The organism is Terracoccus sp. 273MFTsu3.1, from assembly GCF_000383675.1.
GTDB lineage: Bacteria > Actinomycetota > Actinomycetes > Actinomycetales > Dermatophilaceae > Terrabacter.
In genome coordinates this window covers 115,954-173,088 of the sequence record NZ_KB911823.1, presented here as the reverse complement: position 1 = coordinate 173,088, position 57,135 = coordinate 115,954, and the positions used below count along the sequence as shown (strand labels likewise).

Below are 57,135 nucleotides of genomic sequence, written 5' to 3'. Positions count from 1 at the left end.
GCCAAGCAGAACGACGGCACCCAGGTGGACGTCGACGAGGTGCGCTTCGTGGACTACAGCCACCCGAAGCTCGCGCTCCAGCTCCTCCGTGAGGGGCGCGAGGTGGCGATGCTCGAGCTGCACACGTGGGAGGTCGTCCCTCCGGCGAGCAAGCGCGAGCGGGGCGCACCCCCGTCCGACTTCGAGCGCTGGTCCTTCCTCGGCAGCCTCACCGCGAAGGCCCGCGAGTCCCGGGCCGCGCGCTACGACACCGCGGTCGGCGAGCTGTCGCGGCTCGTCGAGCGCCTCGACCGGGACCGCTTCACCGTCTCCGTCGTCGACACCGTCGACATCCTGCTGCGCACGCGCCGTCGGGACCTGCACTACAGCACGCGCAACAGCGACCACCAGGTCTGCTACGAGCTGCGGGGCCAGCAGACCAACGTGTGGTGCGTCGCCGCAAGCGTGCAGATGGTGCTCGACTTCTACCGCTACGAGTACGACCAGGTGAGGGTCGCCGCCGAGCTCGGCCTCGGCACGCCGTCGAGCCCGACGGGACTGCCCTACGCGAACGACGCGCTCGTCGTCACCGTCCTCGAGCGGCTCAGCAGCAACGCCCTCGACGCGACGATGTACACGACGAACCCGTTCTCGCGGTTCGTCAGCGAGATCAACGCCAACCGCCCGCTCGTCAGCTTCGTGCCGGGCCACTCGCGCACCGTCGTCGGCTACTCCGAGACGGAGTGGCTCCTGCTGACCGCCACGGACCGTGGGCTCACCGTCTTCGACCCGTGGCCGCCGAGCACCGGCGTCGTCACGCGGTGGGAGAACTTCGACGTGACGACGTACCGTCGCACCTTCACCGCGCAGGTCACACTGGCCTGATGGAGCGCGACGCCGACCGCCCGGGAGGGGCACCCGACGCCGGGGCGAGCCTCGCCGCGGGCGCCCGGGCGGCGACGCTGCAGCTCGTCGCGGACGCGACCAGGGTCGGTCCCCTCGTGCACGGCCGGGGCGTCGTCGGCCGCCCGGTGCCGGTCCGGGCACCGGAGCCCGTCCTGGCACCGGGGCCGGTCAGCGCGCGGGACCGGGCGGCCGAGGTCGCGCCGTGGTTCGTGCCCGTCACCACCGGCGAGCGCCTCGTCGGTTTCGCCCTCGTCGACGTCGCGACGACTCCGGCAGGCACGGACGGCACCGACGCGCGCGAGCCCGCTGCACGCATACGCCGGTGGTCGACGTTCCAGCGTCACGAGGGCGACCTCGCGTCGTGCCCGCCGGCACTCCTCTGGACCGACCCGCAGACGATCACGGCCACGGCGACGGCCGCCGTGGGCGCCGACTCGGACGCCCACACGGGCGAGCCGGTCCTCACGTGGGAGCGGACTCCGGAGCACCTCGTGTGGGAGGTGTCCGTCGACGGTCGGACCGTGCACGTCGCGGGGTCCACCGCCTGGCCGGCCTGAGCGAGCCCCGGAGCCGGGTGCGAGGATGACGGGCGTGAGCTCGCCCGTCGCCGTCAACGCCGTCACCGCCACCCACCTCGTCCGCGTCCCCGTGACGACGGTCTGGTCCAGCCCGGGGAGTCCTCGGCCCGTCGACGCGCCCGTCGTCGCCGACGAGCCCGATGCCGCGGCGTGGCTCGCCGCGCTCGACGAACGCAGCGCCGACGACGAGTCCGGCGACGGAAGGCTCGGCCTGCACGGCCGGGTCGAGTCGCAGCTGCTGGCCGGGGAGCCCGTCGTCGTGACCGACACCTCGGAGTCCGGCACGTGGTCCCACGTCGTGGCACCGTGGCAGCTCTCCCCCAAGGACGACCGCGGCTACCCGGGGTGGGTGCCCACGGCCCACCTGGTGCCCGCGGCCGAGACCCGCGTCACGGGGCCGGCGCCGGTCATCGACACGTCCGCCGCGTCCGACCGCGCCGACACGCACCCGGCCGTCGCCGAGGCCCGCCGCCACCTCGGCCTGCCCTACCTGTGGTCCGGCGTGTCCCCCCTCGGCTTCGACTGCTCGGGACTCGTGCTGCACACCTGGCGCCTCCTCGGCGTCGTCGTGGCCCGCGACGCGTACGCCCAGGCGGAGCTCGCGACGGCGGTCGAGCTCGATGCCGTCCGCTCGGGCGACCTCTACTTCTTCGCCCGGCCGGGTCAGCGGATCCACCACGTGGGCATCGTCGTGCGCCCCGGACGGATGGTCCACGCCTCGGAGACCGGAGGCGTGCTCGTCGAGGAGGACCTGCCCGCCGACCGCCTCGCCACCCTCGTCGCCGCCGGGCGCCTGCCGATGCCGTGAGCGTCGACCGCCGCAGCGCTCCCCTGCTCGTCCTCGGCGGTGTCGTCTCCGTCCAGTTCGGTGGCGCCTTCGCCGCCACGCTCGTCCCCCGCATCGGGGCGCCCGGGTCGGTGCTGCTGCGCCTCTTCTTCGCGATGGTCATCCTGTATGCCGTCGCGCGCCCCTCGTGGCGCGGTCGCAGCCGGTCCGACTGGGGCACCGTCGTGCTCTTCGGGCTCGCGCTCGCGGCGATGAACACCTCGTTCTACGCGTCCCTGGCCCACCTGCCCATCGGCGTGGCCGTGACGATCGAGTTCCTCGGCCCTCTGGGCCTCGCCGCAGCACTGAGCCGTCGGCCGCGGGACGTGCTGGCGGTCGCCGCGGCGGCCCTCGGGGTCGTCCTCGTCTCGGGGGTGCTGCACACGTCGTGGGACCGGCTCGACCTCGTGGGGGTCGGATTCGCGGCGCTCGCGGGCGTCATGTGGGCGGCCTACATCGTCCTGAGCCAGCGCACCGGGAAGGCGTTCGGGGGCCTCGACGGGCTCGCCCTCGCCCTCATCGTGTCGACGGTCGCGGTCGCGCCGCTCGGCCTGACGTCGGTCGACCGCTGGACGCCGCGGGACGTCGCGCTCGGTCTCGGCATCGCCGTCCTGTCCTCCGTGCTGCCCTACTCGCTCGAGCTCGTCGCCCTGCGCCACCTCGCGCAACGCGTGTTCGGCATCCTGCTCAGCCTCGAGCCGGTCGTCGCGGCCCTCGCGGGGTTCGTCGTCCTCGACCAGGTGCTCGACCGAGGGCAGGTGGCCGGTATGGCACTCGTCGTCCTCGCCAGCGTCATCGTCCTCGGCGCCCAGTCGCGTCCCGAGTCAACGGACGCCGCGCTGGGACCGGGCTGATGGGCCTCGCTGCCGACCGCTTGACCTCAAGTCCGCCTGAGGTCCTATCGTCGCCGGATGACCTCGAGCACGATGCGCCCTGACACCGACGCGGCCGTCCCCGACGCAGGCGGGGGCATCCTGGCCCCCGCGCTGCGGGCCACGACGATCGGCGTCATCGCCCTCGTGTCCCTGCACGCCTTCGAGGCGCTCGCACTGACGACCGTCATGCCGACGATCGCCCGGGAGCTCGACGGCGCGTCCCTCTACGCCATGGCCTTCACGGCCACGCTCGCGTCGGGGATCGTCAGCATCGTGTGGTCCGGCAACCTCGCCGACCGTCGCGGGCCCCGGCCGCCCCTGCTCATCGGCCTGGTGCTCTTCGCCACCGGTCTCGTCGTCGCCGGGCTCGCGCCGACGATGGGGGTCCTCGTCGCAGCGCGGGTCGTGCAGGGCCTGGGCGCGGGCATGACGAGCACGGCGCTCTACGTCCTCGTGACCCGCGTCTACCCCCAGAGGCTGCACACGGCGATCCTCGCCGGCTTCTCGGCCGCATGGGTCGTGCCGTCGATCGCGGGACCCTTCGTCGCCGGCCTCATCACCCAGACGATCGGCTGGCGCTGGGTCTTCGGGCTGGCACTCGTCGTCCTCGTCGTGGCGGCCCTGCTGCTCGGCCGCATCGTCACCGGGCTTCGGCAGGACGTCGTGGACGTCCCCTGGCGGTGGCGGTCGATCGCCGCGTCCGTCGTGCTCGCCCTCGCCGTGCTCGGTCTCAACGCGGTCGCCGACCGGCTCGACCCGTGGGGCGTCACCCTCGCGGTGCTCGCCCTCGTCGTCGTGGGTCTCACCCTGCTGCCGCTCACACCGCGCGGGACGTTGCGGGCCGCGCGCGGGCTGCCGACCGACGTCGCGCTGCGGGCCCTCGCCTTCGCGGCGTTCAGTGGCGCCGAGGTCTACCTGCCCCGCCTGCTGACCGAGCGCGACGGCCTCAGCCCCAGCCTCGCCGGCGTCGCGCTCACCGTCACGGGTGTCACCTGGTTCGCCGGATCGTGGGTCCAGGGCCGCTGGGACCGCCGATTCGAGATCGGACGCACGGCGGCCGTCTCCCTCGCGGCGATCGCCCTCGCCCTGCTCGCCCTCGCCGGTGTCGTGGCGCTCGATGCTCCGACGTGGGTCGTCATCGCGCTCTTCCCCGTCGTCGGCCTCGGGATCGGGACGCTCTATCCGCGCGTGACGGCCCAGGCCCTCTCGCGCGCCGGGTCCACCGAGCAGGGCTTCGTCAGCTCGGCCCTGCAGATCGGCGACTCGTCGGGCGCTGCGACGGCGATCGCCCTCTCGGCCATCGTCTTCGCCGGGGCCGGCTCGGCCGTCCCCGGGGCGTATGCCGCCGTCTTCGTCGCCATGGCCGTCCCCGCCCTGCTCGGCTGGGTCGTCGCGCACCGCGTCCGCTGACGACACCAGGCTGCCGGACGGCGACGTCCTGCACCCGTGACCGACCCCGGACCCGGAGGTCCCCCCGTCACACCGTGCAGGCGGTGACAGGGGGACGACGCGCCGCGGGTCAGAGGATGTAGCTGCTCGAGGCGCTCCAGATGGCGTGGGTGCGGCAGTTGGAGTCGGCGTACTCCTTGGACGTCGACTCGAACACGGAGTAGAGACGGTTGACCGTCGAGCCCGCGGACTGCGGTGCCCAGACGATCCCCTCCATCATCGGCAGGGTGTTGTGGCTCGTGCGCGCACCCGAGGACCGGACCTGCGTCGTCACCTTGCTCAGGTTGTCCCGGCCCCACGAGCGGCTGAAGACGAAGCGGCTGCTCGTGACCTGCACGCCCTGGACGATGGTCGGTGTCGAGTAGGAGGCGTTGGGGGTCAGCGTCACGGTGCCCGCGGCGGACGTCGGGTAGCGGCGCATGACGTTGTTGTAGAAGTCGCCGACGAAGAGGGAGCCACCGTCGTAGTCGACGTAGGACGCCCGCGACAGGCTGTTCACGGTGTAGCGCGCGGCGTAGGCGACGGCCTTTCGAGCGCCGGCCGGCACGGCACGGATGCGGTCGAGCGGGATGCGGTAGATCCGCGCACCACCGACGCTGTCGGCGACGTAGAGGTTGCCGCGCCCGATCGTGAGACCGCCCGCATGACCCGTCTTGGGGACGCCGCTCAGCTCGATCGTCTTGACCCACGCGGAGGTCGACCGCTTGTAGACGACGACGCGCGGCACCTCGGTGGCGTCGCGGTGGTACATCGAGACGTAGAGGTAGTCGCCCGCGGAGTCGTACGTCATGCCCTGCGGCACCCAGTTGGTGTCCTTGTAGGCCCCGAGCGTGTGGCCCGACCAGTTGTCGAAGGCGTTGAGCTGCGGGTCGGCGCAGCTGCTGACCTTGGCGAAGCCGACCGGGTCGGCGGCCGTGGCCGGCGATGCGGCGACGACGCCGAGCGTCGATGCGAGCGTCAGTGCGAGCCCAGCGGCCGCAGTGCGCAGTCGTGTCCTCATGAGGTTCCCCTGTCGTCGTCGGAGGACCTCTTCCCCCGATGCTCGGACCCTACCGGCGGCGAACGCCCACGGGCGGGAACGGACGCCTCGATCTCGGCATCGCGGGCTCGTCGCGACGACCAGGTCAGCCCGCTTCGGTAGCGTGCGGAGCATGCCCATCAAGCTCGAGAACGTCGGCATCGCCGTGGACGACCTGGAGGCGACGATCGCCTTCTTCACCGACCTCGGACTGACCGTGCTCGGTCGGGACACGGTCAGCGGCGAGTGGACCGACACCGCCGTGGGCCTCGACGGCAACCACGCCAGGATCGCCATGCTCCAGACGCCGGACGGGCACGGCCGCCTCGAGCTCTTCGAGTACATCCACCCGAGCGCCATCGAGACGACGCCCACCCTGCCCAACGAGATCGGCATGCACCGGGTCGCCTTCTCGGTCGACGACATCGACGAGGCCCTGGCGATCGCGGCGAGGCACGGGTGCCATCCACTGCGCGGCGTGGCGACCTACGAAGACGTCTACAGGCTGACCTACCTCCGCGGACCCAGCGGCATCATCGTCATGCTGGCCCAGGAGCTCACCGGCAGGTGATGCCGGCCTGCTTCCGGCGACGAGCGGCGGCTGCCGCTGCACGACGGGAAGAGGCGTCGGGCGCCGCCGACGCGTCGGGCGCCGCCGACGCGTCCGCCGACCGCGAACCGCGCGGTCGGCGGACGCGTCGTGACGGCATACGTCAGCGTTGGTCGTGCGTGGCGCGAGGAGTCGTCACGTCTTCCTCGGCCGGCAGCCCGGCGGCAGCGTCCCGGGGCGCGTCCGGAGCCTCGGTGTCGCCGTCGCGGACGCCGTCCACGGCGGCGGAGCCGTTCGCGGCCGCAGACCCGCTCGCGGTCTCGAGCTTCGCGTCACGGCTGGACTTCCAGAGGCTCGCGACGGTGGTCACGCCGAGGATGAGGACGATGGCACCGAGCGAGACGAGGATCGGGATGTCGGGGACGCCCTCGATCGGCTGGCCGCCGTTGATGAACGGCAGGTTGTTCTCGTGCATCGCGTGCATGACGAGCTTGACGCCGATGAAGGCGAGGAGGACCGCGAGGCCGATGCTGAGGTAGACGAGCTTCTTGAGCAGGCCGCCGATGAGGAAGTAGAGCTGGCGCAGGCCCATGAGGGCGAAGATGTTGGCCGTCAGGACGAGGTACGGCTCGTTGGTCAGGCCGTAGATCGCCGGGATCGAGTCGAGCGCGAAGAGCAGGTCGGTCGTGCCGAGGGCCAGGATGACGATGAGCATCGGCGTGATGAGGCGCTTGCCGTTCTCGATCACCGTCAGGCTCGTGCCGTGCCACTCCTTGGTCGCCGGGAAGCGCTTCTCGACCCAGAGCAGGAAGCGGTTCTCGTGGTACTCGTCGTCGTCGCTCTCGCCACCGGTCGCGAGCTTGATCGCCGTGTAGACGAGGAAGGCGCCGAAGATGTAGAAGACCCACGCGTACGCGTTGATGACGACCGCGCCGAGCCCGATGAAGATGCCGCGCAGGATGATCGCGATGACGATGCCGACCATGAGCGCCGACTGCTGGAGCTTCTTCGGCACCTTGAAGCTGCCCATGATGAGCAGGAAGACGAAGAGGTTGTCGACGGACAAGGAGTACTCGGTGAGCCAACCCGCGTAGAACTCCCCGGCGTACTGCCCGCCCCACTCGAACCAGATGAAGAGTCCGAAGAGCACGGCCAGACCGACGAAGAAGGCCAGATGCCTCCCGGCCTCGGCCATCGAGGGGACGTGGGGTCGCCGCGCGATGACGAAGACGTCGACGGCGAGGAAGACGGTCATCAGACCGATGGTGAGGAACCAACCCCACACGGGAACGTTCATGGGCACAACCTTCCGGTCACCAGAGCAGTAACCGGAGGTCTCTCCCGCCCGGCGTGGTGCCGGACCGACGGGACCGGGAGCGGCGGTGAGACCCACTCCGTGATGACGAGCCCGTCGTGTCGGGGATACTCCCCTCCGTGAACGCCTGAGTCTTTCACTCCGGGCCGCCTGCCTCAAATCGGTCCGACCCGTGAGCACGACGGGTGGCGCCGCGCACGCCGCTCAGCCGACCGTCCCGGGTCGCTTGCTGCGCGGCAGACCCGAGACGACGATCTCGTAGGAGGTCTCGATCGCCTCGAGGAGCTCGTCCGGTGCGATCGCCCCCGTGGTGCGCAGGGTGTTCCACCCGTGCCGGCCGATGTAGGCCATGACCGAGGCGTCGTCGGGGTAGCGGTGCAGCCACTCGTCGGCCTCGGTGCGGCTGCGGGCGCTCTTGACGCCGATCGACTCATCACCGAGGAAGACGAAGATCTTGTCGCCGACCTTGGCGACGGTGTCACCCTCCCACGGCGAGTCCTCCCACGCCCCGGGCAGCGCGAGGGCGGCGGCGCGGAGCCGTGCCGCCACTCCCCTCCCGGAGCTCTGGGTCATCACCGGGTCACCACCGTGCCAGCACCGGGCCCATCACCGGGTTGCGGCACTCATCTGCCGCAGCTCCTTCTTGAGGTCGCCGATCTCGTCGCGGAGGCGCGCTGCGAGCTCGAAGTGCAGCTCGGCCGCCGCCTGGTGCATCTGGGTCGTGAGCTCCTGGATGAGCCCGGCGAGGTCGGCGGCCGCCATGTCGGCCGGTCGGTTGGTCGTGCCGCCCGCGGACACCCCGACGTCGGCGGCCATGGCGCCGCGCCCGGCGCCGCTCTTGCCGCGGGACTGCATGCGCCCGGAGCCGAGCAGCTCCTGGGTGTCGGCGTCCTCGCGCTCGAGCAGGTCGGTGATGTCGGCGATCTTCTTGCGCAGCGGCGTCGGGTCGATGCCGTGCTCGGTGTTGTAGGCGATCTGCTTCTCGCGACGCCGGTTGGTCTCGTCGAGGGCCTGCTCCATCGACGGCGTGATCTTGTCGGCGTACATGTGCACCTGGCCGGACACGTTGCGAGCCGCGCGACCGATCGTCTGGATGAGCGACCGCGCCGACCGGAGGAAGCCTTCCTTGTCGGCGTCGAGGATCGACACGAGCGAGACCTCGGGCAGGTCGAGGCCCTCGCGGAGCAGGTTGATGCCGACGAGGACGTCGAAGACACCCGTGCGCAGCTCGCGGAGCAGCTCGACGCGGCGCAACGTGTCGATGTCGCTGTGGAGGTAGCGGACCCGGATGCCCTTGTCGAGGAGGTAGTCGGTGAGGTCCTCGGCCATCTTCTTCGTCAGGGTCGTGACGAGGACGCGCTCGTTGCGCTTCGTGCGCTCCTGGATCTCGTGCATGAGGTCGTCGATCTGGCCCTTGGTCGGCTTGAGCACGACCTCGGGGTCGATGAGACCGGTGGGGCGGATGATCTGCTCGACCGGCGGGCCGGACTTGGCCAGCTCGTACTCCCCCGGGGTCGCCGAGAGATAGACCGTCTGCCCGATGCGCTCGAGGAACTCCTCCCACTTCAGGGGCCGGTTGTCCATGGCGCTCGGGAGACGGAAGCCGTGCTCGACGAGCATCCGCTTGCGCGACATGTCGCCTTCGTACATCGCGCCGATCTGCGGCACCGTCTGGTGGGACTCGTCGAGGACGAGGAGGAAGTCCTCGGGGAAGTAGTCGATGAGGCAGTTCGGGGCCGAGCCGGACGTGCGGCCGTCGATGTGGCGGCTGTAGTTCTCGATGCCGTTGCAGAAGCCGACCTGCCGCATCATCTCGAGGTCGTACGTCGTGCGCATGCGCAGGCGCTGGGCCTCGAGGAGCTTGCCCTGCTTCTCGAAGAGCGCCAGCTGGTCCTCGAGCTCGAGCTCGATGCCCCGGATCGCCCGCTCCATCCGCTCGGGCCCGGCGACGTAGTGGGACGCCGGGAAGACGTACATCTCCTGCTCCTCGTTGACGACCTCGCCGGTCACGGGGTGCAGGGTGTAGATGCGCTCGATCTCGTCGCCGAAGAACTCGATGCGGATCGCGAGCTCCTCGTAGACGGGGATGATCTCGACGGTGTCGCCCCGGACGCGGAAGGTGCCACGGGTGAAGGCGAGGTCGTTGCGGGTGTACTGCATCTCGACGAAGCGGCGCAGCAGGTCGTCGCGCACGACCTCCTGGCCGACCTTGAGCCGGGCCATCCGGTCGACGTACTCCTGCGGCGTGCCGAGACCGTAGATGCACGACACCGAGGCGACGACGATGACGTCACGTCGGGTCAGCAGCGAGTTGGTCGCCGAGTGCCGCAGGCGCTCGACCTCGTCGTTGACCGAGCTGTCCTTCTCGATGTAGGTGTCCGTCTGCGGGATGTACGCCTCGGGCTGGTAGTAGTCGTAGTAGCTGACGAAGTACTCGACGGCGTTGTTGGGCAGCAGCTCGCGGAACTCGTTGGCCAGCTGCGCGGCGAGCGTCTTGTTGGGCGCCATGACGAGGGTCGGCCGCTGGACCTGCTCGATGAGCCAGGCCGTCGTCGCCGACTTGCCGGTGCCGGTGGCACCGAGCAGCACGGTGTCGGTGTCTCCCGCCCGGACGCGCTTCGCGAGCTCGGCGATGGCCGTGGGCTGGTCTCCGCTCGGGGTGTACTCGGAGATCACCTCGAAGGGTGCCACCGTGCGCTGGAGGTCGGTCGTGGGACGCATGGCTCAACCGTACGTCGCACGACCGACAGCGCCCATTCGGCTAGTCCTCCCAGACGTGGGCAGGCCGCAGCTCGATGGTGTCGCCGGGCCCCGCGAAGTTCACGGCGAGCTCCTCGGCACGCTCCCGGGAATCCACGTCGAGCAGGAAGAAGCCGGCGAGGTGCTCCTTGCTCTCGGCGTACGGACCGTCCGTCGCGACCGTGCCGCTCTCGGCCCACCGGAAGAGCCGGGCCGACGCCGGGTCGCCGAGCGCCTCACCACCTTTGAGCTCACCGCTCTTCGACAGCTCCTCGAGCATCGCGTCGAAGGCCGCGCCTCCGGCGTCGCGCTCCTCCTGCGGCCGGGCCAGCGCCTCGGCGACGAAGTCACCGGTCGGGTGGCCCCACGGCTGCGGGTTCGAGTGGATGAGGATGACGTACTTCATGGGATGTCCCTTCGGTTCGCGGGCGGCCAGTCTGCCGCCTCGGGAGGGACGTCGGAGCGGACACGCCGGTCTCGACATCACGGGACGCGGTGGGTCCACCCCGGGGTCGCGAACTTCTCGTCGACGAGACGCTGGGCCTCGGCGAGCTCGGCCTCGGTGTAGTCGGAGACCGTCGTCCGGTAGCGCCGGGCGAACGACGTCGCGAACGACCCGAGGATCGCGTCCCGCGTCATCCCGGTCTGGGAGCGCATCGGGTCGACGCGCTTGTTGGCCGACGTCGTGCCCTTGTCGCTCATCTTCTCGCGGCCGATCCGCAGCACCTCGAGCATCTTGTCCGCGTCGATGTCGTAGGCCATCGTCACGTGGTGCAGGACCGCGCCCGACACGAAGCGCTTCTGCGCGGCGCCGCCGATCTTGCCGCGGTCGCTCGCGATGTCGTTGAGCGGCACGAAGTGAGCGGTCACTCCGACGTCGGCGAGCGCCTCGATGACCCACTCGTCGAGGAAGGAGTAGGACCGCTCGAAGCTCAGTCCCTCGACGAGGGAGGTCGGCACGACGAGCGAGTACGTGATGGTGTTGCCGGGCTCCATGAACATGGCGCCACCACCGGAGATGCGCCGCACCACGTCGATGCCGTGGCGTTCGGCCCCGTCGGGGTCGACCTCGTTGCGGACCGACTGGAACGAGCCGATGACGACGAGGGGGCTGTCCCAGTCCCAGAAGCGCAGCGTCGGCGGCCTCTCCCCCGCGGCGACCTCGCGGGCGATGACCTCGTCGAGGGCGACGTGCAGGGCGGGGTCGAGCACGCGGGCCGGGATGACGTCGAACGTGTGGTCGCCCCACCCGGTCGCCTTGCCGAGGGCCCGACGGATCGCGATGCCGATCGACTCGGCCGTGAAGCCGATGAGCGACACGTCGTCGGCGAGGGCGCCCGTGACGGCGGCGGCCAGCTGCTCGACCCCGGCGTCGACGGGCATGCCCGTCAGGGCAGCGTTGATGTCGCCGAGCGCCTCGTCGGGCTCGAGGAAGAAGTCGCCCGACACGCTCACCCGGGCGAGCCTGCCGTCCACCTCCTCGAGGTCGACCGCCACGAGCTTGCCACCGGGGACCTTGTACTCACCACGCATGTCACGCTCAACACCACGCACCCCCTGCGTATGCCGGGTGCTCCCTACCGCGGCTGCCTCCCGGTGTGCTCGGCCCAGTACGTTGCCCGCTGCCACGCGCCCTCGAACCACGCCTCCTTGGCGACGACGTAGTCCGAGGTGGCCTCGTGCAGCCCGAGCAGCCGGTGCTTCTCGGCGGCGTACGCGTCCCGCTCGGCGGGCTCGAGGCGCAGCCAGTCGCGGAAGAGCAGCGCGAAGCGCCAGCCTGCGGAGCCGTGCTCACGGACGTGGACGTGGACGTGGCTGTCCGGGTCGCAGCCGCCGAGGAAGCGCTTGGTCCAGTCGGCAGGGTCGGACCCGACCGGGTGGGGCGTGTCGCTGTGGATGCCGTGCGCGAACACGTAGCCGGCGTCCCGGAACGCCCGCTGCACGTCGTCCCGGTCGGCGTCGGCGAGGTGGCGGACCCCGACCTGGACGTCGATGACGTCCTTGGCGAGGAGTCCCGGCACGGACGTGGAGCCGATGTGCGACACCTCGGTGGCGATGCCCGCCGGCGCGAGCGCCGCAGCGAGACGGGCGACGACGCGCTCGGCGCGTGGCTCCCAGTCCGCCCGTGGCTCGACGACGCACTCTCGGGCGAGGTCGGGCCGGCGTGACCGGGTGCCGGTCACGAGGTTGCTCGCGTAGGGCACGAGCCGCTCGTGCCAGAGGGCGTCGACGGCGCGGGCGAGGTCGTCGGGCGTGCCGGAGTTGTCGAGCACGACGTCGGCGACCGCACGGCGCTGGTCGTCGGTCGCCTGGGCGGCGATCCGGTGCCGGGCGTCCTTCTCGTCGAGGTCTCGCTGTCCGACGAGCCGGCGCACCCGCGTCTCGACGTCGGTCTCGACGACGACGGTCAGGTGCTCGTGCACCCACAGCCCGCGCTCGACGAGGAGGGGCATGTCGTAGACGGAGACCGCGTCGTCAGGAGTGGCGGCCCGACGCTCGGCGACACGGGCCGCGATGGCGGGCCCGGTGATGGCGTCGAGCGCATCGAGAGCGTCGCGGTCCGGGAAGACGATCGCGGCCAGGGCCGCCCGGTCGAGGCCGCCGTCGTCACGGACGACCGCGTCACCGAAGCGTGCCCGGATCCGTTGCAGGGTGGGCTCGCCCGGCTCGACGACCTCGCGGGCGACGGCGTCCGCGTCGATGACGTGCGCGCCCAGCTCGGCGAGCCGCCGCGACACCGTGGACTTGCCCGACCCGATCCCTCCGGTGACTCCGACGCGCAGCACGGGCGACCTCAGGCGAGGCGGGCCGGGAAGCCGCCCCTGGCGACCGGACCCCATCGGGTCGGCGTGACACGAAGCAGGGACTTGCCCTGGTCACGCATCGCCTGGCGGTACTCGTCCCAGTCGGGGTGCTCGCCGGAGATGGCGCGGAAGTAGTCGACGAGCGGCTCGACGGAGTCCGGCAGGTCGATGACCTCGCAGTCGCCGTCGACCTGCACCCACTCCCCGCCGAAGTCGTCGGACAGGACGAGGACGCTGACCTGCGGTCGGCGCCGGGCGTTCGTCGTCTTGGCGCGCTCGGGGTAGGTCGAGATGACGATGCGTCCCTGCTCGTCGACGCCGCCCGTGACCGGCGAGGCCTGCGGGCGCCCGTCGGCGCGCTGCGTCATGAGCACCATCGAGTGGCGCGGACGGACGAAGTCGAGCATCGCGTCGCGGTCGACCTCGGTGTTGGTCGCGATCTGGCGGGGCATGGTCAGTCCTCCTGCTCGGCGCTGCTGGCGCGGTCGAAGATCGCGACGACCGCCTCGGCCAGCCAGGCGGCATACATCGCGTGGGTCCAGCCGCAGCGTCGCACGAAACGGTCGTAGATCTCGGGCGCGGTCACGGTCCAGACGATGTCGATGAACCGCTCGCGGTCGAGCTGTGGCGGCAGCCCGTGAGCGGCCTCGAGGGCGTTGAGGGCGTTCGTGTTGCCGACCCGACGTTCGCGGTCGATCGTCGCGACGAACTCCTGCAGGCCCGTGTCGCCGCCGGCGCCCTGCGCGAGGAGCACGCCGAGAAGGGGTCCGACGCGCTCGTAGATCGTCGCGCACAACGCGGCGTACGCGCGGACGAAGCCCTCACGGTCGGGGGCCGTCGACATGGCTCGGAACTCCGGCCGGTCCTGCATCGCGACGGGCGCGTCGTCACCGACGAGGAGCACGTCGTAGACCGCCTTGACGACGGCCGCCTTCCCGCCGACGGCGTTGTAGACGGTCTGCGCGCTGACGCCGGCGTTCGCGGCGAGCGCGCTGACGGACATGGCGTGGTAGCCGTCGCGCAGGAGCATCTCGCCCGCAGCCTCGATGATCCGGCGCCGGGTGGCCAGGGCTGCTTCCGCCCGCGAGCTGTTGTCGTACGCCCGGTCTGTTGACATCGGAGCCCTTCGAACGCATCATGAGTTCGCTGGAACGGCGTTCTAGCGAATGGGTGGGGTCCAGGGGTCCCCACCCAGCTGCTGCACCGGGACGGTGACAGCGTCGACATCGGCGCCTGTCGACCGCACGAGTGTGCCACGGGCGCCGCGGCTCCCGCCCCGGAGGGGCACCGGAGGGGGAGCGAGGGGCCGGACCACCAGGTCCGGCCCCTCGCTACGGCACGAGGACCCCTCGCACCGGCCCAGCGCTTCAGGCCGGCGTCGGCGCCAGCACGGAGACGGCGCGGTCGGGGTAGTCCGACACGAAGCCGTCGACTCCCGCCTCGACGAGCTCGACCATCCGCGCCGGCTCGTTGACCGTCCACGGCAGCACCGCGAGTCCGGCGGCGTGCGCACGCTGGACGAAGTCCGGATCGACGAGCACGTGCTCGGGTGAGATGACGCCCGCGCCGACGGCGGCCGCCCCGGCACACACGTCGTCGTGCGACTCCCCCACCCTGACGCTGCCCGTCCACGGGCTGCCCGGGACCCACGTCACCGCGGCCTCGACGAGGGCCGACCGGATGACGTCGGGCGCGAGCTCGGCCGAGAGCTCGAGCACGGCCCAGTCGAACGAATGCATGAAGCACTGCCGTTCGAGGCCGGCCTCGTGGACGCTCGCCAGGACCGACTCGAGGAGCCGATGCCGTCCGGCGGACTCCCCCGGGTCGAGCGGGTTGACCTTGAGCTCGATGGTCCACCACACGTCGGGCGCGCGCTCGACCCCGTGGGCGAGCACCTCGTCCAAGGTCGAGATGCGGGCGCCCGGCGACGGTCGCTGCTCCGGGAAGCCGGCGAGCGTCTGGCTGCCGACGTCGACCGTGCGCAGCTGCTCGAGGCTCAGGTCGGCGACCCGGGCCCCCACGAGGTCCGGCCCGGTCGGCCGGCACTTGAGCGGCAGCAGCACCGGGTCGTGCCAGACGACGACCTCCCCGTCGGCCGTGAGCCGGACGTCGAGCTCGACGCCGGTCACCCCGGCGTCGTACGCGGCGGCGAAGCTGGCCAGCGTGTTCTCGACGACGAGCCCCTTGGCGCCGCGATGCCCCTCGACGTCGAAGCGGCCCGACGCCCAGGGTCCGGGGCGAGACGCCATCCTCAGGCCTCGATCCGCTCGCCGGAGGCAGCGTCGAAGAGATGGACCTCGCCACGGTTGGGCTCGACGTGCACGGTGTCGCCCACGGTCAGGTGGGTGCGCTTGTCGAGGCGAACGGTGACGCGGTCGGCGCCCTCGTCGGCACCGACCGGGCGCCCGTAGACGAACGACTCCGAGCCCAGCGACTCGACGAGCTCGACGCTGAGCGCGAGGGCGGACGGGTCGGACCCGTCCCGGCCGCCTCCGGCCGGGGTGTCCACGACGTGCCACGACTCCGGACGGAGCCCGACGACGACCTTCTCCCCCGCCCGACCGGCGACGGCCCGGTCCAGGGGCACCGGGACGCCGTGGACGCGCGCCACGCCCTCGCGCACCTCGGACTCGACGAGCGTGATGGCCGGCGAGCCGATGAAGGCCGCGACGAAGGTGTTGACGGGGTGGTCGTACAGCCGCTCCGGCGTGTCGACCTGCTGGAGCTTCCCGTCGCGCAGCACCGCGACCCGGTGGCCCATCGTCATCGCCTCGACCTGGTCGTGGGTGACGTAGACCGTCGTGATGCCGAGCCTGCGCTGCAGGCCGGCGATCTGCGAGCGTGTCGACACGCGCAGCTTGGCGTCGAGGTTGGACAGCGGCTCGTCCATGCAGAAGACCTTGGGGTTGCGCACGATCGCGCGACCCATGGCGACGCGCTGGCGCTGACCGCCCGACATCTGGCCGGGCTTGCGGTCGAGGAGCGGCTCGAGCTCGAGGATCTTCGCGGCCTCGGCGACCCGCTGCTTCGTCTCGGCCTTGCTCACCTTCGCGTTGTCGAGGGCGAAGGCCATGTTCTGGGCGGCCGACATGTTCGGGTAGAGCGCGTAGCTCTGGAAGACCATCGCGATGTCCCGGTCCCGCGGTCGCACGCCCTTCTGGTCGTGGCCGTCGACGAGGATGCGCCCGCCGTCGACGGGCTCGAGACCCGCGAGCATCCGCAGGGTCGTCGACTTGCCACAGCCCGAGGGGCCGACGAGGACGAGGAACTCACCGTCGGCGATGTCGAGCGTGATGCCGTCGACCGCCGGGGCGTCGTCCTTGGAGAACCGACGAGTCGCCTCGTCGAAGTACACGGTTGCCATCGGTGGCCTCTCGGGTCGTTCTGGTTCGGGGGTCTGGAGCCGGGTACAGGAGGGCGCGAGCGTGCTCGCCGTCTCCACGTCACTCCGGAGCCGTCCGGCGGGTCCGAGCGGGCCCGCCGGACGGCATACGACCGGGGTTGGTGCGGCGGCGCGTCAGGCGCCGAGCTTGCTCTTGATCTGCGAGTCGAAGACCTGCTGGCTCTCGGCGTCGAGCCCCTTGAAGACGGTCGCGACGTCCTGGCCCTGGACGATCTGGTCGAGGCCCTTGCCGATCCGGGCGCCGCCGCCGGGCAGCAGCACGCGGACGTTGTCCTGCGACCGCGTCTTGGGCAGCTGCTCGATCGCCGTCTGGGCGTTGGGGTTCTTCTCGAGGAAGGCCTTCTCCTCCGGCAGGTCCACGGCGGACTTGCGCACGGGCATGTAGCCGGTGGCCTGCGTGAAGGTGACGGTGTTCTGGGCGTTGGTGAGGAACTCGATGAACTTCAGCGCGTTCTTCTTGCGGTCGTCGGGGATGTTGGCAGGGATGCCGACACCCGCACCGCCGGTGGGGCAGTTGCCGTCACCCGGCAGGAACGCCGTGCCCACGGGGAACTTCGCGTCCTTCGCCACGCCGCCGAGCGAACCGGTCGACATCATGCTGCAGCCGACGATGCCGGCCGTGAAGTCGGGAGCCGGGTCCTTGGACAGCTTGAGGTAGCCGTCCTTGGCGAGGTTCTGCAGGTAGGTGCCCGCCTTGACCGTGTTGGGGTCCGAGAAGGTCGGCGTCCACTCCTTCGAGTAGGCACCGCCGTAGCCCCACACGATGTTCTGGAAGACCCAGTCGAGGTAGTTCGAGCCGTCGGGCAGCTCCATGACGATCTTGTCGGAGCCGGCGGCCGCCTTGAGCTTCGGTGCCCACGTGAGGAACTCGTCCCAGTCCTTCGGGCCGCGGTCCTCGAGACCGGCGGCCTTCCAGAGGTCCTTGTTGTAGTAGAAGAGCGGCGTCGACCGCGAGAACGGGAGGGCGTAGTGCTTGTCGTCGAGGTTGTAGTCGTTGTACAGCGCGTCGACGTAGTCGCTCGTGTCGATCTTGGCCGTCGAGAGCAGCTCGTCGAGCGGGCTCAGCTGCTTGTTGAGCGCGAAGTTGAACCACGTGACGTCCGAGACGACGACGACGTCGGGCAGCGAGCCGCCGGCGAGCGACGCGTTGAACTTCTGCGCGACCTCCTCGTAGTTCTTGCCGGCGTCGACGAGCTTGACCTTGAGGCTCGGGTTGGCCGCCTCGAAGGCCTTGATGATCTGCTGCTCGACCGGCTTGCTGTTGCCGGGGTGGTTGCTCCAGAACTCGATGGTGTTGCTCGAGCCGCCACCGCCGCCCGTCGTCGGGGACGTACCCGTGCCCGCGCAGGCCGCGAGACCGGCGACGCCGGCCGCGCCGGCGAGGCCGAGGAAGCCTCGACGTGAGAACTCGTTCATGGATGGTGCCTTTCCCTGTGGTGGTGGGTGGGGTCGTGGGGATGGATCGGCATGCGGCAGAGCCGGTTTCAGCTCTTCACGGCCCCCGCCGTGAGGCCCTTGATCATCTGTCGCTGGAGGAAGAGGAAGAGGACGAGGATCGGCAGCATGGCCAGGACGGTGCCTGCCATGACCGGCCCCCAGTTCGTCACGCCGTCGTTGTTCTGGAGGAACGTCAGGCCGACCGGCAACGGCGCCGTCGTCTCGTCGTCGGACATGAGGAACGGCCAGAGGTACTCGTTCCACTCGTTGACGACGGTGATGAGCGCGAAGGCCACGAGGGTCGGCCACGACATCGGCATGACGACGCGCCACAGCAGCTTCATGGGTCCGGCGCCGTCGAGGCGCGCGGCCTCGATGATCTCGCCGGGCAGGCTGAGGAACTGGTTGCGCATGAGGAAGGTGCCGAAGGCGACGCCCGCGAGCGGGATGATGATGCCCTGGAAGGTGTTGCGCCACCCGAGCTGCGCGACGAGGGCGTAGTTGCTGATCACCGTGATCTGGTTGGGCACCATCAGCGCCGCGATGACGACGAGGAAGACGATCGAGCGTCCCGGGAAGCGCAGCAGCGACAGGGCGTACGCGCTGATGACGCCGAGCACGATCTTGGCGACCGACGTCGCCGACGTGATGATGACCGAGTTGCGGACGTAGTCGAAGAACGGGATGCGGGTCGTCAGCTCGCTGTAGTTCTGGCCCGTCGGGGGGTCCGGCCACCACTGGGCCGGCCGGACGTAGATGTCCCCGCGCTCCTTGAAGGAGGTGAGGAGGATCCAGAAGAGGGGGACGGCGATGACGAGGACGACGAGGACCATGCCGGCGTAGCCCGCGACGGTCCACATCGGTCCGCGGTGGTGCGCCGAGGCCTCGACCTGGTGCGACGTGCGTCGACGCCGGCGCTGCCCGCCGGCCGGCGGGACCTGCTCGTCGTCGCGGGTCCCGACGATGGTGGAGGTGCTCATGCCTGCTTCCCCCTGTCCATGAAGCGCACCTGGACCACCGTGACGGCGAGCAGGATGACGAACATGACGGTGGCGACGGTGGCGCCGTAGCCGGCGCGCTGGTTGACGAACGTCTCCTGGTAGACCTGGTAGACGAGGGTGGTCGTGCCGTTGCCCTGCGGTCCGCCGCGGGTCATGACGTTGATGATGTCGAAGACCTGGACCGAGCTGAGCAGCACGGTGATCGACAGGAAGAACGTCGTCGGGCGCAGCTGGGGCATGAGGACGCGTCGGAAGCGGGTCCACGCGGTGGCGCCGTCGATCTCGGCCGCCTCGTCGAGGTCGGCTCGCCGACCCTGGAGGGCGGCGAGGTAGATGACGAAGGTGTAGCCGAGGTTCTTCCAGATGTAGGTGACGGTCACCATGAAGAGCGCCCAGCCCGGCTGCTGGTAGAAGTCGGGCGAGGCGACCCCGATCCGTGCGAGCAGGTCACGGACGAGCCCGAACTGCGGGTCGAAGACGAACTGGAACGCGATGCCGATCGCGGCGCCCGAGATGACGAACGGCGCGAAGACGACCGAGCGGACGATGTTGCGCCCCTTGAGCTTCTGGTCGAGCAGCAGGGCGAGGCCGAGCCCGACCGCCATGGAGATGCCGACGGTGGCGACGGTGAAGACGAGGGTGTTGCGCACGATGATCTTCGTGTCGTCACGCCCGAACCACTCGATGTAGTTGGACAGGCCCACGGGGTTGGCGATGGGCGAGGAGATGTTCCAGTCGGTGAACGACAGCCTGATGTTGTCGAGGAGCGGACGGTACGTGAAGACGATGAGCAGCACGAGGTTGGGCAGCAGCAGGAGGGCCGCGAGCGACCACTCCCAGGCCCGCCCGCTCGACCGTCGCGGGGGTGGCCCCACCTCGGGCGGGGGTCCGCCGGACCCGGGCGTGGCGCTCTGGGGTTGGGTCACCGATGACTGCACCCGGCAAACCTAGCCGCGCGGATGCACCGATTGCGGCTTTGGTGCGTCAGGCATTCAACGTGTGTCTGAACTCCTGTCGTGACGGGTGCTCTCGCCGCAGGACGGGGGCCACGTTTGCGAAGAACCGCTCGACGCTGCGCCGGGTCACGTTCTCCGGCAGGCCCGGCACGTCGAGCGAGACACCGGAGAGCTCGTGGCCGAAGGCCTCCCGGTAGCGCCCGATCTTGTCGACGACCTCGGCGGGCGAGCCGATCAACGCGGAGCTGTCGCGGGCGTACTCCTCCAGCGTCGAGAAGGGCAGACGGTTGTGCACGGCCCCCGGCGAGCGCCGGAACGCCTCGAACGCCGGCTCGTAGAGACGCAGCGCCTCCTGGGTCGTGTCGGCGACGAGGAGCCCGAGGAAGCCGGCACCGACGACCGCGTCGGCGGGGTCGTGGCCGTGCGCCTCCCACCGCTCGCGGTAGTGCCGGACGAGGGCGGCGTACGTCTCCAGGGGGTGGAAGCCGTTGGCGGAGAAGAGCGGGTCGCCCCAGCGAGCGGCGAGCTCGGTCGACTCGGTCGAGCTCGCCGAGCCGTGCCAGACGGGGATGGGCTGCTGGAGCGGGCGCGGTTGGGTCGTCGCGTCCACGAGCGGGGGCCGGAAGCGTCCCGACCACGTGACCCGCTCCTCGCGCCAGAGCCGGCGCAACAGCTCGTACTTCTCGGCGTTGCGCTCCCACTGGCCCTCGAGCTCGTAGCCGAAGAGAGCGTTCTGGTCGGGGTCGTTGCCCTTGCCGATGACGACGTCGAGCCGCCCACCGCTCAGGTGGTCGAGCGTCGCGTAGTCCTCGGCGACGCGGACGGGGTCGAGGAGCGAGAGCACGGTCACGGTCGTCATGAGGCGGATGCGGGACGTGTGCGCTGCCACGTGCGCGAGGACGACGGGCGGCGAGGACGAGACGAAGCGCTGGGCGTGCCGCTCCCCCACCCCGAACGCGTCGAAACCGAGCTCCTCGGCCCAGACGGCCTGGCGCGTGACGTGCTCGAACGCCTCCGTCTGGGAGCGGGCAACCCCCGTCACCGGGTCAGGGCTCGTGTCGAGCAAGGTGTACGTGCAGAACCTCATGCCGGCCGCTTCTCGCCGGCTGTGACGGGCACGGCGATCCGGTTGCCCGTCACCGGCCCGGGGCACGTGCCGTACGCGGTGAAGGCGAAGGGGAGGTTGACGGCCCGGTTGAAGTCGACGACGACGTTGCCGTCGGGGTCCGGGGCCGACGTCGTGACGGTGCGCCAGGGCGCCGAGAGCGCACCGTTCGTCGTGTCGTGGAAGAGGAGTCCGAGGCCGTCTCCGGCGCCGACCGCGCTGAGACGGTGCCGCACCCCATCGATGTCGACGTCGACCGTGCCGACGACGGTGGCGTGCTGGACGAGGTCGTCACGGGCGGTGCGCACCTCCACCCGCGCCGGAGGGTCTGCGGCCGTGAACCGTCCGGGGCGCACCCAGTCCGGATCGTGCTCCCACGTCGGCACGCCGTCGAAGGCCCGACGCGTCGTGGCCTGCGGGTCCCGGGTCCGCACCGCGAGCCGCCCACCCCTCCGGAGCAGCTCGACGACGCGTTCGCCGTGCCGCACCCAGAGCCGCGACCCTGCCTCCTCGACGTCCGCCGTGGCCCACCCGACGACGGGCTCGCCGTCGACGCTCAGCCCCTCGCTCGCGGTCGCTTCGACGATCGCACCCGCCCCGTCGGCCCACCACCGGCCCGGCAGGCCGGGCAGGCTCGTCGGGCGGTCCGGCAGCCACGCGAAGCCGGTCAGCGAGAGCCAGCCGTGCTCCTGGACGAGATCGCTCTCACGAGCGGCCCGCCACGCGAGCCACTCGCCCCTGGCGCTCATGCGACGGCCTCACGGTCGGCCGTCGTCGTCACGGCGCTCGCCGCCTCCCGACGCGCGACCTCCTCGCGCACGAGCGGGATGACGTGCCGCCCGACGTCCACGGCGTCGTCGTAGAGGTGGTAGCCGCGGGCGGAGAAGATGCGCACCCCGAGGTCGTAGTAGTCGAGCAGCGCCGCGGCGACGGTCTCGGGCGTGCCGACGAGGGCCGTGGAGTTGCCGCCGCCACCGGTCGCGGCGGACGTCGCGGTCCAGAGGGCGCGGTCGTGGCGCTCCCCCGCCTCCGCGGCCGCGAGCAGCCGCTGGGACCCTGTGTTCTCCGGCTGGGACCCGTTGCGGCGCAGTCGTCCCCGCGCACTGGAGGCGTCTGCGGCCTGGTGCGCGTGGATCTCGCCGAGCGTTCGCTCGGCCTTCTCCCAGGCCAGCTCGTCCGTGGCGCCGAGGATCGGACGGAACGCGACCTGGACCGTCGGGAGCGGGCGCCCGGCGGCAGCGGCCGCGGCGCGGATCGTCTCGATCTGCTCCGCGGTCCCGGCGAGTGGCTCGCCCCAGAGGGCGAAGACGTCCGCCTCCTGTGCACCCACGGCGTATGCCGCCGGGCTCGACCCGCCGAAGGAGATCCGTGGGCGCGGGGTCTGGAGCGGCTTGATGTCGGCGAGGAAGTTCTCGAACCGGTAGTGCTCGCCGTCGAAGTCGAACGGCTCGTCGCTCGTCCAGGCCAGCTTGAGGATCTGGATGAACTCGCGGGTGCGGGCGTAGCGGGCGTCCTTGTCGAGGTGGTCACCCTCGGCGGCCTGGTCCGCCGTGCTGCCGCCGGTGATGACGTGGACCTCGAAGCGACCGTTGCTGATGTGGTCGAGCGTGGCGAAGGTCTTGGCCGTCAGCGTCGGGTAGGCGGTGTTGGGCCGGTGAGCCACGACGAGGTTGAGCCGCTCGGTGTGGGCCGCCACGTGCGCGGCGACCTGGGCGGGGTCGGGCGAGCCGGAGTGGTAGGCGAAGAGGACGCGGTCCCACCCGTTGTCCTCGTGGGCGCGGGCGAGCTTGACGGCATACGGCAGGTCGAGGGCGCCCGCGCTGCGGGCCCTCGTCTCCGTGCCGTCGTGGTTGGCGGCGATGCCGAGGAACTCAACTGGCATGGCGGTGGTCCTTGTCTCTCGTGGTGGGAACGGGGTGCGGGGCGAGTCGGAGGCGGGCGGCGGCTCGGTCGCTCACGGCGGCGGTGAGCAGGTCGCGGGCGACGGCGTCGTTCTGGCGGAAGCCGGGCCCGTTGAAGCGGGGTCGGGAGAAGCCTCCGGCGCCGGCAGAGCCCGACACGGCGGGCCCGAGGAGGTACCGGCGTGGGTGCACGGTGCCGTCGGCACGGACGGCGCGCGCCCTGGCATCGGCGACGAGCTGCCCCGCACCGAGGGCTGTGCCGTCGGCGGCCACGACGGGTCGCGAGCGCAGCTCGCCCCCGGCCAGCAGCCGGGCGACGAGGGGGTCGGTGACGAGGGCGCTGTCGGGGCGGGGCAGCCGCGCGTCCACGGCGGCCCGCGCCCGAACCACCCGGTCTCCGGACCTCCCGACGAAGGCACCGTCCTCGATCCCGAGCTCGAGGTCGGGGCCGAGGAAGCGGACGACGCCGGCCCGGTGCAGCGCGAGCAGCTCGGCGAGCCGGCGAGGCGGCGGCCCGCTCGCGAGGAACGAGAAGAGCCCGTGGAAGTGGCCCTCGACGTGGCGGACCCGGTCGTCGTCGCGGAGGCGGCCCGACACCACGAGCTCCGCCAGGGCGGCATACACCCCGAGGAGCGTGTCGAAGACGGCGCGGTCGCTCGACCGCGACGGGTCGGCGCGCCGGGCGACGTCGAGGCGGATGTGCTCGGCGACGACCCGCTCGACGTCGGCGGGCGGCGTGGCGTCGGTGGTGACCGCACGGAGCGGGCGGTCGATCCGCCCGATGTCGAAGACGTCCTCGGGGTCTGCGAGGTGCGTCAGGGCGACGGCTGTGAGCTCACCGCTGGTCGCGTCGGCCGTGACCAGGGCGCGCTCCAGCGCCTCGAAGGTTCCGCGGGTCCGCTCGGGATGGGCTTCGAAGAGCCGGCGGTAGTGCGCCGCCGCGAGCTCGAGCACGACGAGTGGCCAGACCTGGGTGCGGTAGTCGAGGGCCGCAGCGCCCCCACCGAGGGCGGTGAGGCGCTCACGGGTCAGGTGTCGCAAGGGCGCTGGTCCGTAGGCGGCGGCTCGCACCTCGTAGCCGAGCTTGGCGTGGTACGGCACGCCTCGACGGGACCCGACGTGCAGGACCGGCTCGCGTCCGCTCGGGTGGTACGTCAGTTGTGCGCCCTCGCCGGTGAAGGTCCCGCCGCGGCCCTCGCCGAGGAGGACGACGAGGTCGATGAAGGCCAGACCCATGCCGCGCACGACGACGGGCTCGCCCGGACGCAGGCCCTCGAGGTCGAGGTCTGCTGTGTGACCCGGCGGGACGTAGGTGAGCCCCTGGGATACGGCGGCGTCGAGCAGCCGCTGCTCGTCCGGCGCGGGCGCCTGGTCGAGGTAGCCCTGGGCGAGCACGACGAGGTCGCCCTCGAGCAGCGGACCACGGGCGAGGGTGACCTGCTGCTGACCACCCTCGGCGTCGGACCCGTGCAGCTCGACGGCCCGGTCCGCATGGACGTGGACGGTGACGTGCCCCGGCAGGGTCGAGACGACTCGTCGCCAGGCCCACTCGAGGTAGTCGGCCTGGACGACACGCGGCGCGAAGTCACGCGCCGACAGGGCCGCCGCGGCTGCGCTCGCGTCGGGGCCGGCCGCCCACTCGGCGAGCGACGGCCCGGGCACGACCGGACCCTCGCAGGTGACGGACGCGTCGGTGAAGACCGTGACGTCCTGCGCCTCGGAGTTCATCCAGAGCAGGGGCGACTGAGCCGTCCGCCAGATGCGGCCGCCGCCCGGTGGGTGCGGGTCGACGACGTGCACCTCCACCCGCTCCCTCGGGCTGCCCACCACGCCGGCATTGGCACCGATGCGCTCGACGAGGCCGAGTGCGCGTGGCCCGGCGCCGACGACGATGATCCGTCGGTGAGTCACGCCGCGCCCCAGTCCGGGTAGGAGCGCAGAGCCGCGGTCGCCGGGCCGCTGACGATCGAGCGACCGGATCCGTCTGCGGCCGAGGCGGATCGCACGGTCCCGGCGGGCAGCTCCTTGTCGAAGGCGTGTGGGCCGATCGACTCAGGCTCGGCGTGCAGGTCGAAGGCCGGCAGGTAGCCGGCCGCGAGGTAGAGGGCAAGGGCCTCCGGCTGGCGCGGACCCGTGGTGAGGTGGATCCTCCGGTAGCCCAGGCCCGCCGCGGCCTTCTCGAGCTCGAGCAGGACGCGGCGAGCGAGCCCCTGTCGCCGGAACTGGGCATGGGTCCAGACCCGCTTCACCTCGGCCGTGTGGTCGTCGTAGCGCCGGATCGCACCGCCGGCGATCGTCCGCCCGCCTCGGAGGATGACGACGAACGCCCCGTGGGGCCCCTCGAAGTCGCTGACCGGGACCTCCGTCAGCCGGGTGTGCGGCGTCGACAGGCCGTAGCGCGTGCCGTACTCGACGACGAGGTCCTCGAGCAACGGGGCCGCGACGTCGTCGTGCGGGGACACCCGCAGCACGACGTCGTCATCGAGGGCGGGCGACTCCTCGCGTCGGTGCCGCGCGACGTGCGTCAGGAACGACTCCGTCACCTGGTGAAGAGCTCGGGACGCGGCCTCCGAGAGCAGCACACCCCCGTCGGACGGGAAGACCTGCACGTCGGAGGCGAGGACGAACCAGCCCTGGGTGACGTGCTCGGCGCCCAACGACACGAGGACCGGCCGCAGCGCGTAGTCGACGGCGAGGACGTGCGCCGCGCTGCCGCCGGTGGCGACGGGCAGCACCGACTTGCCGCGCAACGCGTACTGCGGGAGCAGGTCGAGCAGCGTCTTGAGCAGTCCGGTGTAGGCCGCCTTGTAGACGGGGGTCGTGACCACGACGGCGTCCGCCGCGTCGATCTGCGCGACGACCGCAGCGATCTGCGGGTCGGTCACGTCGGCGGCCAGCAGCGCTCCGGCGGGCAGGTCACGGATGACGACACGCTGGACGTCGTGACCGCGCACGGTGAGACGGCGTTCGATGTGGCCGAGGACGGCATCCGTCCGCGAGGCCGCGGACGGGCTCGATGCGAGGGTGACGATGGTGGCCATGTCAGTGCCTCACCTGCCGGAGGTCTCGGTCGGCTTGGGCAGCCCTGCCGGGTTGACCTCGGAGGCCGGCACCGCCTCGGCCGTGAGACCCCAGCGGGCGAGGACCTTCCCGTAGCTGCCGTCGGCGATGGCGGCGTTGATGGCGTCGGAGATGGGCTTGGCCAGGCCGTTGCCCCGCTTCGTCAGGACCCCGACCTTCCCGGGGATCGGGAAGCTCGACGACACGGTGCCGACGATCTGCGTCTTCCCGGCCGTGACGACGTGGCACGTCGCCGTGGGGTTCGGGCCGAGGTAGAGGTCGATGCGGCCGGAGTCGAGGGCGAGGTAGTACTCCGTCGTGCCCTGGTAGTAGACGAGCTCGGCAGGTGCCCGTCCGGCCTTCTCGTTCTCCTCGTTCCAGCGCAGCAGGATCGCCTCCTGCAGGGTGCCCGACCCGACGGCCACCTTCTTGCCCGAGATGTCGGCCGGCCCCCGCACGTGCAGCGTCGAGCCCTTCTTCGCCTCGAACGCGTGCAACCCGAGCCGGTACGTCGCGAAGTCGTACTTCTCCTTGCGTTCCTCCGAGACGCCGACGTTGGAGATCGCGACCTGGTACTTGCCCGAGTCGATGCCGATGAAGAGGTTCTCCCAGCTCGTCGTCTGCACGTCGGGCTCGAGACCGAGGACGTCCGCGACGAGGTGGGCCACGTCGACCTCCACCCCGATCGGGGTCTTGTTGTCGTCTGCCGTGAACGCCAGAGGGGGTATGCCGCCGCCCGCGCCGCCGCTGCCGATGACCAGGGTGCCCCTGGCCCTGACGTCGGCCGGCAGCGTCGCCGCGATCTCCGGGTGCAGGGTGCCCACCGGGCGCTTCGCGTCGGCCGAGGTGTCGAACGAGACCGGGAGGACCTTCGAGTCGCCGAGGGCCTCGGGGTCCACCTGCGTCGTCCCGGTGCCGACCGGGTCGGCGCACGCTCCGAGCACGCCGACGGTCGACAGGACGGCGGCCGCGACGACGAGTGCGCGGCGTCGGGCATGCGCGTGGGTCTTAGTGTGCTGCATGGTGGTTCGTCTCCTGGATGGTGAAGGGGCTCAGTCGGTCTTGGGCAGGCCGGGCGGGTTGATCTCGGACTTCTCGAGGCCCTCGCTGCTGAGGTTCCAGCGCTGGAGGACCTTCGCGTAGCTGCCGTCGGCGATCGCCGAGTTGATGGCGGCGGCATAGGGCGCGGCGAGACCCGAGCCCTTCCTCGTCAGCACGGCGATGAGTCCCTGGAGGGAGTCACCGGCACCCGAGAAGTGGCCGATGGCCTCGGTCTGGCCGGCCGTGGCGACGTGGTAGGCGACGCTCGGGTTCGGGCCGAAGTACGCGTCGATCCGGTGCGACGCCAGGGCCAGGTAGTAGTCCGTCTGCGACTGGAAGTACTTCACCTCGGCGGGCGGGAGGCCGGCCTTGACGTTGGCCTCGTTCCAGTCGAGCAGGATCTTCTCCTGGTTGGTGCCGGACCCGACGGCGATGGTCTTGCCGGCGATGTCCTTGCCGCTCGTGACCCTCCACGTGCCGCCCTTGGGAGCCTCGAAGGCGAGGTCGTCCTTGCGGTACGTCGCGAAGTCGTACTTCTCCTTGCGCTCCTCCGTGACCGTGACGTTGGTCAGGGCGACGTCGTAGCGCCCCGAGTCGATGCCGAGGAAGACGTTCTCCCAGCTCGTCGCCGGCGTCTCGACCCGGAGGCCGAGCTTGTCGGCGAAGAGGTGCGCGAGGTCGACCTCGACACCGATGACGGTCTTGTCGTCGTCGGCGGTGAAGACGAGCGGCGGCGTGCCGCCCCCCGCTCCGGCGTTGGCGGCCGTGATCGTGCCCCGCGCTCGGACGGCCGCGGGCAGCAGGGCCGCGGCCCTCTCGTCCTTCGTGGCCGTGATGCGCTTCTGGTCCGGCGAGGTGTTGACGGCCGGGACTGCCTGAGCGGTCGAGCCGGCCGCCCCGCCCGAGCTGGCCTCGGCTGCCCCGGAGCAGGCGGCGAGCGCGACGGAGGCGGCGACGGCGAGGACGGTGACGGCATACGTCGTCGGGCGGTGGACGGGGTGGGGACGTGCGGGCATGAGGACTCCTCTCGGCACCCGGGGGTGCGAGTCGTGGGTGGCCCGGTACGGGCCTGAGGGGTGCGGGGTGGTGGTGTCAGAGAACGCGGTCGAGGAAGGCTCGTGTGCGTTCGTGGGCAGAGTGGTCGATGACCTGCTCGGGCGGTCCCTGCTCGACGACGCGGCCGCCGTCGAGGAAGACGACGGTGTCCGCGACCTCGCGGGCGAAGCCGATCTCGTGCGTGACGACGACGAGGGTGGCCCCGTCGCGGGCGAGCTCCTTGATCACGGCGAGGACCTCACCGACGAGCTCCGGGTCGAGGGCCGAGGTCGGCTCGTCGAAGAGGATGACGTCGGGCTGCAGCGCGAGCGCTCGGGCGATGGCGACTCGCTGCTGCTGACCACCGGAGAGCTGCCGCGGGTAGGCGGCAGCCTTGTCCGCCAGACCGACTCGCTCCAGGAGCGCCCTGGCCTCGACCTCGACCTCGGAGCGCCTGCGGTGCTGCGCCGACACCGGCGCCTCGACGACGTTCTCGAGGACGGTGAGGTGCGGGAAGAGGTTGAACTGCTGGAAGACGAAGCCGATGCGGCTGCGCTGGCGCAGGATGTCGCGCTCGGGCAGCTCGTGCAGTCGGTCACCCGCCTGTCGATAGCCGATGAGGGTACCGTTGACCCGGACCTGCCCCCGGTCGGTCTTCTCGAGGTGGTTGATGGTGCGCAGCAGCGTGGACTTGCCCGACCCGGAGGGGCCGAGGATGACGGTGACGGTGCCCTCCGCCAGCTCGAGGTCGACGTCGTCGAGCACCCGGTGGGCGCCGAACGACTTCGTGACCCCGCGGAGGTCGACGGCTGCGGTGGGGGCGGTCATCGGGAGACCCCCTCGGGACGACGGGCTGCCTGGGTCGCGATGCCGGCCCACCGGGCCCGGAGCCGCTGGAGCGGTGTGGGTGGCAGGGACCGGGCACTGCCTCGGGCGAAGTGCCGCTCGACGTAGTACTGCCCGATCGACAGGAGCGTCGTGAGGATGATGTACCAGACCGTCGCCACGAGCAGCAGCGGCACGACCCGGGAGTTGCGGCCGTAGATCACCTGCACCTGGTAGAAGAGCTCCGGGATCGCGAGCACCGAGACGATCGAGGTGCCCTTGAAGAGGCTGATCACCTCGTTGGCGGCGTTGGGCAGGATCGAGCGCATCGCCTGCGGCAGGACGATCCTCGTGAACTGGCGCCGCCGCGGGATGCCGAGCGCCGAGGCCGCCTCTCGCTGCCCCTCGTCGACGGAGAGGATGCCGCCGCGGATGATCTCGGCGGCGTAGGCCGCCTGGTGCAGGGCGAGGCCGAGCACTGCGGCGCCGAGCGCTCCGAAGAGGTCGTTGGTCTCGACGCTTCCGAAGGACGGCCCGAACGGCAGCCCGACGCTGATCGTCTGGTAGAGGTAGGCGATGTTGAACCAGAAGAGCAGCTGGACGATGAGCGGGATCGACCGGAACGCCCAGATGTAGGCCCATGCGACGGTCCGCAGGAACGCGTTGGACGACAGTCGCATGGCTGCGAGCACGAGCCCGAGGGCGAAGCCGGCCACGGTTCCCAGGACGGTGAGCTGGATCGTCGTGCCGAGGGCCCGGATGACGGTCTCGGTGGCGAAGTAGCGACCGAAGGTCGCCCAGTCCCAGCCGGGGTTGGTGACGAGGCCGTTGACGAACATCGCCAGGAGCAGCCCGACGCCGGCGACCCCGACCCAGGTCCACGGGTTGCGGCGCGGGACGACGGTGAGGACCGGCCCGCCTCCGGACAGCGGGACCGAGTCTGCTGCCGGCTCCGCAGCAGCCGGGGCGGCGGAGGTCGACGCTCGAGGGGGCTGCGGGGGCTGCGGGGGCTGCGGGGGCTCGGCCGGCGGAGGCGCCGACGACGAGGTCGAGGACGTGGTGGTCGGCGGCGCTGAGCGCCGGACCGTGGAGAGGGATGGCACGTGAGGCTCCTGAAGGGATGGCTCGGGCACCCGCCACCGGACGGGAGGCAGGGAGCGGCTGCGGGGGTGCGTGCTGGCGACGGGGCTGCGGGATCACCGCTGGGCCACGGGCGCCGACCGGCCGACCGAGGTCTCGGCGGGCAGGACGTCGTCAGGGACGACAGAGCGCGCTGGACACGCGGAGCAGGTCGACGTGGCGGCGGAGCACCAGATGGGTGCTCGTCGTGCGCGCCATGTCGGCTCCTCGGTCCTGGACCCGACCACTGCGAGTCCGCGCTTGCCGTCGCCTGCTGGCGACGGCCTGGTCCTCACCCGGAGCACCCCGCCGCGGTGGAGGGTTGCTGTCCAGCGAGCCGGGGCTTGACGCTGGAACTCTTGACCTGTCGACGACACTACGAAGCCCGCCGACGCCCCGTCAATCGCCGAATCGGGCATTTCCACTCGGGCGAGGCACCCTCACCGAGCGACGCCAGGGCGCGAGTTCCTTTGCCTCTCAAGCCTTTTCGGCGGCAACGTCACGTCGCCACCTTCCCTAATTCCTATGCAATCAGTCGGAAATGCGTCATCGCCTTTCATGCATCCTGAGACAGCCGGCCCGCCTTCCCCCTCCCCCGGGTCGCCTCGGAGCGTCACCGACCCGCGCCGCCTCCGGCTACCACCGGGTAGTCTCACGCGCGTGACTGCCGGACCAGGTCGCACGGACGCGCCCGCCACGAGCCCACCGACACCTGTCGGCACCGGGGCCACTCGCCGCATCGCCGCGCTCGACGGACTGCGCGGTGTCGTCATCGTGCTCGTGGTGCTCGGTCACGCAAACGGCAACCTGTGGCCGACCGACCTCGTGCTGCCCGTTCCCGTCGTCGGAGGCTTCTTCGGCGGCGGCGCGGTGTCGCTGCTCTTCGTCATCGGCGCCGTGATCGTCACCCGGGGTCTGCTGCGCGAGCACGATCGCGGGGTCATCGACCCCGTGCGCTTCTACGCCCGACGCGTCGTCCGCCTCGGCGTGCAGCTCATCCCCTTCGCGGTCGTGATCCTGGCGCTGCACCGACTCGACCCCACCGACCCGACGAGCGACCGGACGACGCACCAGTCGGTGCTCAACGTCCTCACCTTCACGTGGAACTCCTACACCGAGCAGCACGCCCTCGAGGCTCGGCCTGACTTCTTCCACCTGTGGTACCTCAGCGTCCAACAGCAGTGCTACCTCGTGCTCCCCCTCCTCGTGGTGCTGCTCGGAGGCCGGCGACGCGCCCTGGCGGGGCTGCTCGGCGCCCTCTTCGTGGCCGTCACCGTGTGGCGCTACCACGTGTTCGCCACCGACGGCTGGGTCGTCGCGCACAGCTCCACCACGACCCGCTCGGACGGACTCGTCCTCGGCGTCCTCGTCGCCGTGGCCCTGCCGTGGCTCGTACCGCTCCGCCATCTGGCCGGCCGGGCGATGACCGCCAGCGCCGTCGCACTCGTCGTCCTCGTCGGGATCCTCCAGGAGCTCCCGCCCTTCCAGTACCTGCACGAGTGGGGCGTCGTCTTCACGCTCGTCGGCGGCGTGCTCGTGGCGACGGTCTTCCTCGATCCCGCCCCCACCGTCACCTCGCGCGCGCTCTCCAGCCGACCCCTCGGCTACCTGGGCCGGGCGTCGCTGGCGATCTTCGTCTGGCACCTCCCGGTGTTCGCCATCGTCGCACGGCACACGACCACGTGGCAGTGGCCGACCCGGACGGTCGTGGCCGTCACCCTGCTCGGGCTCGTCGTGGCCTCCTCCCACCGGTTCATCGAGGAGCCGACGCGGCGCTGGCTGGCCACCCACCTCCTCCCCCGCCCCCTCGAGGCCGCCCCCGGGGCGCCACCCGTAGCGGCAACGGCACGCCTGACCTCACCGTCGGCCCCGGTGGTCGAGCCATGAGCACCCGTCCGCCTGCACCGCAGCAGCACCCCGGGGGCTCGCGCCTGGCCGTGCTCGACGGCTTCCGCGGCATCGCCATCGTCCTCGTCGTCCTGTCGCACCTCGGCAAGGTGTGGCCGGAGCAGCTGCGTCCCGACCTCGGCCCCGTCGCCGGGCTGTTCGCCGCCGGCAGCATCGGGGTGACGATCTTCCTCGTCGTCGGTGGGTTCCTCGTGACCCGGGGCATGCTCGCGGCCCGGTCCCGGGACGGCCTCCGTGGCCCGATCGTGTCGTTCACGCGCCGGCTCGTGAGGATCAGCCTGCAGGTCTACCTCCTGCTCGCGGTCGTGGCCGTCGTCGCCGAAATCGACCCGACCGACCCGAACTCCCGGTCGGCCACGAACAGCTCCCTGTTCGCGGTGGCGACGTACTGGTGGAACGTCTACGTCCGCACGCATGCGCTCGACGCACGGAGCGACCTCGGACCGCTCTACTACCTCAGCATCGAGCTGCAGTTCTACGTCGTCCTGCTCGTCCTCGTCCTGCTCCTGTCGCGACACCGGCGGGTGCTCGCGGCGCTGCTCGCCGCGGCCATCCCCGTCGTGACCGCCTGGCGGTGGTACGTCTACGACACGCAGGGCTGGTTCGCCGCCTCGCTCATGACCAGCACCCGCATGGACGGCCTGCTCTACGGCGCGTTGGCGGCGTTGCTCGTCGACCTGCTGCCCGACCGCCTCCGCGACGGCCTCCGGCGCCAGTCGGCGCCGCTCGTCGGTGGCGCGCTCCTCGTCGTCGTGGGCGTCGTCGTCTCGTGCGCCTTCTACGACATCGGCGCGTACTTCAAGGTGCAGGGCATCGTGCTCACGGCCGCGTGCGCCCTGCTGGTCCTCGGGTGCGCGGCGCCGCTCGACCCGAGGGCGTATGCCGTCCGCGCCCTCTCGGAGCCCCGGCTCGCCTGGCTCGGGGCGGCGTCGCTCAGCATCTTCGTGTGGCACGTCCCGATCTTCGAGCTGACGATGCGCCACACGCCCGACTGGCCCCCTGCGGCGCGAACGGCCGTCGCCGTGGCTGCCCTCGCGGGCGTCGTCCTCCTTGTCGAGCGGTTCGTCGCGCGACCGGTGACGCTCATGGTCCGGCACGTCGGGACGGCCCGCCCCGTCACCCCGCCCGTCGTGGGGCCGAGCGGGTCGACCGCCTCGACGCAGGCGGCCACCCAGCCGGCCGTCCGGCGCGGTCCAGCGACCGAGCCGGTCGCCACGGTCGCTACGGCCGCTGCCGTCGCGCAGGGCGCGTCGCTCGCTCCCGTCGCCCGGGTCGCAACGGTCCAGGAGCGCGACGACTGGGACGACGGGTTCGAGGACTTCGACTACGACGGACCCGTCCGGGACTGAGGCCGCGACGCACGAGAGCCCCGGACCGTGTCGGTCCGGGGCTCTCGGGTGTTGCGCGTGACTGGCGTCAGTTGCCCGTCAGCTTCTCGCGAAGCGCAGCGAGCGCCTCGTCCGAAGCCAGCGTGCCCTCGGCCGGGGCCGGGGCGTTGCGCGGGGCGCGCTCGCCACGGTCGGCGTCGTCGGCCTCGGCCACGTCACCGGTCGCGGACGAGTACGACGTCGCGGAGCCGGCGTTGGCCGCAGCCTCGGCGTCGGCCTTCGTCGCGGCGTCGACCTGGGCCTTGTGGGCCTCCCAGCGAGCGTGGGCGTCGGCGTACTGACGCTCCCACTTCTCGCGCTGGGCGTCGAAGCCCTCGAGCCACTCGTTCGTCTCCGGGTCGAAGCCCTCGGGGTACTTGTAGTTGCCCTGCTCGTCGTACTCGGCGGCCATGCCGTAGAGGGTCGGGTCGAACTCCGACGCCGCGACGGCCTGGTCGTTGGCCTGCTTGAGCGACAGGGAGATGCGACGACGCTCGAGGTCGATGTCGATGACCTTGACGAAGATCTCGTCGCCGACGTTGACGACCTGCTCCGGCAGCTCCACGTGGCGCTCGGCCAGCTCGGAGATGTGGACGAGGCCCTCGATGCCGTCCTCGACGCGAACGAACGCACCGAACGGGACGAGCTTGGTGACCTTGCCGGGGACGACCTGGCCGATGGCGTGCGTGCGCGCGAAGTGCTGCCACGGGTCCTCCTGCGTCGCCTTCAGCGACAGGGAGACACGCTCACGGTCCATGTCGACGTCGAGCACCTCGACGGTGACCTCGGTGCCGACCTCGACGACCTCGGACGGGTGGTCGATGTGCTTCCACGACAGCTCGGAGACGTGCACAAGACCGTCGACGCCGCCGAGGTCCACGAACGCACCGAAGTTGACGATGGAGGACACGACGCCCGAACGGACCTGGCCCTTCTGGAGCTCCTTGAGGAACGTCGTGCGCACCTCGGACTGCGTCTGCTCGAGCCAGGCACGGCGCGACAGGACCACGTTGTTGCGGTTCTTGTCGAGCTCGATGATCTTGGCCTCGATCTCCTTGCCGACGTACGGCTGGAGGTCGCGGACACGACGCATCTCCACGAGCGAGGCGGGCAGGAAGCCGCGGAGGCCGATGTCGAGGATGAGACCACCCTTGACGACCTCGATGACGGTGCCGGTGACGACGCCGTCCTCTTCCTTGACCTTCTCGATCGTGCCCCAGGCGCGCTCGTACTGCGCACGCTTCTTGGACAGGATCAGACGGCCTTCCTTGTCCTCCTTCTGGAGGACGAGGGCCTCGACCTCGTCACCGACCTTGACGATCTCGCCCGGGTCGACGTCGTGCTTGATGGACAGCTCGCGCGAGGGGATGACGCCCTCGGTCTTGTAGCCGATGTCGAGCAGGACCTCGTCCCGGTCGACCTTGACGATGCGACCCTCGACGATGTCGCCGTCGTTGAAGTCCTTGATGGTGGCGTCGATCGCCGCAAGGATGTCTTCCTGAGAGCCGATGTCGTTGATGGCGATCTCAGGCGCGGTCTTCTCGACCGTGTTGGCAGTCATGTAGTAGGAACTCCGATTGTGGACAGTTAGATTGGGGACCTCGCGGCGGCGGACCTGACGGCCTGCGCCTCGATGCCTTGTGGACAGGTGCAACATTGATCGTGCGCACACGGATGTGCTCGGCAATCCTATCCGCGCTGTCACCAGCCGGTCAAAAGAGAGCACGTATGCCGTGAGCACGCCCACCGAGGCCACCCGTCGTCCCGCTCCCCCGGACGAGACGGCCGCCGCGAACCGCACGTGGTGGGACCGCGAGGCTGCGTCGTACTACGTCGAGCACGGGTCGTTCCTCGGCGACACGGACTTCGTCTGGGGACCGGAGCGGCTGCGCGAGGAGGATGCGCAGCTGCTCGGCGACCCGGCCGGCCAGGTGGTGCTCGAGATCGGCGCCGGCTCGGGCCAGTGCTCCCGCTGGCTCGCGGCCCACGGCGCGACCGTCGTGGCCACCGACCTGTCGGCCGGCATGGTCGCGACCGGCGTGGCGGTCAACGCGGCGCTCGGCGACAGCCCCGAGGCGGCCTCCCGCGTGCCCTTCGCCCAGTGCGACGGGCGCGCCCTGCCCTTCGCCGACGCGTCCTTCGACGCCGTCTTCACGGCATACGGCGTCGTGCCGTTCGTCGCGGACTCCGCCGTCGTCATGGCGGAGGCGGCCCGCGTGCTGCGACCCGGTGGACGCTTCGTCTTCTCGACGACCCATCCCGTGCGGTGGGCGTTTCCCGACGACCCGGGTCCAGCCGGGCTGACGGCACGCCACTCCTACTTCGACCGCACGCCCTACGTCGAGCAGGACGACCGGGGCCGCGCGACCTACGTCGAGCACCACCGCACGGTGGGCGACCGGGTGCGGGAGATCTCGGCGGCCGGGCTCGTCCTCGTCGACCTCGTCGAGCCCGAGTGGCCCGCGGGGCACGAGGAGCCGTGGGGCGGCTGGTCTCCCCTGCGTGGACGGGTCATCCCGGGTACGGCGATCTTCAGCTGCCGCAAGCCGGGCTGAGGGGATCGTGCCGGGCGACCCGGGTGACCCGGGCCGCGCGCGCCGACCCCGGACGACGGCGTCCCGACGCCGAGACGGCGACGGGACGACGGTCGGGGCGAGCGGAGCGTCAGGCGTTCGCGGGCACGCGGTGGCGCGAGGCGTCCCCGGTCCGGGCCTCGCTCTGGCGCAGGACGAAGCCGCCGAAGAGGGCGAGGACGCCGCCGACGAGGCCGACGAGCGGGACGGTCGAGGTGAGCAGGGTGAGCTTGCTCGCGTTGGCCTTCGCGTCCTCGACGTTCTTCGCGACGGTCTCGGGCGTGAAGCCGAACGTGAGGTCGAGCACGGTCTGGCCCGAGGCGGCCATGCTGCGGGTCTGGTGCTCGGTCTGCTTGAGGATCGAGCCGGTGACGGAGTCGACCCACATCGTCTTCTCCGTGGAGTACTTCCCGGCGTCCTCACCGATCGTGATGTCGCCGTCGACGATGCGGACGACGTACTTGTGCGTGCTGACGCCGTCGAGGTCCTCCTCGCCCTGGAAGGTCGCCGGGACCGCGCGACTCGTCAGGCCGTCCCAGAACTTGTAGTCGGCCTTCTCCGGGTGGAACGGGAACTTGTTGATGAGCCCCTCGTGCTTCTTGGCGTCGGCGGGAAGGTACTTCGAGTCGTTGACCGCGAGCGCCGTGACCCGGTCGGTGGCGAAGACGTCGGTGCCTGCGGACACGAGCCGCTTGTCCGGGTCGTCGGCCGAGACGCAGTCGGGCGCGGTGCCGTCGGGGTCCTTCACGAGGCACGACGAGCTCTGCATGACGACGACGGAGCCGTCCGACTTCGAGGTGTCGGAGTGCGTGACGCTCGTCGCCTTGACGGGCGTCGCCTGCAGCGCCGTCCCGTCGAAGAGCTGGGCGTCGCCGGACAGCCGCGTCACGGAGTTGACGTTGAGAGGAGTCTTCTCGACCTGGCCCGGCACCCAGAACCGGGCGATGAGCCCCCCGACCAGCAGGAAGGACCCCAGGAAGAGCAGGATGATGCTCAAGACCTTGCGCACCGAGCGACCCCTTCGTCGACGGCCGTCTGACCCAGGTTCGGGCTTCGTCCGGCTTCAGTTCGGCGAAACCCTACCAGCGAGTACCCCGCGGCGCCCCGTGCTCGACGCGCCAGTTCGTGCAACGTTTCGGCAACCCTGCCCCGGGCGTGTGACGTGGCAGCCCGAACCGAGCGGTCATGGTGCCCCCGCCGCCCGGATGTCACTACAGTGCGGGCCATGAACGCCGAGATGAAGGACGGCCCGGTGTCGTCGGCACCGCGACGGCTCGCGCCGCTCGACGGGGTGCGCGGCATCGCCATCCTCCTCGTGGTGCTCTCGCACGGGTGGGCGCTCTGGCCGACCACCGGCATCGAGGCCTCCCCGGTCGTCGGGCTCTTCCGCGCGGGCAACCTCGCGGTCACGATCTTCTTCGTCGTCGGCGGCTACCTGCTGACCCGCTCGCTCCTCGGGGAGGTCGAGCACACGGGCCGGTTGCGGGCGCGCACCGCGACGGTGCGGCGCTGGGCGCGGGTCAGCGCCCACGTCTACGCCCTCGTGGCCGCCGTCCTCATCGTCCACACGCTCGACGACACCGACCTCTACGACCGCTCCAACCTGCGCCAGTCAGCGGTCCGCATCGTCACCTACACGTGGAACTGGTTCCTGCGCGACAGCCCCCTGCTGGCCCGCCCCGACCTCGGGCACCTCTGGTACGTCTGCGTCTACCTGCAGGTGACGGTGCTGCTCATCATCGTCGTCAAGCTGCTCGGTCGACGGCGCGTCGCGCTGCTCACGCTGATCGCCGTCACCCTCGTCGCCGTGACGCTGTGGCGCTCCTGGGTCGTCGACGCGGAGGGCCTCTACAGCGCGCTGCTGCGCACCACGACACGCATGGACGGGATGCTCTGGGGCGCCCTGGCCGCGGTGGCGATGCCGTGGATCCGGCAGAGGGTCCGTCGCTTCGCCGCCGTCCTCATGCCCGTGGCACTGCTCGGCCTCGTCGCCCTGATGCTGACGACCGGCCACGACGAGACGTACTTCCGCTGGCAGGGCGTGCTCATCAACCTCGCCGCGGTCGCCTTCGTCGTCTCGGCCGTGACGCTCGCCGCGCCGACCCGACTCAGCGGCGCGCTGTCCTGGCGCCCCTTCGTCGTCCTCGGCAACGCGTCCATGGCGATCTTCGTGTGGCACTACCCGATCTTCTGGGCAGTGACCCGTCACACGACGTCGTGGTCGTGGCCCGCGCGAACGGTCGTCGCCCTCGCCATCACGGCCGCCTTCGTCGTCGTGGCGCAGCGGCTCGTCGAGCGCCCGCTCCAGACGTGGCTCGCGCACCCCAGGTGGGACCGCCGCCCCGCTGCCGGGCCCGCCACGACGGCGGCGCCCTCCTCGGACACCCCCTCGCCCGCAGAGCCCGGGACCCCCGAGACGACGGCACCGACCGACGCCGCGCGCAGCTAGCTCGCGTCCCCCTCGACGGCGTCGACGTCGGACCGGTCAGCCCTTGCGACGGAGCCGGTCGACGCGGACCAGCCAGCGCTGGGCCGTCTCGTCCGTGACGCCGAGCCGGCGCTTGGCCCGGTCGAAGAGGTCGACGGCCTTCTTGTCGGCCCAGATCGCGACCCTCTTGGCACCGTCGTCGGGGCGCGCCCGGTAGTTCGTGGCCCGCCGAACGGTCTGCTCCTCCTGGGTGAAGTAGTAGAGCGCCATCGACCGTCGCGCCACGTCCTCGGGGCACAGCAGCGGGTCCGGGTGGCCGTGGAAGCTGTCGTGCGACGTCGTGAAGACGAACATCCGGTTGCCCTTGGGCGTGACCGTGCCCTGGACCGCCGTCATGTCGCGGTCCCAGAGCTCGAGCTGGCCACCCCACTCCTCCTGCCACTCGTCGTTGAGGTAGAGCAGGATGTTGACGCGCCGTGCCCAATTCTCGTGCGTGTGGTGCGTCGAGAAGTCCGCGTGGATGTTGAGGTGACCCCCGCGCAACGTCTGGTGGAGCCCACCGCCGTCCATCGACCAGTCGGGGATGAGCCCCTCGATGCCGGTGAGGCGCTCGAGGTAGGCGACGAACTCCGGCGACACGAACTCCTTGGCGACCGCCGTCAGGGTCGAGCCCCAGGTGTCGGGCAGGGTGTTGGAGTACTTCGTCTCGTTGACGTGCAGGTAGCCCTTCCAGAAGGGGTCGTCGATCCCCGGGAACTCCTCCACCGCGGCGGCGAACGCCGCGGGGGTGAGCACGTCGTCGAGGACGATGTGCGGGTAGGGAGGAGCGGCCGCGTAGCGGGCCGCCGACTCGTCGAGATCCGCGGTGAGCGACCCGACGTCGATGAGGGACAGCGCTGTCATGCGCGGAACTATCGCACAATATTTCCCGCGAGTAACTTGCAGCGCTAGACTCCGCGAAGTTTCGTCGTCGGCTGCCCCGTGGGGCACCGTCCGGGAGGTCAACGGTGCTCACCCCAGCTCATGCACGTCCGTCCAGCACGCCCAAGCGCGTGGGTGTCCTCGTCGTCGCCTACAACGCCGCGACGACCCTCGCCCGGGTCCTCGACCGGCTGCCCGAGACGTTCATCGCCGGGGTCGACCACATCCTCATCGGCGACGACGCGAGCGTCGACGACACGCATGCGGTGGCGACGGCATACCAGAGCGGCTCCTCGCTGCCGCTCACCGTGGTCCGGCACCCGGAGAACCTCGGCTACGGCGGCAACCAGAAGGCCGGCTACCGCTGGGCCATCTCGCACGGACTCGACGTCGTCGTCCTGCTGCACGGGGACGGGCAGTACGCCCCCGAGGTCATCGAGGACCTCGTCGAGCCGCTGCTCGCCGGCGACGCCGACGCCGTCTTCGGCTCACGCATGATGCGCCGCGGCGCGGCCCGCGCGGGGGGTATGCCGGCCTACAAGTACGTCGGCAACCGCATCCTCTCGACGATGCAGAACGCCCTCACCGGCCTCGAACTGACGGAGTGGCACAGCGGCTACCGCGCCTACCGGGTCGACGCGCTCGCCGACCTCGACCTCGGCGCGTACTCCGACGACTTCGACTTCGACACCGAGATCATCCTGGGCCTGCACGCCGCGGGGAAGCGCATCGTCGAGGTCCCGATCCCCACGTACTACGGTGACGAGATCTGCTACGTCAACGGGATGAGGTACGCGCGCGACGTCACGGCTGACGTCGTGCGCTTCCGCGCCGCCCAGATGGGCTTCGGCAGCGGCTCGACCGGCCTCGACGAGACCGCCTACGCCCTCAAGCCGTCACCGCACTCGTCCCACGGGCGGCTCCTCGGCTGGCTCGGGCGCCGCTCCCCCGGCCGCGTGCTCGACGTCGGCTGCTCCGACGGCCAGTTCGGCGCCCTCGTGCGCGAGCAGGGTCACCACGTCGTGGGCGTCGACATCGTCAAGCACGACGGCGTCGGCGACCGCCTCGACGACTTCGTCGAGGCCGACCTCGAGCGGGGGCTGCCCGACACCGGTGAGCCGTTCGACGTCGTCGTCGCCGCCGACGTCCTCGAGCACGTCACCGATCCGGCCCACCTGCTCAAGGACATGACGGCCGCGCTCGCACCCGGTGGGCGGATCCTCGTGTCCGTGCCGAACTTCGGGCACTGGTACCCGCGAGGTCGTGTCGCGATCGGACGGTTCGACTACGACCAGCGCGGGCCGCTCGACCAGGGGCACGTGCGCTTCTTCACCCGGCGCAGCTTCGAGCGGCTCGTCACGTCCAACGGTCTGCGCATCGTGGCCCGCGACACCGTCGGCTCACCCGTCGACGTCCTCGCCCGAGGCCGTGAGGAGACCACCGTCGGCGCCGTCGCCAACGGCGTCGCCGCGGCCGACCGGGCGGCCACGCGCGTGTGGCCGACCCTGTTCGGCTACCAGTTCCTCTACGTCCTGGAGCGGGTTTGACCTCAGCGCTACGACAGCGGCGCGCGCAGGTCGCCACCGCCGTCGGGCTCGTGGTCGGCGGCGTGGCGTTCTACCTCACGCTGTTCGACTTCCGGCTCGACCCGACGCGCACGGCCGTCGGTCTCGGCTACGCCTCGAACTTCTTCGACCTGCAGGCCCAGGCCTTCCTCGACGGCCGGGTCGACGTCCCGACCGGCAGCCTCGGCATCGAGGGCTTCGTCATCGACGACCGCACCTACATGTACTTCCCGCCGTTCCCGGCCCTGCTCCGCCTGCCCGTCCTGCTACTGACCAACGCCTTCACGGGGCGGCTCAGCCTCGTCTCGATGGGCCTCGCCTGGGCCGTCCTCGCCGTCATGACGGTGCTGCTGCTGTGGCTCGTGCACCGGTGCCTGCGGGGGACGCGGCCGGTCACGATGCTCGAGGCCGTCGCCGCGGCCGTGTTCCTCGCCGCGGCGACCGGCGGCACGGTGCTGACCTTCGACGCCGCGCTCCCGTGGGTCTACCACGAGGTCTATCTCTGGGCGGTCGCCCTCGTGGTGGGTGCCCTCTACTGGATCGTGCGCACGGTCCTCGAGCCGACGCGGAACCATGCGCTGTGGCTCGGCGGCTTCGCGCTGGCCAGCGCCCTGACCCGCACCACCGGCGGCTGGGCCGTGTGCCTCGTCGTCGGCGGCGTCGGAGTGTGGACGGCCCTCGGCCGGTACGGCCCGGAGCGCCGTCCGACCTGGCGCATCGTCACGCTCGCGGGCGCGGTGCCACTCGCGGTGGCCGTCGCCTACAACCAGCTGAAGTTCGACCACCCCTACCTCTTCCCGCTCCAGGACCAGGTGTGGACGTCGGTCAACGAGCATCGGCGGGACGCCCTCGCTGCCAACGGCGGGACCATCACCGGGCCCCAGTTCTTCCTGACCTCGCTCGTCAACTACTTCCGACCCGACGGCGTGCGCCTCGTCGACTACTTCCCGTGGATCACCCTGCCGGGCGAGCCGGCCCGCGCCTACGGCGGCGCGTACCTCGACCAGTTCTACCGGACGGGCAGTGTCACGGCGTTCATGCCCCTGCTGCTCCTCCTCACCCTCGCCTCGCTGCCCGTCCTGCTGCGTCGCACCGATTCCATCGAGCGACGGGCGCTGCGACCTGCCGTGCTCGCCGGGTTGCTCGTCACGGGCGGGGTCATGGCCTACGGCTACGTGGCCTACCGCTACACGAGCGAGTTCGTCCCCGTCCTCGTCGTGGCGGGATCCGTCGGCCTGTGGGGCCTGACGGGGCTGCTCGAGCGCCTCCCTCGCGCCGTGCGGGCGGCGGCGCTCACGGCGTCGGTCGTCCTCGCGTGCTTCGGCATCGCCGCCAACATGCTGACCGGTGTGTCCACCGCCGCGACCACGCACCGTGGCGAGGACCTGCGCGAGTTCGTGGCCACCCAGGCGCGCGTCAGCGGCGGCCCGGGCTCGGCTCTCAGCCGGCGGGTCACCCAGTCCGACGACCTGCCCGCGAAGGGTGTCACCGACGAGCTCCACGTCCTCGGCGACTGCGACGCGCTCTACCTCAACACCGGTGACGCGTACGAGCCGTGGATCCTCGTCGAGGCACGCCCCCAGGTCGTCGAGGTGCGCGTCGACGACCGCCTCCGGCACGGACGCGTCCTGCTGTTCACGGTCCACGGCACCGTCGACCGGCACGTCTACCTGGAGACCAAGGACGACAACTACGCGCGCGTCGTCATCACGACGCAGGCCGGCAACTACGCCGGTGAGTGGTTCGCCGTGTACCGCGACTCGACCTTCCGCGTCGGCATCGGCGTGGCGAGCGACCTCGGGTTCGCCGAGGTCACGTCCACGCCGGGCGGCTTCGTGGGTTTCGTCCCCTACATCGAGTGGGATGCGAGCTGGAACGCCAGACCGGGGACCATCACGCCGTCCTTCTACGGCACCCGCGCGTTCGAGAAGCTCGGCGTCACCATGACCCGGGAGCAGGGCCTGCCGCTCGACCTCTGCCACCGCCTCCTGGCCGACGCCCGCGCGTGAAGGTCACCTTCCTGACGTGGCGCGACCCCGGCCACCCCGACGGGGGCGGCTCGGAGGTCTACGTCGAGGAGATCGCGCGTCGGCTCGCGGCTCGCGGGCACGACGTCACCGTGCGCAGTGCGGCGTACGCCGGTGCGCCCGCCCGGGAGACGGTCGCGGGTGTCCACCACCGCCGCTCCGGCGGCCGGCTCACGGTCTACGTCCGTGGGCTCGCGCACCTGATGACGCGCGAAGGGAGGGACCGCGACGTCGTCGTCGACGTCATCAACGGCCTGCCGTTCGCGTCCCCACTGCTCCGACGCCACGGCGTGCTCGCGCTCGTGCACCACCTGCACCGCGAGCAGTGGGCGATCATCTACCCGGACTGGCGAGGACGTCTCGGCTGGTTCGTCGAGTCGCGGGTGACGCCCCTGCTCTACCGCACGGTGCCGGTCGTGACGGTGTCGGAGCACTCTGCGGCCGACCTCGCACGGATCGGCGTGGAGCGGCCACGAGTCACGGTGGTGCGCAACGGTCTCGACCACGCGCGTCGGTGCCCCACGGTCCCGCGGTCGCGGAGTCCGCGGATCGTCGTCCTGGCGCGACTCGTGCCGCACAAGCAGATCGAGCACGCGCTCTGGGCGCTGGCTCAGCTGCGCAGCGAGGTGCCGGACCTGGCGCTCGACGTCGTCGGTGACGGCTGGTGGCGCAGCCACCTCGTCGAGGAGACGACTCGCCTGGGCGTGACCGACCTCGTCACGTTCCACGGTCACGTCGAGGACTCGACGCGCGACGCGCTGCTCGCGAGCGCCTGGGTCATGCTCCTGCCATCCGTCAAGGAGGGGTGGGGCATCGCCGTCACGGAGGCCGCGGCCCAAGGGACGCCGACCATCGGCTACCGCCAAAGTGGCGGCCTCAACGAGTCCGTCGTCGACGGGGAGACAGGGCTGCTCGTCGACGACCGGGCCGGGCTGCTCGCCGCGACGCGCCGCCTGCTCGGTGACGCCGGGCTACGGTCCGCCCTGTCCGCCGAGGGCGTCCGCCGCTCGCGACTGCTCGACTGGGACGACAGCGCCGAGCGCTTCGAGGAAGCGCTCGGCGAGGTCGGCGTGGACCGCGTCAGCGGTCGCCGTAGGTGATGATCTCCTGGCTCGCGGGGTTGGTCGCGGGCGGCGCGGTCTGCGACGACACGAGACCGAACAGTCCGACACCGGCAAGCACGGCACCGGCCACGATGGGGCCGACAACCTTCGTGAGCATCCTCAACTCCCTCTCTGGGTCCGGGGCAGCATACCAGCGAGTAGCCCGCGGCGACGGCTGAAGCGGTGGCGGGTCGTGAGGACCAGCGCGGCCAGGACGAGAGCAGCCACGAGAGCGTCCACGGACACCACGGTTGCGACGCGGAGAGCTCCCGGATCCGGCTGGAGCACAACGGGATCGGCAGACTCGTAGAGCTCGAGATGCGCACCGCGAAGGCGCGCCACGTAGCCGGCGGGCAGGGCCGGGTGAGCGCTCGAGTCTGCCTGGACGAGGAGCCAGCGCACGCCGAGCCGGCGCAGCTCGTCGCCGGCCGCCACTGCGCCTCCGGGCCGCCCGGCTCTGGCCAGGGCCGTGCCGACGGCCGCGGACCGTCCGCTCTCACCTCCAAGGGTCACGGGACCCACGGAGAGCCGGTCGGACATGACCACGTCGACGTCGAACCACCGGGACGCGGGATCGTAGACGGCGAGTGGAGACCCCCACGGGAAGACGCGGTACGGCGCCCAGGGCAGCGAGGCCATCGACCCGTCGGTCCCGTCGACGACCTGGGCCACCCGAGCGAAGTCGTCGGGGTAGTCCACGGGGCGCACGGTGGGCCAGACGACCCGGGTCGCGTCCGGGAGCACCACCAGGGGGAGCAGCACCGCGACGGTCCCCATCGTCGCGACGAGACCCGGAGATCGCTCCCGTGCGGCACGGAGGAGGCCGTCGACGACGGCGCCGAACGAGAGGACGACGAGGACGACACCAGGTAGCAGCCACTTCTGCCCGTCACGCACCAGGCCTGCGCCCGGCACGCCCTCGACGAGCCGCCGCACGAGGTCGGCCCCAGCCGGGACGGTCGCGGCGACGGCGAGCCCGAGCCCGACCCCGGCGACCACGAGGAGACGGGGTGCGGCCTCCGGGAGCAACCGACGCAGACGAGGCCACCCGAAGCCGAGGACGGCGACCACGAGCACGGAGCCGACGTGACCGAGCACCCCGCTCCGGCTGGGTGGCACCGAACCGGCGTCCCAGACCCCGCCGAGCCCGAGCAGGCTCCAGAGGGCACCACCGGGTCGCTCCGCCCTCGCGGCGAAGGCGTCTACGGCGGCAGGGTCGCCCGTCGCTCCGGCCGCGCCGAGCAGGGCAGGGACGAGCCACGGCAGCTGGACGACCGCGGCCACGGCGACGGCGAGACGACGCGTCCCCCTGGTCGAGGCCACGACGACCCCGAGTGCACCCGCCACGACCGCCCCGGTCGGCGTCACCGACGCGAGGGCCGAAGGGAGGAGGAGGACTACTGCGGCGCGGACCCGGGTTCCCCCCTCCTCGTCCGAGACGCGACGGAGGCGTACGGCGGCCGCGACGACGGCGAAGCACGCGGCATACGCGCTGAGCAGGGCCCACTGCCCCAGCGCGAGCCGCTCGACGACGAACGGGTTCCACACCGCGAAGCCCGCTGCCGCAGCACGGGCCACGGGGTGGGCGCCCTGAAGGAGCCGGTGGGCGGCGCCGCCGGCGAGGACGAGGACCCCGACGAGGGTGACCCGGGCGAGGACGTCGCCGCCCACGACGAGGTCGGCCAGGGCGACGAGCGCATCGAGGGGGACGGCGCGTGCCGGGGTGTCGCCGAGACCGAGCCAGGCGAGCCGGAAGGGCTGGTGCGGCGTGAAGACGAGGTCGCGGGCGAGCGGGTGGCCTGCGCTGCTGAGCAGCGGCCACAGCAGGAGGGCCGCGAGAACCGCGACCCACAGGTCGAGGGCGGCGGGCACGAAGCGGCCAGACCGTGCTCGCGGGTCCATGCGCCTCCCTCGGTGGACCGGGCCGCGCCGCCTCACCACGATGCCGGTGTCGTGCCCCTCTACGCTGGGCCGACCCACCCTAGAACACCCGGAGGAGCCTCGTGAGCCACACGACCGGCGCCGGCGACCCCCGCCCGGCCGCTGAGCCCGGGCACGACGGGTTCGACGCGGCCTTTGCCCTCGCCGACGAGGTCGAGGGCTGGCTGACCCGCGACCAGGCCCGAGCCCTGTGGGACGCCGCGGCGGCGCTGCCGCCCGGGGCCCACGTCGTCGAGATCGGCTCGCACCGGGGACGCAGCACCGTCGTGCTCGCCCGAGCACTCGCCCGCTCGGGTGGACGACTCACGGCGGTCGACGCCTTCGTCGAGGGTCCCCGCTACGGCGGCGCCGCGACCCGTGACGTCCTCACGGCCAACCTCGAGCGCGCCGGCGTGGCAGCGGTCGTGGACGTCGTCCCGTCGCGCAGCCAGGATCTCCGGGCCCGCTGGTCGGCGCCCGTCGACCTGCTCTGGGTCGACGGCAAGCACGACTACTGGACCTGCAGCGACGACCTGAGGTGGACCGAGCACCTTCCCCTTCACGGACGATGCCTGGTCCACGACGCGTTCTCGAGCATCGGCGTGACGACGAGCCTGCTCGTGCACGTCCTGCCGTCCCGGCGCCTGCGCCTGACCGGGCGGGTCGGGTCACTGGCCCTGCTCGAGGTGGCTCCGCCCACCGCAGCCGACCGCCGACGCTTCGTCGCGCAGCTGCCGTGGTGGGTGCGCAACGTCTTCCTCAAGGTCCTACTCCGCCTGCGCCTCGGCGGCGTCGCGCGTCGACTCGGTCACGTCGGGCCGTTCGACCCGTACTGACGGGTAGTGACGGGCTATCCTCGGCCCGTGACCGACCCCTCGCGACGCCGCGACGCCCTGCGAGGGGGCCTCGTCATCGCCGTCGCCACCGGCCTGATGAACGCCGCGACCTACGGCTTCACGCTCATCGGCGCCCGGCGTCTCGGTCCCACCGGCTACGGCGCGTTCGCCGCCATGCTCGGCCTCGTCATCGTCGTCAACGTGGTCTCGCTCGGCCTGCAGGCCACCGGCGCCCGGCGCATCGCGTCGACCCCGGGTGACCGTGGTGTCATCGAGGCGCGGGTCATGGCGGTCTCGGTGCGCTGCGGGGCCGCGCTCGCTGCCGTGTGCCTCGTCGCTGCACCCCTCGTGGCGAGGGCGCTCTCGCTCGACTCGTGGCTGACGGCCGCGCTGCTCGCCGTGCCCGCCTTCTGCTTCTCCGTCATGGGTGGCCAGGCCGGCATCCTGCAGGGCGAGGAGCGCTGGCTCCCCCTCGCCGCGGTCTTCGTCTCGCTCGGTGTCGCACGCATCGTCATCGGGAGCGTCGCCCTGTCGGTGTCGGCGACGCCCTTCTCGGCCACCCTCGGCGGCATCGCCCTCGCAGCGGTGGTCCCGCTCGTCGTCGGTGCCGTCGCGCTGCGCCGCACGGCGGTGGCGGTCGCCGGGACGTCCACGGCACCTGCCACCGGTCGCACGCACTCCCGGGTGCTGCGCGAGGTCGTCCTCAGCGCGCACGCCCTCTTCGCCTTCTTCGCGCTGTCGACCGTCGACGTCGTCGTCGCCCGGATCGTCCTCGACGAGCACGAGGCCGGCCTGTACGCGGCCGGGCTGATCCTCGCCAAGGCGGTGCTCTTCCTTCCCCAGTTCGTCATCGTCATCGCCTTCCCGGCGATGGCCCGCCACGGAGCCGACCACCGGCTGCACCTCTGGGGGCTCGGTGTCGTCGTCGCAGTGGGTGGGGTCGTGGCCCTCACCGCAGCGGCCCTCCCGGGGATCGCCGTCGTCTTCGTCGGCGGCCACGCGTACGCCGAGGTGGCGGGCTCCCTGTGGGCCTTCGCCGCCGTCGGCACCGTGCTCGCCGCCGTGCAGCTGCTCGTCTACAGCGCGCTCGCCCGTCGGCACCAGCGGTCGATCGGGCTGCTCTGGGTGGCGCTCGCGGCCATCTCGGCGGGCTCCCTGCTCGTGCACACGGGGAGCGGCCTGCTGACCCTCGTCTGCGCCGTCGACGTCAGCCTGCTGGCCGCCCTCGTCGTCATCACGCGCCGTGACGACGTGACCCAGCGGGACCGCTTCGACGGGCTCGACACGAAGGCCGCCGAGGCCGTCGCCCCACTCTGACGACAGGCTCGACCGGGTCGGCCCGGTGGCCGGCGCCCGGTGTGCCGGACCCCGGCGCTTGGCTCAGTGGGCCGCGTCGTGCCAGGAGTGTCCGACGCCGACGTTGATGTCGAGTGGCACGTCGAGCTCGGCGGCGTGCCCCATCTCGTGACGCACGAGCTTCTCGACGTCGTCACGCTCGCCCGCGGCGACCTCGAGGACGAGCTCGTCGTGGACCTGGAGCAGCACACGCGACTTCGCGCCGGCATCGGTGAGCGCACGGTCGACCCCGATCATGGCGACCTTCATGATGTCGGCGGCCGAGCCCTGGATCGGGGCGTTGAGGGCCATCCGCTCGGCCATCTCGCGGCGCTGGCGGTTGTCGGACGTCAGGTCGGGCAGGTAGCGCCGGCGCCCGAACATCGTCGCGGTGTAGCCGGTCCCGCGCGCCTCGGCGACGACCTCCTTGAGGTAGTCGCTGACGCCGCCGAAGCGCTCGAAGTAGCCGTCCATGAGGCCCCGGGCCTCCTCGGTGCTGATGGTCAGCTGCTTGGACAGCCCGAAGGCCGAGAGGCCGTAGGCGAGGCCGTAGGACATGGCCTTGACCTTGGAGCGCATGGCCGACGTGACGTCGTCGGGCTCGACGCCGAAGACCTTCGAGCCGACGAAGTTGTGAAGGTCCTCGCCGGTGCGGAAGGCCTCGATGAGCCCCTCGTCGCCGGACAGGTGCGCCATGACGCGCATCTCGATCTGGGAGTAGTCGGCCGACATCAGCGAGTCGTAGCCGTCACCGACGACGAAGAGCTCGCGGATGCGACGCCCCTCCTCGGTGCGGATCGGGACGTTCTGGAGATTGGGCTCGGTCGAGCTGAGCCGGCCCGTCGCGGCGATGGTCTGCAGGTAGGTCGTGTGGATGCGGCCGTCGTCGGCCACCGACTTCTGCAGGCCCTCGACCGTGACCCGCAGGCGTGCGGCGTCGCGGTGGCGCAGCAGCGCCTCGAGGAACGGGTGCTCGGTCTTGGTGTAGAGGTCGGACAGCGCGTCGGCGTCGGTCGTCCACCCGGTCTTGGTCTTCTTCGTCTTGGGCAGGTTGAGCTGCCCGAAGAGGACCTCCTGCAGCTGCTTCGGCGACCCGAGGTTGACGTCACGGCGCTCGATGGCGTCCCACGCGTCCTCCTGCGCCTGGGCGACCTTGGCGGCGAAGTCGCCCTCGAGCGACTCGAGCCCCGGCACGTCGACGGCGATGCCGGTGCGCTCCATGCGGGCGAGGACGCCGACCAGCGGGATCTCGACCTCGGCGAGCAGCTGCTCGCCACCGGTCGCGGCCACCTGCTCGTCGAGGACCTCGGCGAGGTCGCGCACCGCGGTCGCGCGCACCATCTCCTTCTGGGCGGCCACCTCGTCGGCGTCACCGCCGAAGTCGAGCATGCCCTGGCCGTCGGTCGGGGCGGCACCGCTCAGCTCTCGGTGGAGGTTGCGCAGCACGAGGTCGTCGAGGTGGTAGGTGCGCTGGTCGGGCTTGACGAGGTATGCCGCGAGCTGGGTGTCGCTCGTCAGCCCGCCGAGCGTCCAGCCGCGGGCGCCGAGGGCCTCGATCGGGCCCTTGGCGTCGTGCATGGCCTTGGGCCGGGCCGCGTCCTCGAGCCAGTCGCCGAGCGCGGCCTCGCCCTCGGGGGTCAGGGTCTGCAGGTCGATCCACGCGGCGCTGCCGTCAGGCGCGGCCACCGCGACGCCGCTCGCGTCACCGGTCCCCCGGGCCCACGTGCCGGCCACGGAGAGCCCGGCGCGCTGGTCGGACGCGAGGTGTGCGGCCACCCAGGCCGGCACGGCCTCTGGCGCGACGGTCTCGCCGTCGACGTCGAAACCCTCCTCGGCCTCGGGGGCCGCGGCCTCGACGGTGGCGAAGAGGCGGTCGCGGAGCACGCGGAACTCGAGGCCGTCGAAGACGGTGTGCACCTCCTCGCGGGCCCACTGGGTGCGCTGGAGGTCCTCGACGTCGACGCCGACGGGGCTGTCCTTGACGAGCTGGTTGAGGCGGCGGTTGCGGAGCACCTGGTCGAGGTGGTCGCGCAGCGACTGCCCGGCCTTGCCGGGGATCTTGTCGATGCTCGCGACGATGCCGTCGAGGTCGCCGTACTGGGTGATCCACTTCGCTGCGGTCTTGGGGCCGACTCCGGGCACGCCGGGCAGGTTGTCGGAGGACTCGCCGACCATGGCCGCGAGGTCGCTGTAGCGGGTCGGGGGGACGCCGTACTTCTCCTCGACCTCGGTCGGGCCCATCCGCCACACCTCGGACACCCCGCGGACGGGGTAGAGGATCGTCACCCGGTCGGAGACGAGCTGGAAGGTGTCGCGGTCGCCGGAGCAGATGAGGACGTCGATGTCCTTGGCCTCGGCCTGCGTGGCGAACGTCGCGATGATGTCGTCGGCCTCGTAGCCGTCGAGCTCGACGTAGCGGATGCGCAGCGCGTCGAGGATCTCCTTGACGAGCGGGATCTGGCCCTGGAACTCGTCGGGCGTGCGCGCACGACCGGCCTTGTACTCGGCGTACTCCTCGGTGCGGAACGACTGTCGCGCCTTGTCGAAGGCGACGACGACGTGCGTCGGCTCCTCGTCGCGCAGCATGTTGATGAGCATCGAGGTGAAGCCGTAGACGGCGTTGGTGTGCTGCCCCGTGCTCGTCGAGAAGTTCTCGGCAGGGAGCGCGAAGAACGCGCGGTAGGCCAGCGAGTGTCCGTCGAGAAGGAGAAGTCGGCTCACACGGCAACCCTAGTGGCGGCCACCGACGGCGTGAGCCGGGGCACCGGGTGCGCGGGAGGGCGGCATACGATCCCGGCATGACTGACTCTTCGACGCAGGCGCCCGGTCAGACCCTCGACGACATGCGGTCGATGGCCGAGGGGACGCTCCTCGAACGGATGCACATCGAGATGACCGAGGTCTCCCCCGAGCGCCTCGTCGCGACGATGCCCGTCGCCGGAAACACCCAGCCGTACGGGCTGCTCCACGGGGGCGCGAGCGTCGTGCTCGCCGAGACCCTCGGCTCCATCGGCGCCCAGATCCATGCTGGCCCGGGCCGCGTGGCCGTCGGGCTCGACATCAACGCGACGCACCACCGGGCCGCCCGCTCGGGCGTCGTGACCGGGACGGCGACGCTGCTCAGCGCCGGCCGCACCCTCGTCAGCTACGACGTCGTCGTCACCGACGAGGAGGGCAAGCGCGTCTGCACGTCGCGCATCACCTGTCTGCTGCGCGACGCGGCGCCGGGGGCCTGAGGCCCCGGGCATCGGCCCGGGGCAGGCCTCAGCCGGCGATCTTCGGGTCGTGCCGCGGCGCCCGGGCGCGCAGGTCACGACGGCGCTGGAGCAGGTCGAGCGAGACCCGCTGGGGACGGGGCTCCCCGGCCAGCTTGCGCTGCATCGTCGCGGACGTCGCGACGCGCCGCACGGTCTCGGGCGCGAAGCCGAGCCGTGCGAAGAAGCGGTTGGCCTCGCGGTCCCCCGCGGGCACCGAGCTGGCCAGGTGCTCGCAGCCCTGGCGGTCGGCGTAGCGGCCCGCGGCCGTGAGCAGCGACCGCCCGACGCCCTGACGGCGGAAGTCGGGGTGGACGAAGAGCATGTCGATCGAGACGCACGGGGAGTCGACGAGGAGGCTGCGCGTCGAGTCGGCGAGGACGACGTAGCCCGCGGGACGCCCATCGAGGGACGCGATGAAGGCGCAGATGTCATTGCGCTGCAAGGCATTTCGCAGGGTTCCGTCGAGCGCCAGCCGCTGCGCCGCCTCCGGGGTGGTGCCACCCTCGATCCGGTGCGTGATCCACAGCTCGATGAACTGCGAGTGCAGGCTCTCGTCGACCCGCTGCACCGAGACCAGTGCTCGACCCATCATCCCTCCCGTTCCTGCCCCGAGGTCACCCGGCAGACACTACGACCAACGAGGCCCCGGCGGAAGGGCAACGCGAAGGTGCACAGCGAGCGGACGGGGCGCCACGACCGTGGTCGTGGCGCCCCGCCTTCGGAATCCGTAGCCTGCGCTCCCTGGGCCGGGAGGCCGTGCCGGACGTCGCCGGACGTCGCCGGAAGGCTCCCCTAGACGTCGCCGCCGAGGTAGGCGGCCTTGACGGCCGGGTCGTCCGCGAGGTCCTTGCCCGTGCCCTCACGGACGATCTCGCCCGTCTCGAGGATGTAGGCGCGGTGCGACCTCTTGAGCGCCTGGGCGGCGTTCTGCTCGACGAGCAGCACCGTGGTGCCCTGGCTGTTGATCTCCGTCACGATGTCGAAGATCTGCTTGATCAGCTTCGGCGCGAGACCCATCGACGGCTCGTCGAGGAGCAGCAGCTTCGGCTTGGCCATGAGCGCCCGGCCCATGGCCAGCATCTGCTGCTCGCCACCCGACATCGAGCCGGCAGCCTGGTTGCTGCGCTCCTTGAGCCGCGGGAAGAGCTCGAAGACGCGATCGAGGTCGTCCTTGACGGCCTTGCTCTTGCGGTCCGGACGGGCATACGTGCCCATCTCGAGGTTCTCCATGACCGTCATGCCGACGAAGCACCCGCGGCCCTCCGGCGACTGCGAGATGCCGAGGACCGGCCGCTCGTGGGAGGGCAGGTGCGTGATGTCCTTGCCGTCGAAGACGACCGAGCCGGCTCGCACGGGACGCAGTCCCGAGACCGTCTTCATCGTCGTCGTCTTGCCGGCGCCGTTGGCCCCGATGAGGGTGACGATCTCGCCCTCGTCGACCGTGAAGCTGATGTCGCGGATGGCCTCGATGCGTCCGTAGTTGACGCACAGGCCGTTGACCTCAAGAAGCATCTTCCTCATCAACTCCCAGGTAGGCGGCGATGACCGCCGGGTTGTCGCGGATCTCCGCGGGCGAGCCCTCGGCGATCTTGCGGCCGAACTCGAGCACGACGATCCGGTCGGTGACGCCCATGACGAGCTTCATGTCGTGCTCGATGAGCAGGACCGTGTAGCCCTGGTCGCGGATCGTGCGGATCAGCTCCATGAGCTTGGCCTTCTCGGCCGGGTTGAAGCCCGCCGCCGGCTCGTCGAGGCACAGCAGCTGCGGGCTCGTGGCCAGGGCACGCGCGATCTCGAGGCGACGCTGGTCGCCGTACGGGAGGTTGCGGGCCAGCTCGTCGGCCTTGCCGTCGAGCCCCATGAAGGTCAGCAGCTCGATGGCGCGGGCGTAGCCCTGCGCCTCCTCCCTGCGGTGCTTCGGGAGCCGGAACATCGCCGAGACGACACCGGTCGAGTGGTGCGCGTCGACCCCGACGAGGACGTTCTCGAGCGCCGTCATGTTGGCGAAGAGACGGATGTTCTGGAAGGTGCGCGCGATGCCCAGCTTGGTGATCTGGAACTTCTTGCGCTTGCCCAGCGGCTTGCCGAGGTAGCGGACGCCACCGGAGGTGGGCTGGTAGACGCCGGTCATGACGTTGAAGCACGTCGTCTTGCCGGCACCGTTGGGGCCGATGAGACCGAGGATCTCGCCCTTGTTGATGTGGAAGCTCACCTCGTTGAGGGCCACGACACCGCCGAAGCGGAGGGTGACCTCGTCGACCTCGAGCAGTCGCTCGCCCTCGGACACGACGGGAACGCCGATGTCCTCGGGGGCGATGTCGACGTCGGGGTTGATCTCGGTGACCTCCTCGGCCGGGTCGGCGAGCGTGCGCTCGACGGCCGGCTCGTCACCCGTGGTGGGCGGGGTCGGGTCAGACATGGGCATCTCCTTCCTCGAGGACGGCCTGTCTCTCGTCCGCCCGCTTGGCGCGGACCGTACGCCTCGGAGGCAGCAGGCCCTGGGGGCGGAAGATCGCGAGCAGCATGAGTGCGAGACCGAAGACGAGGACGCGGAAGTCCGCGAACTCACGGAAGCGCTCCGGGAAGTAGCTGACCACGATCGCACCGACGATGACACCCCAGCGGTTCCCGGCGCCACCGACGACGACCGCCGCCAGGAACAGGATCGAGAGCAGCAGCTGGAAGCTGTCGGGTGAGATGAAGCCCGCCTTGGTCGCGAAGAGTGCACCCGAGAGACCACCGATGGCGGCACCGAGCGCGAAGGCGAGCAGCTTGAACCGGAAGGTCGGCACGCCCATGAGCTCGGCGGCGTCCTCGTCCTCACGCGTGGCCTCCCAGGCACGACCGACCCGGCTGCTCTTGACGAGGATGTCGAAGAGCAGGACGAGCGAGATGACGCCGAGGGCGAGCCAGTAGTAGGGCACGAAGTCGTTGATCCCGAACTTGAGGAAGGTCGAGGTCGTGTCGAGGTCGACGACCGGCGCACCGCTGCTCCAGTCGATGCTCGGGACCTCGAACAGCTCGAAGCTGGGCGGCTTCGGGATGTCGGAGATGCCCTGCGCGCCGCCGAGCCACTCGGAGTTGACGAGGGTGAGCCGGACGATCTCGCCGAAGCCGAGCGTGACGATGGCGAGGTAGTCGCCGCGCACGCGCAGGGTCGGGGCACCGAGGATGATGCCCGAGATCATGGCGATGACGATCGCGATCGGGACGACGACGACCCACGCCATGTGGGCGTGCTCCGAGGTCAGGACGCCGATCGTGTAGGCGCCGATCGCGTAGAACCCGACGTAGCCGAGGTCGAGCAGTCCGGCGTAGCCGACGACGATGTTGAGGCCGAGGGCGACGAGGACGTACGTCGCGACCGTGAAGAGGACGCCACCGAAGTCGGAGCCCTCGGTCGTGATGAACGGGATGTTGAGCAGCGGGAGGAGGAACAGGAAGATCGCGAAGAGCACCCAGAGGAGGATCTTGACGGCCTTCGGCAGGTTGTTGACCCGCTCCCTGAAGCGCGGTGAGGCCGGCTTGCGTGCCGCGGGGGTCGACGTCGTGGTGCTCATGCGCGCGCCTTTCCGAGGGACTCACCGAGCAGGCCGGTGGGTCGGAAGAGCAGGATGAGGATGAGGAGCACGAAGGCCACGACGTCCTTCCACTGCGAGCCGACGATGGCGGACCCGTAGTTCTCGGCCAGTCCGAGGATGAAGCCACCGAGCAGCGCTCCGCGCAGGTTGCCGATGCCGCCGAGGACGGCAGCGGTGAACGCCTTGACGCCGAGGGTGAAGCCGGCGTCGTAGCGGGTGATCCCGATCTTCAGCATGTAGAAGACGGCAGCGGCGCCGGCCATGACACCACCGACGAGGAACGTCACCTGGATGACGCGGTCGCGGTTGACGCCCATGAGGGCGGCGGACTCGGGGTCCATCGCGACGGCGCGGATGCCGCGGCCGAGGCGCGAGCGCTTCACGAACTGGTCGAGGATGACCATGATGGCGATGGCGCCCACGATGACGAAGACGTCGACGTTCGTGACGTGGTAGCCACCGATCGTGAAGATCGGCTGCGGCGAGATGATCGTCGGCAGGCCCGCGTTGTTGCGCGAGTTGCGGACGTAGTCACGAAGGTTGTCGTCGAGGCCGACCCAGGCCGTGATGCGGCTGCGCAGGCCCATGATCTCGGCGAGGACGAACGAGGCGCCGATCGCCGAGATGAGCGCGATGAGCGGTGGTGCGTTGCGTTTGCGCAGTGGCCGGTAGGCCACCCGTTCGAGCAGGACGGCGATGAAACCGGACATCGCCATGGCGGCGACGAACATCATCGCGACCCAGAAGACGACCTGCCCGACCCCGGCACCGGGCCGACCACCGAGGAGCATGACCACCCACAGCGCTGCGAAGGTGCCGTACATGAACACCTCGGAGTGGGCGAAGTTGATGAGGCGAAGGACGCCGTAGACGAGCGTGTATCCGAGCGCGACGAGCGCGTAGACCGCGCCGATCGTCAGCCCGGTGATGGTGTAGGCGAAGAAGTTGTCGATGAGGTTCTGCATCCAAGACCTCCTGGGCCGGGTGCGGTGGGCGGGATCAGGGCTCGAGCGCCAACCGAACGAGGGGCGGTCGGAGCGTACTGCTCCGACCGCCCCCCTTCGTTGACGAACGCGTTACTTGATCTCGCCGACGGAGACGATCTTGCCGCCCTCGACCTTGTAGGCGAAGACCTTGATGTCGGCCGACTCGCCCTTGGCGTCGAACTTCAGCTGCTTCGTGACGCCCTTCTTGTCGTAGGACTTGACGAAGTCGACCATGCTCGAGCGGTCCTTGCCGGCGGCGATGCCGTCGAGCAGGATCGTGGCGGAGTCGTAGCCCTCACCGGAGTAGGTGTTGGGGTCCTCGTTGTACTTCGCCTTGTACGCGGCCTGGAAGTCCGGCGCCACGTCGGCGGGGACGCACGGGCAGGTGATGACGGTGCCCTCGGCGGCGTCCTTGGCGTTGTCGATGAAGGACTGGTCCTTGACACCGTCGGCCACGACGAACGTGCCCTTCCAGCCGGCGTCGCGCAGCTGCTTGATGAGCGGCGCGGCCTCGGGCGAGTAGCCACCGAAGAAGAGGGCGTCGGCACCCGAGCTCGTCACCTTCGTGACGGAGGCGCTGAAGTCGGTCTGCTTCTGCTGGATGGTGTCGTTGCCGACGACCTGCGCGCCGAGGTCCTGACGGACGATGTCGGCCAGGCCCTTGCCGTACTCGGACGCGTCGTCGATGACGAAGGTCTTCGTCGACTTGACGGTGTCCTTGATGTACTTGGCGGCCGCGGGGCCCTGGGTGGCGTCGTTGCCGAGGGCGCGGAAGAAGGTCTTCCAGCCGTTGTCGGCGAGCTTCGGGTTGGTCGCGGACGGCGTGATCGTCACGAGGCCTGCCTCGTTGAACGCCGGGTCGGCGGCCTTGGACTCACCGGAGAACGCGGGGCCGACGATGCCGACGACCTTCTTGTCGTCGATGGCCTTCTTGGCCAGCGCCGGAGCCTGCGTCGGGTCACCCTGCGAGTCGTAGTTCTCGAGCGTGACCTTGCAGTCACCGTGCTTCTTGTTGTAGTCGTCGAGGGCGAGGTTCACGCCGTTCTGGATGTAGATGCCCAGGTTGGCGTTCGGGCCGGTGAGGGCACCGAACATGCCGATCTTGTAGTTGCCGCAGGCTGCAGCACCACCGCTGGCGGCAGGTGTAGCAGTGTCGCCACCCTTGGTGCCACAGGCGCCGAGGGCAAGCGCTGCGACCGCGAGCGGCACAGCGAACTTGAGGGTAGAACGCACGGGTGTCCTCCTGATGTCACACATCCCTCGGTCGAGGGCTGTCTGGAGACTAAGCCCCACCCTGCGCCGGGGTCACGAGAAACTCGCGATGAGTGACCGTGTCGTGACCTGTTCGGACCGGGTTGCCGGACGATGTGCGGCCGAGCGTGCGTCAGGACGCCGGAAAGCCGTTG

At 71.0% G+C, this 57,135-nt stretch carries 53 protein-coding genes and 1 riboswitch (2 of these 54 cut by a window edge); of the genes, 16 read left to right on the top strand and 37 right to left on the bottom strand.

Annotated elements, in window-relative coordinates; all coding sequences use genetic code 11:
* The 5 genes in view from H283_RS0113690 to H283_RS0113670 are tightly spaced (at most 57 nt apart) and all read left to right on the top strand, a layout consistent with a single transcriptional unit that may run on beyond the window.
* Positions 1–864, top strand: the 3' portion of a protein-coding gene (locus H283_RS0113690) for a C39 family peptidase (protein ID WP_020144089.1). 315 nt of this gene lie to the left of the window's left edge; only the last 864 of its 1,179 coding nucleotides appear in the window; its start codon lies beyond the left edge, outside the window; the stop codon is at positions 862–864.
* Positions 864–1,442, top strand: a complete 579-nt coding sequence (locus tag H283_RS0113685; RefSeq protein ID WP_020144088.1) for a hypothetical protein — start codon at positions 864–866, stop codon at positions 1,440–1,442. The genes H283_RS0113690 and H283_RS0113685 overlap by 1 nt, the downstream gene beginning before the upstream one ends.
* A gap of 34 nt (positions 1,443–1,476) precedes the next feature.
* Positions 1,477–2,271, top strand: a complete 795-nt coding sequence (locus H283_RS0113680) for a C40 family peptidase (protein WP_196805989.1) — start codon at positions 1,477–1,479, stop codon at positions 2,269–2,271.
* Positions 2,268–3,143 carry a DMT family transporter gene (locus H283_RS0113675; RefSeq protein ID WP_020144086.1) on the top strand — a complete coding sequence of 292 codons (876 nt, stop codon included), beginning with the start codon at positions 2,268–2,270 and terminating at the stop codon, positions 3,141–3,143. Before H283_RS0113680 ends, H283_RS0113675 begins: the two co-directional genes overlap by 4 nt.
* A 57-nt stretch (positions 3,144–3,200) precedes the next feature.
* A complete protein-coding gene (locus H283_RS0113670) occupies positions 3,201–4,574 on the top strand; it encodes an MFS transporter (RefSeq protein ID WP_020144085.1) in 1,374 nt (457 codons plus the stop codon).
* Positions 4,575–4,683: 109 nt separating this feature from the next.
* Here the strand turns inward: H283_RS0113670 and H283_RS0113665 are convergent, their stop codons facing one another.
* A complete protein-coding gene (locus H283_RS0113665) occupies positions 4,684–5,613 on the bottom strand; it encodes a hypothetical protein (RefSeq protein WP_020144084.1) in 930 nt (309 codons plus the stop codon).
* A 151-nt stretch (positions 5,614–5,764) separates the two neighbouring features.
* Between H283_RS0113665 and H283_RS0113660 the strand changes: the two genes are divergently transcribed.
* Complete coding sequence (locus H283_RS0113660) at positions 5,765–6,202, top strand: VOC family protein (protein WP_020144083.1); 438 nt, start codon at positions 5,765–5,767, stop codon at positions 6,200–6,202.
* A gap of 142 nt (positions 6,203–6,344) precedes the next feature.
* Here the strand turns inward: H283_RS0113660 and H283_RS0113655 are convergent, their stop codons facing one another.
* The 23 genes from H283_RS0113655 to H283_RS28690 form a co-directional block, all read right to left on the bottom strand.
* Positions 6,345–7,478, bottom strand: a complete 1,134-nt coding sequence (locus tag H283_RS0113655) for a TerC family protein (RefSeq protein WP_020144082.1) — start codon at positions 7,476–7,478, stop codon at positions 6,345–6,347.
* Between the two features lie 222 nt (positions 7,479–7,700).
* The gene (locus H283_RS0113650; RefSeq protein ID WP_051103653.1) at positions 7,701–8,069 is read right to left on the bottom strand and encodes an MmcQ/YjbR family DNA-binding protein; all 369 of its coding nucleotides are present in this window, start codon (positions 8,067–8,069) and stop codon (positions 7,701–7,703) included.
* Positions 8,070–8,102: 33 nt separating this feature from the next.
* On the bottom strand, positions 8,103–10,217 hold the full coding sequence (gene uvrB / locus H283_RS0113645; RefSeq protein ID WP_020144080.1) for an excinuclease ABC subunit UvrB: 2,115 nt from the start codon (positions 10,215–10,217) through the stop codon (positions 8,103–8,105).
* 40 nt (positions 10,218–10,257) lie between these two features.
* Positions 10,258–10,641, bottom strand: coding sequence for a YciI family protein (locus tag H283_RS0113640; protein ID WP_020144079.1), 384 nt, complete (start codon positions 10,639–10,641; stop codon positions 10,258–10,260).
* A 77-nt stretch (positions 10,642–10,718) separates the two neighbouring features.
* A complete protein-coding gene (locus H283_RS0113635) occupies positions 10,719–11,768 on the bottom strand; it encodes a biotin/lipoate A/B protein ligase family protein (RefSeq protein ID WP_020144078.1) in 1,050 nt (349 codons plus the stop codon).
* Between the two features lie 44 nt (positions 11,769–11,812).
* Positions 11,813–13,021, bottom strand: a complete 1,209-nt coding sequence (coaE, locus tag H283_RS0113630; RefSeq protein WP_020144077.1) for a dephospho-CoA kinase — start codon at positions 13,019–13,021, stop codon at positions 11,813–11,815.
* A gap of 8 nt (positions 13,022–13,029) precedes the next feature.
* A complete protein-coding gene (locus H283_RS0113625) occupies positions 13,030–13,491 on the bottom strand; it encodes a PPOX class F420-dependent oxidoreductase (RefSeq protein WP_020144076.1) in 462 nt (153 codons plus the stop codon).
* A gap of 2 nt (positions 13,492–13,493) precedes the next feature.
* Positions 13,494–14,156 carry a TetR/AcrR family transcriptional regulator gene (locus H283_RS25190; RefSeq protein WP_051103642.1) on the bottom strand — a complete coding sequence of 221 codons (663 nt, stop codon included), beginning with the start codon at positions 14,154–14,156 and terminating at the stop codon, positions 13,494–13,496.
* 250 nt (positions 14,157–14,406) lie between these two features.
* Positions 14,407–15,288, bottom strand: coding sequence for a glycerophosphodiester phosphodiesterase family protein (locus tag H283_RS0113615; protein ID WP_020144074.1), 882 nt, complete (start codon positions 15,286–15,288; stop codon positions 14,407–14,409).
* 2 nt (positions 15,289–15,290) lie between these two features.
* Entirely contained in the window at positions 15,291–16,403 is a 1,113-nt protein-coding gene (locus tag H283_RS0113610; RefSeq protein ID WP_020144073.1) for an ABC transporter ATP-binding protein, read from the bottom strand.
* A gap of 153 nt (positions 16,404–16,556) precedes the next feature.
* The gene (locus tag H283_RS0113605; RefSeq protein ID WP_020144072.1) at positions 16,557–17,858 is read right to left on the bottom strand and encodes an ABC transporter substrate-binding protein; all 1,302 of its coding nucleotides are present in this window, start codon (positions 17,856–17,858) and stop codon (positions 16,557–16,559) included.
* A 68-nt stretch (positions 17,859–17,926) separates the two neighbouring features.
* A complete protein-coding gene (locus tag H283_RS0113600) occupies positions 17,927–18,859 on the bottom strand; it encodes a carbohydrate ABC transporter permease (protein WP_020144071.1) in 933 nt (310 codons plus the stop codon).
* Positions 18,856–19,806: a carbohydrate ABC transporter permease gene (locus H283_RS0113595; protein WP_196805988.1), complete on the bottom strand. Its 951-nt coding sequence runs from the start codon at positions 19,804–19,806 to the stop codon at positions 18,856–18,858. The genes H283_RS0113600 and H283_RS0113595 overlap by 4 nt, the downstream gene beginning before the upstream one ends.
* Before the next feature lie 58 nt (positions 19,807–19,864).
* Positions 19,865–20,923 (bottom strand): LLM class flavin-dependent oxidoreductase, encoded by a 1,059-nt coding sequence (locus H283_RS0113590; protein WP_028785579.1) that lies wholly within the window; start codon positions 20,921–20,923, stop codon positions 19,865–19,867.
* A complete protein-coding gene (locus H283_RS0113585) occupies positions 20,920–21,690 on the bottom strand; it encodes a DUF1684 domain-containing protein (RefSeq protein ID WP_020144068.1) in 771 nt (256 codons plus the stop codon). Before H283_RS0113585 ends, H283_RS0113590 begins: the two co-directional genes overlap by 4 nt.
* On the bottom strand, positions 21,687–22,823 hold the full coding sequence (locus tag H283_RS0113580) for an LLM class flavin-dependent oxidoreductase (RefSeq protein WP_020144067.1): 1,137 nt from the start codon (positions 22,821–22,823) through the stop codon (positions 21,687–21,689). The genes H283_RS0113585 and H283_RS0113580 overlap by 4 nt, the downstream gene beginning before the upstream one ends.
* Positions 22,813–24,753, bottom strand: coding sequence for an FAD/NAD(P)-binding domain-containing protein (locus H283_RS25185; RefSeq protein WP_020144066.1), 1,941 nt, complete (start codon positions 24,751–24,753; stop codon positions 22,813–22,815). Before H283_RS25185 ends, H283_RS0113580 begins: the two co-directional genes overlap by 11 nt.
* Positions 24,750–25,883 carry an NADPH-dependent FMN reductase gene (gene ssuE / locus H283_RS28640; RefSeq protein ID WP_020144065.1) on the bottom strand — a complete coding sequence of 378 codons (1,134 nt, stop codon included), beginning with the start codon at positions 25,881–25,883 and terminating at the stop codon, positions 24,750–24,752. Before ssuE ends, H283_RS25185 begins: the two co-directional genes overlap by 4 nt.
* A gap of 9 nt (positions 25,884–25,892) precedes the next feature.
* Entirely contained in the window at positions 25,893–26,924 is a 1,032-nt protein-coding gene (locus H283_RS0113565) for an ABC transporter substrate-binding protein (protein WP_020144064.1), read from the bottom strand.
* A 30-nt stretch (positions 26,925–26,954) separates the two neighbouring features.
* Positions 26,955–27,959: an ABC transporter substrate-binding protein gene (locus tag H283_RS0113560; RefSeq protein ID WP_020144063.1), complete on the bottom strand. Its 1,005-nt coding sequence runs from the start codon at positions 27,957–27,959 to the stop codon at positions 26,955–26,957.
* A gap of 76 nt (positions 27,960–28,035) precedes the next feature.
* Positions 28,036–28,806, bottom strand: coding sequence for an amino acid ABC transporter ATP-binding protein (locus H283_RS28465; protein WP_020144062.1), 771 nt, complete (start codon positions 28,804–28,806; stop codon positions 28,036–28,038).
* Entirely contained in the window at positions 28,803–29,906 is a 1,104-nt protein-coding gene (locus tag H283_RS28460; RefSeq protein ID WP_020144061.1) for an amino acid ABC transporter permease, read from the bottom strand. The genes H283_RS28465 and H283_RS28460 overlap by 4 nt, the downstream gene beginning before the upstream one ends.
* A gap of 151 nt (positions 29,907–30,057) precedes the next feature.
* Positions 30,058–30,141: a putative leader peptide gene (locus H283_RS28690; RefSeq protein ID WP_369791901.1), complete on the bottom strand. Its 84-nt coding sequence runs from the start codon at positions 30,139–30,141 to the stop codon at positions 30,058–30,060.
* Between the two features lie 33 nt (positions 30,142–30,174).
* Positions 30,175–30,287: riboswitch (SAM riboswitch) on the bottom strand.
* 295 nt (positions 30,288–30,582) lie between these two features.
* On the opposite strand from H283_RS28690, the gene H283_RS0113540 reads away from it, so the two are divergent.
* Both H283_RS0113540 and H283_RS0113535 read left to right on the top strand, forming a co-directional pair.
* The gene (locus H283_RS0113540; RefSeq protein WP_020144060.1) at positions 30,583–31,809 is read left to right on the top strand and encodes an acyltransferase; all 1,227 of its coding nucleotides are present in this window, start codon (positions 30,583–30,585) and stop codon (positions 31,807–31,809) included.
* Positions 31,806–33,179, top strand: a complete 1,374-nt coding sequence (locus tag H283_RS0113535) for an acyltransferase (RefSeq protein ID WP_020144059.1) — start codon at positions 31,806–31,808, stop codon at positions 33,177–33,179. The genes H283_RS0113540 and H283_RS0113535 overlap by 4 nt, the downstream gene beginning before the upstream one ends.
* Before the next feature lie 67 nt (positions 33,180–33,246).
* Here the strand turns inward: H283_RS0113535 and rpsA are convergent, their stop codons facing one another.
* A complete protein-coding gene (gene rpsA, locus H283_RS0113530; protein WP_020144058.1) occupies positions 33,247–34,758 on the bottom strand; it encodes a 30S ribosomal protein S1 in 1,512 nt (503 codons plus the stop codon).
* Positions 34,759–34,930: 172 nt separating this feature from the next.
* Here rpsA and H283_RS0113525 point away from each other — a divergent pair, with 172 nt between their 5' ends.
* A complete protein-coding gene (locus H283_RS0113525) occupies positions 34,931–35,752 on the top strand; it encodes a class I SAM-dependent methyltransferase (RefSeq protein WP_020144057.1) in 822 nt (273 codons plus the stop codon).
* A 109-nt stretch (positions 35,753–35,861) separates the two neighbouring features.
* Here H283_RS0113525 and H283_RS0113520 read toward each other — a convergent pair whose 3' ends face one another.
* Positions 35,862–36,779, bottom strand: coding sequence for a DUF3068 domain-containing protein (locus H283_RS0113520; RefSeq protein ID WP_020144056.1), 918 nt, complete (start codon positions 36,777–36,779; stop codon positions 35,862–35,864).
* Between the two features lie 216 nt (positions 36,780–36,995).
* Between H283_RS0113520 and H283_RS0113515 the strand changes: the two genes are divergently transcribed.
* On the top strand, positions 36,996–38,219 hold the full coding sequence (locus H283_RS0113515; RefSeq protein ID WP_020144055.1) for an acyltransferase: 1,224 nt from the start codon (positions 36,996–36,998) through the stop codon (positions 38,217–38,219).
* Positions 38,220–38,255: 36 nt separating this feature from the next.
* Here the strand turns inward: H283_RS0113515 and H283_RS25175 are convergent, their stop codons facing one another.
* Positions 38,256–39,101 carry a 2OG-Fe(II) oxygenase gene (locus H283_RS25175; protein ID WP_020144054.1) on the bottom strand — a complete coding sequence of 282 codons (846 nt, stop codon included), beginning with the start codon at positions 39,099–39,101 and terminating at the stop codon, positions 38,256–38,258.
* 149 nt (positions 39,102–39,250) lie between these two features.
* On the opposite strand from H283_RS25175, the gene H283_RS0113505 reads away from it, so the two are divergent.
* From H283_RS0113505 to H283_RS0113495, 3 genes are read left to right on the top strand one after another with little or no spacing between them, the layout of a single operon-like run.
* The gene (locus tag H283_RS0113505) at positions 39,251–40,666 is read left to right on the top strand and encodes a bifunctional glycosyltransferase/class I SAM-dependent methyltransferase (protein WP_020144053.1); all 1,416 of its coding nucleotides are present in this window, start codon (positions 39,251–39,253) and stop codon (positions 40,664–40,666) included.
* Complete coding sequence (locus tag H283_RS28205; protein ID WP_020144052.1) at positions 40,663–42,693, top strand: hypothetical protein; 2,031 nt, start codon at positions 40,663–40,665, stop codon at positions 42,691–42,693. The genes H283_RS0113505 and H283_RS28205 overlap by 4 nt, the downstream gene beginning before the upstream one ends.
* Entirely contained in the window at positions 42,690–43,811 is a 1,122-nt protein-coding gene (locus tag H283_RS0113495; RefSeq protein ID WP_020144051.1) for a glycosyltransferase family 4 protein, read from the top strand. Before H283_RS28205 ends, H283_RS0113495 begins: the two co-directional genes overlap by 4 nt.
* Here the strand turns inward: H283_RS0113495 and H283_RS27785 are convergent.
* Positions 43,792–43,932: a hypothetical protein gene (locus H283_RS27785; RefSeq protein WP_020144050.1), complete on the bottom strand. Its 141-nt coding sequence runs from the start codon at positions 43,930–43,932 to the stop codon at positions 43,792–43,794. The two genes, H283_RS0113495 and H283_RS27785, sit on opposite strands and share 20 nt — an antisense overlap.
* A gap of 2 nt (positions 43,933–43,934) precedes the next feature.
* Positions 43,935–45,716, bottom strand: a complete 1,782-nt coding sequence (locus H283_RS25170) for a hypothetical protein (RefSeq protein WP_020144049.1) — start codon at positions 45,714–45,716, stop codon at positions 43,935–43,937.
* A 101-nt stretch (positions 45,717–45,817) separates the two neighbouring features.
* Between H283_RS25170 and H283_RS0113480 the strand changes: the two genes are divergently transcribed.
* Both H283_RS0113480 and H283_RS25165 read left to right on the top strand, forming a co-directional pair.
* Positions 45,818–46,570: a class I SAM-dependent methyltransferase gene (locus H283_RS0113480; protein WP_020144048.1), complete on the top strand. Its 753-nt coding sequence runs from the start codon at positions 45,818–45,820 to the stop codon at positions 46,568–46,570.
* A gap of 27 nt (positions 46,571–46,597) precedes the next feature.
* A complete protein-coding gene (locus tag H283_RS25165) occupies positions 46,598–47,887 on the top strand; it encodes a lipopolysaccharide biosynthesis protein (RefSeq protein ID WP_020144047.1) in 1,290 nt (429 codons plus the stop codon).
* A 63-nt stretch (positions 47,888–47,950) separates the two neighbouring features.
* On the opposite strand, the gene polA is transcribed toward H283_RS25165, so the two are convergent.
* Positions 47,951–50,626, bottom strand: a complete 2,676-nt coding sequence (gene polA / locus H283_RS0113470) for a DNA polymerase I (RefSeq protein ID WP_020144046.1) — start codon at positions 50,624–50,626, stop codon at positions 47,951–47,953.
* A gap of 77 nt (positions 50,627–50,703) precedes the next feature.
* Between polA and H283_RS0113465 the strand changes: the two genes are divergently transcribed.
* Positions 50,704–51,141, top strand: coding sequence for a PaaI family thioesterase (locus H283_RS0113465; protein ID WP_020144045.1), 438 nt, complete (start codon positions 50,704–50,706; stop codon positions 51,139–51,141).
* 28 nt (positions 51,142–51,169) lie between these two features.
* On the opposite strand, the gene H283_RS0113460 is transcribed toward H283_RS0113465, so the two are convergent.
* The 7 genes from H283_RS0113460 to H283_RS25155 all read right to left on the bottom strand — a co-directional run.
* Entirely contained in the window at positions 51,170–51,751 is a 582-nt protein-coding gene (locus tag H283_RS0113460; protein WP_156023192.1) for a GNAT family N-acetyltransferase, read from the bottom strand.
* 203 nt (positions 51,752–51,954) lie between these two features.
* Positions 51,955–52,674, bottom strand: coding sequence for an ATP-binding cassette domain-containing protein (locus tag H283_RS0113455; RefSeq protein WP_020144043.1), 720 nt, complete (start codon positions 52,672–52,674; stop codon positions 51,955–51,957).
* Entirely contained in the window at positions 52,664–53,581 is a 918-nt protein-coding gene (locus H283_RS0113450) for an ABC transporter ATP-binding protein (protein ID WP_020144042.1), read from the bottom strand. The genes H283_RS0113455 and H283_RS0113450 overlap by 11 nt, the downstream gene beginning before the upstream one ends.
* Complete coding sequence (locus H283_RS25160; RefSeq protein ID WP_020144041.1) at positions 53,574–54,722, bottom strand: branched-chain amino acid ABC transporter permease; 1,149 nt, start codon at positions 54,720–54,722, stop codon at positions 53,574–53,576. The genes H283_RS0113450 and H283_RS25160 overlap by 8 nt, the downstream gene beginning before the upstream one ends.
* Positions 54,719–55,708 carry a branched-chain amino acid ABC transporter permease gene (locus tag H283_RS0113440; protein WP_020144040.1) on the bottom strand — a complete coding sequence of 330 codons (990 nt, stop codon included), beginning with the start codon at positions 55,706–55,708 and terminating at the stop codon, positions 54,719–54,721. Before H283_RS0113440 ends, H283_RS25160 begins: the two co-directional genes overlap by 4 nt.
* A 111-nt stretch (positions 55,709–55,819) precedes the next feature.
* Positions 55,820–56,962: a branched-chain amino acid ABC transporter substrate-binding protein gene (locus H283_RS0113435; RefSeq protein WP_156023191.1), complete on the bottom strand. Its 1,143-nt coding sequence runs from the start codon at positions 56,960–56,962 to the stop codon at positions 55,820–55,822.
* A gap of 151 nt (positions 56,963–57,113) precedes the next feature.
* On the bottom strand, positions 57,114–57,135 hold the end of the coding sequence (locus H283_RS25155; protein ID WP_020144038.1) for a response regulator. It continues 680 nt past the right edge of the window; only the last 22 of its 702 coding nucleotides appear in the window; the start codon falls outside the window, past its right edge — the gene reads right to left on this strand; its stop codon occupies positions 57,114–57,116.

Coding starts and splice junctions, on each gene's coding strand:
- H283_RS0113685 (WP_020144088.1), top strand. CDS start 864: ATGGAGCGCGACGCCGACCGCCCGGGAGGGGCACCCGACGCCGGGGCG.
- H283_RS0113670 (WP_020144085.1), top strand. CDS start 3,201: ATGACCTCGAGCACGATGCGCCCTGACACCGACGCGGCCGTCCCCGAC.
- H283_RS0113665 (WP_020144084.1), bottom strand. CDS start 5,613: ATGAGGACACGACTGCGCACTGCGGCCGCTGGGCTCGCACTGACGCTC.
- H283_RS0113660 (WP_020144083.1), top strand. CDS start 5,765: ATGCCCATCAAGCTCGAGAACGTCGGCATCGCCGTGGACGACCTGGAG.
- H283_RS0113655 (WP_020144082.1), bottom strand. CDS start 7,478: ATGAACGTTCCCGTGTGGGGTTGGTTCCTCACCATCGGTCTGATGACC.
- H283_RS0113650 (WP_051103653.1), bottom strand. CDS start 8,069: ATGACCCAGAGCTCCGGGAGGGGAGTGGCGGCACGGCTCCGCGCCGCC.
- uvrB (WP_020144080.1), bottom strand. CDS start 10,217: ATGCGTCCCACGACCGACCTCCAGCGCACGGTGGCACCCTTCGAGGTG.
- H283_RS0113640 (WP_020144079.1), bottom strand. CDS start 10,641: ATGAAGTACGTCATCCTCATCCACTCGAACCCGCAGCCGTGGGGCCAC.
- H283_RS0113635 (WP_020144078.1), bottom strand. CDS start 11,768: ATGCGTGGTGAGTACAAGGTCCCCGGTGGCAAGCTCGTGGCGGTCGAC.
- H283_RS0113625 (WP_020144076.1), bottom strand. CDS start 13,491: ATGCCCCGCCAGATCGCGACCAACACCGAGGTCGACCGCGACGCGATG.
- H283_RS25190 (WP_051103642.1), bottom strand. CDS start 14,156: ATGTCAACAGACCGGGCGTACGACAACAGCTCGCGGGCGGAAGCAGCC.
- H283_RS0113615 (WP_020144074.1), bottom strand. CDS start 15,288: ATGGCGTCTCGCCCCGGACCCTGGGCGTCGGGCCGCTTCGACGTCGAG.
- H283_RS0113610 (WP_020144073.1), bottom strand. CDS start 16,403: ATGGCAACCGTGTACTTCGACGAGGCGACTCGTCGGTTCTCCAAGGAC.
- H283_RS0113605 (WP_020144072.1), bottom strand. CDS start 17,858: ATGAACGAGTTCTCACGTCGAGGCTTCCTCGGCCTCGCCGGCGCGGCC.
- H283_RS0113600 (WP_020144071.1), bottom strand. CDS start 18,859: ATGAGCACCTCCACCATCGTCGGGACCCGCGACGACGAGCAGGTCCCG.
- H283_RS0113590 (WP_028785579.1), bottom strand. CDS start 20,923: ATGAGGTTCTGCACGTACACCTTGCTCGACACGAGCCCTGACCCGGTG.
- H283_RS0113585 (WP_020144068.1), bottom strand. CDS start 21,690: ATGAGCGCCAGGGGCGAGTGGCTCGCGTGGCGGGCCGCTCGTGAGAGC.
- H283_RS0113580 (WP_020144067.1), bottom strand. CDS start 22,823: ATGCCAGTTGAGTTCCTCGGCATCGCCGCCAACCACGACGGCACGGAG.
- ssuE (WP_020144065.1), bottom strand. CDS start 25,883: ATGGCCACCATCGTCACCCTCGCATCGAGCCCGTCCGCGGCCTCGCGG.
- H283_RS0113565 (WP_020144064.1), bottom strand. CDS start 26,924: ATGCAGCACACTAAGACCCACGCGCATGCCCGACGCCGCGCACTCGTC.
- H283_RS0113560 (WP_020144063.1), bottom strand. CDS start 27,959: ATGCCCGCACGTCCCCACCCCGTCCACCGCCCGACGACGTATGCCGTC.
- H283_RS28465 (WP_020144062.1), bottom strand. CDS start 28,806: ATGACCGCCCCCACCGCAGCCGTCGACCTCCGCGGGGTCACGAAGTCG.
- H283_RS28690 (WP_369791901.1), bottom strand. CDS start 30,141: ATGGCGCGCACGACGAGCACCCATCTGGTGCTCCGCCGCCACGTCGAC.
- H283_RS0113535 (WP_020144059.1), top strand. CDS start 31,806: ATGAGCACCCGTCCGCCTGCACCGCAGCAGCACCCCGGGGGCTCGCGC.
- rpsA (WP_020144058.1), bottom strand. CDS start 34,758: ATGACTGCCAACACGGTCGAGAAGACCGCGCCTGAGATCGCCATCAAC.
- H283_RS0113515 (WP_020144055.1), top strand. CDS start 36,996: ATGAACGCCGAGATGAAGGACGGCCCGGTGTCGTCGGCACCGCGACGG.
- H283_RS25175 (WP_020144054.1), bottom strand. CDS start 39,101: ATGACAGCGCTGTCCCTCATCGACGTCGGGTCGCTCACCGCGGATCTC.
- H283_RS27785 (WP_020144050.1), bottom strand. CDS start 43,932: ATGCTCACGAAGGTTGTCGGCCCCATCGTGGCCGGTGCCGTGCTTGCC.
- H283_RS25170 (WP_020144049.1), bottom strand. CDS start 45,716: ATGGACCCGCGAGCACGGTCTGGCCGCTTCGTGCCCGCCGCCCTCGAC.
- H283_RS0113465 (WP_020144045.1), top strand. CDS start 50,704: ATGACTGACTCTTCGACGCAGGCGCCCGGTCAGACCCTCGACGACATG.
- H283_RS0113460 (WP_156023192.1), bottom strand. CDS start 51,751: ATGGGTCGAGCACTGGTCTCGGTGCAGCGGGTCGACGAGAGCCTGCAC.
- H283_RS0113455 (WP_020144043.1), bottom strand. CDS start 52,674: ATGCTTCTTGAGGTCAACGGCCTGTGCGTCAACTACGGACGCATCGAG.
- H283_RS0113450 (WP_020144042.1), bottom strand. CDS start 53,581: ATGTCTGACCCGACCCCGCCCACCACGGGTGACGAGCCGGCCGTCGAG.
- H283_RS25160 (WP_020144041.1), bottom strand. CDS start 54,722: ATGAGCACCACGACGTCGACCCCCGCGGCACGCAAGCCGGCCTCACCG.
- H283_RS0113440 (WP_020144040.1), bottom strand. CDS start 55,708: ATGCAGAACCTCATCGACAACTTCTTCGCCTACACCATCACCGGGCTG.